The sequence below is a fragment of the Verrucosispora sp. ts21 genome, assembly GCF_002879555.1.
GTDB lineage: Bacteria > Actinomycetota > Actinomycetes > Mycobacteriales > Micromonosporaceae > Micromonospora > Micromonospora gifhornensis.
On sequence record NZ_PNOZ01000015.1, the window covers coordinates 1 to 57,671 of the forward strand.

Below are 57,671 nucleotides of genomic sequence, written 5' to 3' on the forward strand. Positions count from 1 at the left end.
TCGCCGGTGGCGAGTACACGGTTGACGCGGATCTGTTCCTGCGGACTCCGGCGGACGTCGAGGCTGGTGCGTACACCTCGACGCTGACCCTGTCCCTGTTCGAGTAGGAAACCGACGGTGCGGGCCACCCTGACGGGTGGCCCGCACCCCGGTGCTGCGACACCTGCCGCCAGTGCCGTACGGCCGACGCCGGGCAGCTTCGCCCGGGTCCCGACGCGGCCCGCAGCAGCGCCCGCCATGATGAGACGGTGAAAATCCTGTCCATCCAGTCCTCGGTCGCCTACGGCTACGTCGGCAACTCTGCCGCCGTGTTTCCGCTGCAACGACTCGGGCACGAGGTCTGGCCGGTACTGACCGTGCACTTCTCCAACCACACCGGGTACGGCGCGTGGCGCGGGCCGCTGCTGGCCCCGGCCGACGTCGCCGAGGTGATCGCCGGTATCGCCGACCGGGGCGTCCTCGGTGACGCCGACGCGATTCTCTCCGGCTACCAGGGCGACCCGGCGATGGGCGCGGTGATCCTCGACGCGGTGAGCCTGGTCAAGACCGCCAACCCGGACGCCGTCTACTGCTGCGACCCGGTCATGGGCGACGTGGGCCGGGGCATGTTCGTCCGGCCGGGCATCCCCGAGTACCTGCGCGACGTGGTGGTGCCCCGAGCCGACATCGTCACCCCGAACCAGTTCGAGCTGGAGTTCCTCGCCGGCCGCCGGACCGACTCGGTGGTGGATCTGCTGGCCGCCGTCGACATCGTCCGGGCGAGCGGGCCACGGCACGTCCTGGTCACCAGCGTGCTGCACGGTGCCGTACCGGCGGGATCGCTGGACGTGGTGGCGGTCTCCGACGAGGGCGCCTGGGCGGTGACCACCCCGCTGCTGCCGATCAACCCGAACGGCGGCGGCGACGTCACCGCCGCGCTCTACCTCGCGCACCTTCGGATCAGCGGCTCGCCGGCCATCGCGCTGGAACGGACCACCGCCTCGATCTTCGCCGTGCTGGAGGCGACCCTGGCCGCCGGCACCCGCGAACTCCAGCTGATCGCCGCCCAGGAGGCGATCGCCCACCCGCCGAACCGGTTCCCGGCCCGCCGCCTGCGTTAGCTGCTCAGGCCGGAGGCCACCGCCCCGGGCTGGGGAGGTGGCCTCCGGATTGTTCGAGCGGTCCGACCGCCACCGCCCCGTGACCAGCCGATTGGTGATCACCTCGGCGGGCCGGTGCGGTGGCGGCCGATCAGGCTAGCGGCAGGAGTTCAGTACGCCCACCACGCCGACACCCGGGTTCTTCAGCGGCAGCTTGGTCGACGAGGCCGGGCAGCTCGGCACGGACACGTCGTAGATGCCGCGGCCGAACGTGGCGGCGGTCAGCTGCCGGCTCGGCTCGTGGTAACGCAGGTACATCACCGGAGCCTGCGGCAGGTTCTTGCCGAGCGCGGCCCACTCCCCGCCGTTCCAGGCGGAGAGGAAGACGCCGACGTCGGTGCCGACCATCAGCAGACCGTCGGAGGTCGGGACGATCGAGTTGACCGGAGCGTCGGGCAGGCCCTGCCCGATGTTGCTCCAGGTCTGCCCACCGTCGCGGGTCATCAGCACGTGCGCCCGGCTGCTGCCCGAACGGAAGGCGGAGAAGGTCGCGTACGCGATCTTGGCGTCCTTCGGGTTGACCGCGATCCGGGTGACCCAGGTGCCCGGCAACTGCGCCGAGTTCACCTCGTTCCAGGTGGCGCCGAGGTCACGGGTCCACCAGACCTTGCCGTCGTCGGTGCCCACGTAGAGGGTGTTGCTGTCGCTGGGCGCGACGGCGACAGTGGTGATCGTGCCCCACGGGTAGCCGGACGGGTCGTTCGGGCCACCGTTGGTCAGGTCAGGGCTGATCGGGGTCCAGGTACGACCGTTGTCCGTCGACCGGTTGAGGATGTTGCCGGCGTAGTACATGACGTTCGGGTCGTTCGGGTCGAACAGCAGCGGGGTCAGCCAGTTACGCCGCTGCGAGGTGGTCTGGCCGGTACCGATGGTCTGCCGCGGCGTGCCACCGGCGTTCTCCGACCGGTAGCAGGAACCGTACTGGCTGCACCCGAAGACGATGTTCGGGTTCTCCGGGTGGATGATGGTCTGCAGACCGTCACCACAGCCGATGGCCTCCCACGGGCCGAGGCGGCCGTTGTAGCCGCGGTTGCAGCCGTTGTCCTGGGCGCCGGCGACCTTCAGGCTCGGGTCGGTCTCCGCCACGTCGACGGTGTAGAACTGGGTGTACCGCTCGTCGGTGGCCTTCACCCAGCCGGCCGCGCCGTTCTGCTCCGAGCGGTAGACGCCGCCGTCGTTGCCGAGGTAGACCCGGCCCGGCACCTTCGGGTCCCAGCGCATGACGTGCTGGTCGGCGTGCGGACCGCGCACCGAGGAGAAGCTCTGCGCGCCGTTGGTGGAGCGCATCAGGTTGACACCCATCAGGAACAGGTGGTCGGCGTCGGCCGGGTCGACCCAGATCTTGCCGAACCACCAGCTGAAGGTCGACTGCGAGGCCTGGTTCGCGTTGACCGGCATCAGCGTCCAGCTGTCACCGCCGTTGTCGGAGCGGTAGAACGCCCGGAACGGGCCGATGGCGGTGCCCACGTACGCGTAGAGGCGCTGCGGGTTGTTCGCCGCGACGGCCAGGCCCCAGCGGCCCTGGTCGGCGTCGGTGGGCAGACCGTTGGTCATCCGCTGCCAGGTCTCACCGCCGTCGTTCGAGCGCCAGAGGCTGGAACCGGGGCCACCGTAGGTGCGCTGGTGCGGCTCGCGCAGGTGGTCCCACATCGCCGCGTACACCCGGTTGGGGTTGCTCGGGTCGATGATCACCTCGGTGGCGCCGGTGGTGTCGTTCAGCGGGGCGAGCACCTGACGCCAGTTGTCACCGCCGTCCTCGCTGAGGTAGACGCCGCGCTCGCCGCCGGGAATGAACAGGTTGCCGCTGGCCGCCGCGAAGATCCGGTCCTCGTTGGTCGGGTCGATCGCGAGCCGGCCGATGGCGTGGCTGTCGGTCAGACCGACCCGCTCCCAGGAGCCCCCGCGGTCGGTGGAGCGGTAGATGCCGTCACCACCGAAGGTGATGGAACCACCGCCCGGCTGGGCCTCACCGGTGCCGGCGAACAGGACGCCTTCGCTGGTCATGGCCAGCGCACCGATGGGCTGGGACCAGCTGTCCGGCCAGACCGGGGTGAAGGTGTCACCGGCATCGCTGGACTTCCACACACCACCGGAGGCGGCGGCGATGAACAGCTGGTCCGGCACCTGCGGGTCGACCACGAGGTCGGGGACCCGGCCACCGATGTTCAGCGGACCGAAGAAGTCCCACTCCTGGTTGCCGAGCTTGCGGTAGCTGTTCTTGGTGCGGACGGCGAGCTGGTTGGCCTGGCTCCGGGCGTTGGCGTACTGGGTGACCGACAGGCTGGTGCTGCCGTCACTCAACCGCTGGGCGGTCATCCACTCGTCCGGCATCTCCATGGGGCCGGTCGGCAGGTTGGTGGCCAGCGACGGTTCAGCAGCGGGGGGTGGGCTGGACGACGCGGCCAACGCGACCGTGGCGAGCAGCCCGACCACAGCTGTCGCCGCCAGTCCGCGATAGTGCCTCGCGAACGTGAGTTTCATGGGGGTCTCTCCTGATCCGGACACGAACGGTCCTTGCTGCGCACGCTAGATCGCTGGTCGGTGCACGTCACCGATCAACTGTCGAGGAAACCCCCGGTCTGGTTAGGACAATTGTCGAGGCGGGTCATCCGCCGCTGCGGAACTCGGGCAGACCGGCGTCCTCGGAATCGGGTCCCACCACGACGGTCAGGCTGGAGCCGTCAGCACACAGCGCCGAGGCACGCAGGTACATGCGCCGCGCCTCGGTCCGGGCCAACACCTCGGTCTCGAAGATCTCGTCCTCCACGCGCAGCACATCGATGTCCGTGCGCTGCTCATAGTGTGCGCGAACGTCCAGTGGAGACATCCGCAGGGTCGCCTCAACCGTGGTCAGCACGCCCTGCTGCACGACGGCGGTGACCCGGGAACCCTCCGGCAGGGCCAGACCCGGCACCTCGGCCTCGACCTCCGGATCGTCCATCGGCACCCGGTCACAGCTGGGCAGATTCGCCAACAGGTCGCGTCCGCCGCCGGGTGACGGTGCCGCCGAGCCGCCACCACAGGCGGCCAACAGCGGGAGGACGACGACGGTGGCGACCAGTACCCGCAATCTCATCGCAGCAGGATGCCAGCTCATCGCAGCACCCGCCAGCGTCGTACGGCAAGCAGCAACACGATGATGATCACGGCAGTGATCAGCATCAACAGGATGGTGACGAGGGAACCGTACGCGAAGCCGGAGAACTCGAAGACCTGGTCGAAGATGTACACCGGCAGGTACAGCGTGGCGTTTGCGGGTCGGCCGTCGGTGAGCACGTACGCGGGCACGAAGTTGACCTGGAGGGTGAGGATGATGTCCCGTACCGCCAGCAGCACCAGCACCGGGGCGAGCAACGGCAGGGTGAGCCGGCGCAACTGTCCGAACGGTCCGCAGCCCTCCAACGCCGCCGCCTCGTACAGCCGTCCGTTGAGCAGCCGGCGGGCGGCGAGCACCACCACGAAGCCCTCACCGATGGGGAAGGCCAGCATCAACACCACCCCGATGCGGGCCGTGGTCGGGTCGGCGAGCCAGTTGTAGCCCTGGTGACCGAACAGCCCGAGAAGCTGGTTCAGTGGCCCGTACAGCGGGTTGAGCACCCACAGGAACAGCACCGCCAGAGCCACGTCGGGGATGACGGTGGGCAGGTAGACGGCGGTGCGGAACCAGCGGCCACCCGGGCGGGGGGCGGCGAGCAGCAGACCGAGCCCCACCGCGGCGACGAACCGTACCGGCACGGCGAGCGCCACGTGGAACAGGGAGGCTTCCATGCTGTCGAGCAGGAACCGGTCGTCGAGCATCCGACGGATGTTGTCCAGCCCGATGAACTGCGGGTCCCGGGTCAGGCCGGTGTGGTCGGTGAACGCGTACCCGAGGTTGAGCAGTGCCGGCACCGCGACCAGCAGCGCCACCGCGATGGCGTACGGGGCGAGGAACGCCCAGCCGGTCAGGGGCCGCCGGGGACGGCTCATCGCCGTCGGCCGGTGGTCGCGTCGAACCGGTGCAGCCGATCGGCGCGCAGCCGCACCTCGTCTCCGCCAGCCACGCCGGGGCGAGGGCCGGTGCGCACGATCAGCCGGGTGCCGTCCGGGCAGCGGGTCGACAGGTTCGCCTCGCTGCCCAGCGACTCCACCGCCTCGACGGTGGCGGTGACCGGCCCGGCGTCGTCGAGGGCCAGATCCTCCGGCCGTACGCCGATGGTCAGGGTGGCGTCGCCGCCGAGCACTCCGCCGCCGGGTACCAGGTTCATCGGCGGGCTGCCGAGGAATCCGGCGACGAAGGTGTCGGCGGGCTCGTCGTACACCTGCTGGGGTGGGCCGACCTGGCGGATCTGCCCGTCGGCGAGCACCACCACCCGGTCGCCGAGGGTCATCGCCTCGTGCTGGTCGTGGGTGACGTGGATGGTGGTGGTGCGCAGTTCCCGGTGCAGGGCCAGCAGGTCGGTGCGGGTGGCGAAGCGCAGCGGACCGTCCAGGCTGGCCAGTGGCTCGTCGAGCAGGTAGACGCTCGGGTCGCGCAACAACGCCCGGGCCAGCGCCACCCGTTGACGCTGGCCGCCGGACATCTGGTCGGGGTAGCGGTCCAGCAGGTCGTCGATGCCGAGCCGCTGCGCGGCGACCCGGGCCCGCTGCTCCGCCTCGGCCCGGCGCACCTTGCGCACCCGCAGCCCGAAGGTGAGGTTGCCCAGCACGGTCAGGTGCGGAAAGAGCGCGTAGTCCTGGAAGACCATGGCCACCGCCCGCCGGGGCGGCGGGACCGTGGCGACGTCGACGTCGTCGACCAGGATCCGGCCGCTGTCGGGCCGGTCCAGGCCGGCGATCAGCCGCAGGATTGTCGACTTGCCGGACCCGGAGGGGCCGACCAGGGTGATCAACTCCCCGGCCGCCACCTCCAGGTCCACGCGATCGACGGCGGGTTTGCCGCCGTACGAGCGGGTCAGGGCCTCCAGTCGGATGACGCCTCTCACTTGCCCACCGAGAACAGTGGACGGACCCGATCCTCCAGTTGGCGCAGCCCGTCCTCGCGGTCGATGCGGCCGTAGAAGACCTCGGCCAGCAGGCTGTTGCCCTCCTTCTCCACCCGCGACCAGCTGCCGGTACGGGGGGTGGCCCGCAGGTACGGTTCCGCGTCGAGGAACACCTGCGAGGACCGGGGCGCCTTGGTCGGGTCGAGGAAGGCGGGGGAGTTCGCCACCTCCAGCCGCGACGGCACCGTACGACCCGACTCGGCGAGGGTGCGCTGCCCGGCGTCGCCCATCGCGTACTCGATGAAGCGCCACGCCGGGCGGTGGTCGGCCAGGCCGGCGCTCATGCAGTACGCGTCGCTGTGCAGGATCGACGCCGGCTTCCCGCCCGGTGCCACCGGCAGCGGTGCGACGTCCCAGGTGAAGTCGGTGATGGTGCGCAGGGTGGGCACGGCGACCCGGCTGTTGAGGTACATGCCGAGGGTGCCGCGCAGGAACCGGGCCTCACTGGACTCGCTCTGCTCCTCGGCGTCCGGCGGCACCACACCGTGGCGCGACTGGAGGTCGAGGAACCAGTCGACGGCCGCCCGGGAGGACGGGTTGTCGGTGAGGGTCAGCCGGTTCGGCTTGTCCGGATCGTCGACCAGCTCACCACCGTTGGACCAGACGAACGGGGCGAGCCGGGGCAGCGACGGGTCGACACCGACGCCGTAGCGGCCGTCGCGGGTCAACGCCTTCGCCGCGGCGAGGAAGTCGTCCCAGGTCCAACCCGCGGTCGGGGCGGGAATGCCGGCGGCGGTGAACAGGTCGACGTTGTAGTAGACGACGAGCGAGGACAGGTTCTGCGGCAGGCAGGTCAACTCCAGACCGTCGAACCGGAACGCGTCAAGGGACCGCGGGCTGAAGTCGCTCTCCCGGATCGCCTCGCTGGAGTCCAGGTACGCCTGCACCGGCTCGATCGCCCCCTGCGCGGCGAACTGCCCGTAGCGGCGGTAGTTGAGCAGGAACACGTCCGGCGGCTGGCCCCCGGCGAACGAGGTGGTCAACCGCGCCATCAGTTCGTCCTGGGTGGCCACGGGGGAGAGGGTGACCGGGATGTCCGGGTGGGCGGAGGTGAAGCCGGCGACCAGGTCCCGGTAGCCGGCGATCTCCTCGGCGTCACCGAACAACACCACGGTGATGCCGCTGTCGTCCGTCGCCTTGTCACCGGACGAGCATCCGGTGCCGACCAGCAGCACCGTCAGCAGGGTGGCGCAGGCGCGCCGCCAGAGGGAGGTCATCGGTTTCCTTTCGAGCGAAGCGCCGCCAGTGGATCGTCGGCCAGCAGGACCCGCTGGGCGAGCAGAAACACAAGTACGCACGGCGCGGTGGCGATCACGCTGCCGGCCATCAGCAGCGGCCAGTCCGTCGGATTGAGCAGCAGCAGGAACCGCAGCCCCAACGGCCAGGTGTAGCGGTCGCCGCTGCTCAGATAGAGCAGCGGGTCGATGAAGTTGGACCAGTGGAAGGTGAAGGCGAGCACCGCCACGGCAAGCGTCGCCGGTTTGACCTGCGGCATCGCCAGCCGCCGCCAGATGGTCAACCACCCGGCGCCCTCCAGCCGGGCGGCCTGCAACTGGCTGTCCGGGATGCCGCCGAAGCTCCAGGCGTACAACAGGATCAGGAACGGGCTGACGGCCAGCGCCGCCGGCGCCAGCAACGGCAGGTACGTGTCGACCGCGCCGAAGAGCCGGAACACCTCGAACCGGGTGGCCCACACGGCGGTGACCGGCACCAGCAGCACGACCAGCAGCGCGAGCAGTGCCCGCCGGCGCGCGGTCCCGGACAACAGCCGCAGCCCGAATCCGGTCAACGCGGCCACCAGCACGGTCAGCGGTACGGCCAGCGCCACCACCAGTGCCGAGTTGGCCAGGTAGCGCGCCAGCGGCACCAGTTCCGGCAGCCGGGTGTACGCGGCGGTGGTGGGATCGGCCGGCCACAGTTCCAGGGTCCGTGGCGGTGGGGAACCGGCCGGTCGCAGCGAGCCGACCAGCATGAACCACAGTGGTGCGACGAAGATCGCCGCGACGATGGCGGGCACGACGAACCGCCCGAGCCATCGCCCGACCACCGCGCCACCCCCTGCTTTCCGGAACCCTCGGCCGAACCTAGGGATCGGCCCGCCATCGGTCATCGGGCACCTGTCGAAGATCTCGAAGGCAGGTTGCTACGTGTGTCGCAGATGGTCTACTCCTCGGGCCGATGCTGCCCGGTCAGCCGGGCCAGCTTGAGCCCCAGATGCAGGCAGAGCCGCTCGTCGCCGTCCTTGAGGTCGGTGCCAGCGAGTTCCTCGATCCGTTGCAGTCGGTAGTAGAGGGTGGTGCGGTGCAGCCGCAGCCGGGCGGCCGTGGCGTGCGCGTTGCCGGCCTGGTCCAGGTACCGCTCAAGTGTGGTCAGCAGGACCTGACTGCCCGGGGTGGCCAGCAGTCGGGCCAGCCCGGGATGCACGTCGGCCACCGTGAGCTGCTGGTCGCCGAGTCGGGCCAGCGCCCGGTAGCTGCCCAGACCGGACCAGAAGACGACCCGGCCCAGCGCCGGCAGTTGCGCACCGACCCGTGCCGCGTGCAGGGCCTCGACGTACGACTCGGCGGCGTCGGCCAGCCGCGCCCGCGTCTGACCGACACCGACCACCGTACGTTCCACCGAGCCGAGCGCGCGGGTGACGTGTTGCAGGTCCTCGTCGAGTTGACGGGCGGCCGCCTCGGGAGCGGGTCGTCCGGCGACCGGCTCGGCCGGTAGCAGCAGCACGCCGTGGTCGTGGCGGATCAGATGCAGGGCCTCCCTGATGCCGGCCCGTCGGCGGGCGGCCACCAGCGCCTGTTCCAGCGCGATCCGGGCCAACTCGTCCGGCTGCCGCTGCGCGGGTGCGACAAGCCGTGCCACAAGCGCCGTCCGGGGCCCGTCGGCGGCGATCATCCCCGCCTCCAGCAGGGCGCGGGCCGCCTGATCGCGGGTCTCCGGGCTGTCGGCGAGCAGCGTACGGGCCGCCTCGGTCTCCCGTTGCGCAGCCAGTTCGCCGAGCAGGTTTTCCCGGTACAGGGCCAGGGAGAGTTCCTTGAGCAGCCCGGTGGCGGTCAGGTCCACGTCGGTCATGGTGCCGTCGGGGTCGATGAACCAGACGTAGCCGAGCAGCAGTTCGTGGTGCCGTACCGGCACGCACAAACGGGGCAGCATGCCCAGGTCCGGTCGAGCCGGAGTGCGTACCGGCCCGCGTGCGTCGGCCAGGCCGAGGTCACGTACCCAGGCGACGACCTCCGGGCTGCTCTGCCGGCGCAGGATCGAGGCCCGGCGGACCTCGTCGGTCAGTCCGTTCTGCTCGCTGTACACGACGACCCGTTGCCGACGGTCCTCGATCAGTGCGGGACGTCCGGCGTGGGCGGCGACGGCGTCGACGATGCGTTGCAGTTCGCCCCGCACCAGCCCCCCTCTCACGTTGTGGATCTCTGGCGGGCGGCAGAACCGCCCCGCGCACCGCCGCCATGATCAGAATCCTGTCTACACCCGGGATAGGCGTACGACCAGGCTGGTTCGTTACAGTCATGCGGATCGTTCTCGCGTTGGCTGTCACATAAACTTGCCCGTGATGAGTCGACCACCGAGCCGGGCTCCCGGTGACCTTCGGGTTCACCTGCGCCGCGCACGCGACCACATGGACCGCCACTACACCGAGGCGCTGGACCTCGCCGCCGTCGCGGCCGTCGCGGGCATCAGCAAATATCACTTCCATCGATTGTTCACCATCACGTACGGGCTCTCGCCGGCCGCGTACCTGTCGCAACGGCGCATCGAACGGGCCCAGGACCTGTTGCGGGCCACAAACCTCACCGTGACCGAGGTCTGCTACGCGGTCGGCTTCGCCAGCCTCGGCTCGTTCAGCAGTCGGTTCCGGGACCTCGTCGGCGAGTCACCCCGCGAGTTCCAGCGCCGCTGGGCGCAGGCCGGCACCCCGCACATCCCGGGCTGTTTCGTGTTCATGTGGGGGTTCGCCGAGCGACGCGGCGACGCCGCAAGCTAGGAGAAGCCGCCCCGGCGCCGACGCGGCCTAGCCTGGCTACCATGATTACGAACGTCTCGCTGACCACCGTTTTCGTCAAGGACATCGACGCCGCCAAGGCGTTCTACATCGACGTGCTCGGCTTCGTCGAACGCACCGACATCACCATCGGCGACGGCTCCTACCGCTGGTGCACCGTCAGCCACCCCGGTCAACCGGAGTTGGAGGTGCACCTGCAACTTCCCGGGCCACCGCTGTCGCCCGAGGTCGCCGAGATGTTCGCCCGGGCGCGCGACGAGGGCAGCCTGTTCGCCCTCGGCCTGGCCGTCGACGACTGCCGCAAGACCTACGACGACCTGCGGGCCAAGGGCGTGGAGTTCCTCCAGGAACCGGCGGACCGTCCGTACGGGGTGGAGGCCGTGGCCCGCGACAACTCCGGCAACTGGCTGGTCCTGGTCGAGCAGAAGGAGTTCAACCCGGCCGACTTCGACTGACCGGCGCACGTCGCGGTCCGCCCCGCCGCCCCGCCCGGCGATCCGTCCCGTCGGGCGGGGTGGGCCGCCACCGGTCAGGACGGCACGCGCGCGGATGCCGAGCGCGGTCGGCCTCAATACGCTGTCCGACATGCGGGTGTTCGACATGATCGTCGACGAGCGGCACCGGGCAGCCGACCTCCTGGACGGGCTGACAGCCGAACAACTCCGCCGGCCGAGCCTGTGTGCGGGCTGGACGGTGCACGACGTCGCCGCTCACCTCACCACCTACCTGCGCTTCGGCCAGTTGAAGATCTACGCCGCGATCGTCACCACCGGCGCCGATTTCGACAGGTTCAACCTCCGGCTGACCCGCCGCGCCGCCCGCCTACCGATCGAGGAGATCGTGGCGACGCTGCGGCGGCACGCCGGCTCCCGCACCACCATCCCGCGCTCCGGCTACGACCCGGTCCTGACCGACGTGCTGCTGCACGACCTGGACATGCGGGTTCCCCTGAACATCGCCCGCGACATCCCGGAGGAACGGCTCCGGGTGGCGTTCCGACACCTGACCGACCAGCCGTCGCCCGGGTACACGATGGGCGACCGGCTGCACGGTCTGCGACTGGAGGCGACCGACACCGGATGGACGCACGGCAGCGGCCCGGTGGTACGCGGTCGCGCCGAAGCCCTGTTGCTCGGCATCGGCGGCCGGCCGTGGGCCTTCGACCAGTTGACGGGCGACGGGCTGGCGCTGCTGCGCACACGGGTGCAGAACCGAACCCGACCGGGGACGATCCGTCGTCTGATGGCACCACTGCGGGTGCTCGCCAGCCCGCCACCACGAGACCGACGCTCCCGCGACGCCGGCGTGCCCAAAGCGCGGTGAGCAGCGCCGTCGACTGACCTGAGCGGACAGTGGAAGCTCAGACGGTGTTGCGGTAGCCGACGCTGATGACCCGGCGGGCCGTCTCTTCGTAGAACTTCGGATCACTCGGGGCGAAGGTGCCGAGACCGTCGACGTACCGGTTGACCATGCAGAAGGCCGCCGCGATCAGGACGGTGTCGTGGATCTCCTCGTCGGTGGCACCCTCGGTGCGGGCCGCCTCGACAAGTTCGGTGGTGACGTCGCGTCCGCTGCGCTGCACCGCCCCGGCGATGTGCAGCAGGGCGCGCAGCTTGGCGGAGATCGGTGCCGTGGCCGGGTCGGCGCGTACCTGGTCGACCAGGGGCATGCCCTCGTCGAGCAGTGCGGCGGCGAACGCCGAGTGCGCCGAGCAGCAGTAGGTGCACTCGTTGAGGCCCGAGACGTACGCGGCGATCAACTCGCGGTCGGCCGTCGGCAGGCTGAGTGGCCCACGCAGCAGGGTCTCCGCCAGTTCCAGCATCGGCTTGCCGGTGACCGGGCGGTACTTCATCGGCCCCCGTACCCCGGGAAACTCGGTCTCGTCCACGCCCAGGTCGATGTGTGCCATGACGTCATGCCCTCATTCGGTCGAGTTGACAGCCCGGTACGGCTCAGCGGTCCAGCACCGGTAGGTAGCCGTGGGTGGCGATCCGTTCGGACGCCTGCGCGTACCACCCTGGGTCGGCCGCCGGTACGGTGCCGAGTCCGTCGACGTACCTGTTGAACATGCAGAAGGCCGCCGCGATCAGGACCGTGTCGTGGATCTCGAGGTCGGTGGCGCCTTCCGTGCGCGCGGCCTCGACCAGGTCGGCGGTGACCTCGCGTCCGCTGACCTGAACGGCGGCGGCGATACGCAGCAGCGCACGCAGCTTCGCGGAGATCGGAGCGCGGTCCGGGTCGGCGTGCACCTGGTCGACCAGGGACATGCCCTCGTCAAGTTGTGCCGCCGCGTAAGCCGAGTGCGCCGAGCAGCAGTAGGTGCACTCGTTGCGGCCGGAGACGTACGCGGCGATCAGTTCCCGTTCCCCCGCGGTGAGGGAGTGTGGTCCGCGCAGCAGCACCTCGACCAGGTCGAGCAACGGTCGGCCGGTCTCGGGTCGGAAGCGCAACGGCCCACGGACGCCGGGGAACTCGGACTCCTGCACCCCTAGATCGATGTGTGCGATGGTGTCACGCTCCTTGACGTCGAAGATGATCCATAGAACTTAGTGAATTGCCTTCGTTCCCTCAAGGGGCTGGCTGTCCTCTGTCGGAATCCCTCCACTGCGGACCTTGCGGTGCTGGCGGCGGTCGACCAGCCGCAGCGACCAGCCCGTCATGGCGGTGGTGACCAGGGCCATCACGACGAGCGCGAGGTACAGCTGCCCGGTCACGATGCCGGCGGCGTGTCCGGCTTGCAGCAGCGCGATCTCGGTGAGGCCGCGGGCGTTGAGCAGCACCCCGATCCGCTGCGCGGTGTGTGGCGTCTCGCCGGCCAGGCGGGCGCCGACGTAGCTGCCGACGGTCTTGCCGATCACGGCGAGAGCGGTCGCCACGGTGATCGCCAACCACGGTACGGCCGTGGCCCCGGTGGACCAGACGGTGAGGCCGGTGGCGACGAAGAACGCCGGCAGCAGCGCGGTGCCGAGACGGTTGATCCGGGTGACAGCGGCCGCCGCCCAGGATTGCTTCGCCGGCAGGCACAGCCCGACGAGGAAGGCACCGGAGATCGCGGTCAGTCCGCCGGACTCGGTGGCGTGTGCGGCGACCAGGGCGACCACGGCGATCACCGCGGCGACGGGGTAGGGGTGTCGGACGAGCGCCGAAGGCACGGTACGGGCGGCGAGCAGACGGCGGAGCAGGAGCGAGGCGCCGAGCCCGCCGACGAGCACCAGGATGGCGGTCAGCGCCGCATGGGTGCCGGTGCCGGCGAGGCCGACTGCCGTTCCGAGCAGCAGCCAGGCGATCGCGTCGACGACCACTGCGGAGGACAGGGACAGTCTGGCGGCGCGGGTGCCGCTCAGGCGGTGGTCGGCGATGATGCGGGCGAGGACGGGCACCGCCGAGACGGTGAGCGCGATGGTGATGAAGATGAGGAACGCCGGTCGGGGAGCGCTGCCGCGCAGGTCCGGGTCGTTCTGCCAGAGCAGCCACCCGGCCAGTGCGGCGCCGGCCGCCAGCGACGGGAACAGCGTCCCGGCCGTCACCCAGGCGATCACCCGACCCCGCAGGGACACTGTGGAGGCGGTGAGTTCGGTGGCGGTGGCGACGAGGAAGAGGACGAGGCCGACGTGACCGCAGAGGTACAGGACGGTCAGGACGTCGGCGGGAAGTAGGGCCTGGCGGGCGTCTTCGCCGCCGAGCGTCAGGATGAGCGGGCCTGCGAGCAGTCCCAGCGTGATCTCTCCGACCACCCCCGGTTGGCCGACGAACCGGGCGAGCCGGCGGAAGAGGTGGGCGGCGGTGAGGACGATGGTGAGCGCAGCGACGCTGTGCAGCCCGCTGATCGTGTAGCTGACCGCGCCGTTCACAACTGTGACATCTGCGGGGCGGTCGGACCCGACGGGCGGGTGCCGCTCCGGGGCTCGTGCGGGCCGTTGGAACACGGCCCGCACGGCACCGGATGGGTGGGTTTACCAGGGCCAGTCGATGAGGTGAGGGGTAAGCACCGGACAACCTCCCAACCGTGTGTTGGCGATCCACTACCTGATGCATCGTTACTGATCGCCGTAACTCTTGTAAATATGAACCGGGTGGGATTCTCGTCAAACCTTGTCCTGTGGGGGGTGCGCGTCCCGGATGGAGGGTCGAGGGGGATTCGTTGACGCTGCATGCAGTTGACATTACTGTAGTCACGGCTTGAAGACTACAGTCATGCAACAGGCGGGGTGGTTATGGATAGCTTCGGCGATCGGGTCCGTTCACTTCCGGCTGACGAGCGGGACAAGGTGCTCAGGAGGCTCACCGGCAGCCTCGCCGAACCGGAGCAGGACCTGATCAGGCGACGTCCTGACGGCACCCACCCGCTGCCGCTGTCCTACCTGCAGGAGCACCTCTGGTTCCTGGACCGGCTGAACCCGGGAACCAGCACCTACAACCTCGGGGCCACCTTCCGGCTACGCGGACGCGTGGAAATCGGCGCACTCTGCGCCAGCCTGCACGACCTCGTCACCCGGCACGAGGCACTGCGCACCACGGTCGTCGACCAGGACGGGCGGCCGGTCCAGGTGGTCCACGACGCGGGGGCCGCTGTGACCGTCGTCGACCTGTCCCGTACTCCGGAGGCCGAACGCGACAGCACAGTTGCCCGCTGGGCCCGCGAGGCCGTCGACCGGCCCTTCGACCTTGACCGGGAGGCCCTGTTCCGCGCCACGATCGCCGTCCTCGGCCCGCAGGACTACCTGCTCGCCCTCACCATGCACCACATCTGCGTCGACGGCTGGTCGTCACAGACCCTGCTCGCCGAGTTGACCGAGCTGTACCGGGCCGCGGTGACCGGTACCGAACCGGCGCTGGGCGTACCGCAGGTGCACTACCCCGACTTCGCGGTCTGGCAGCGCAGCCGAGGCGACGAGATGCTGACCGGGCAGCTGGACTACTGGCAGCGGACGCTGCGGGACCTGCCGACGTTGGCGATGCCCACCGACTTCCCCCGGCCGGTCGTACCCTCCGACCGCAGCGAGAGCGTGACGACGGTCCTTCGCGGCGCGGTGGTACCGGCCCTGCGCGAGCTGTCCCGTCGGCGCGGAGCGACGCTGTTCATGACCCTCGTCGCGGCCTTCGACGCGGTCCTGTCCCGCTACACCGGTCAGGACGACATCGTCATCGGCACCACCACCACCGGCCGACACCGCCCCCAGCTGCCGAAGATGATCGGTCACTTCGTGAACATGGTCGTGCTCCGCACCGATCTCGGCGGCAACCCCACCTTCGACGAACTGCTCGACCGGGTACAGCAGACAGTGCTGGGTGCCTGGCGCAATCAGGACGTACCGTTCGAGAAGGTCGTCGCCGCGGTGCGTCCGGAACGGGAAGCCGGGCGCAACCCGCTGTTCCAGGTGGGGTTGCAGCTACTGCCCGGTGCAGCCGCCGGTGCCGCGCTGGACCTGCCCGAGGTGAGCGCCGCACTCGTCGACGCCGGACTGGACCGGCATCCGTTCGACCTGTCCCTGACCGTCCAGGAGGACGAAGAGGCGCTGCACATCACCGCCGACTTCCGCACCGACCTGTTCGCCGTACCCCGCATCGAACGACTCGTGGGGCACCTGTGCACCGTGCTGGAGGCGGTGGCGGCGAACAGCGGCACCGTACTGGGCGAACTGCCGATACTCACCCCGATCGAACGTGAGCGGGTCCTGGAGGCCTGGCAGGGGGCCCGCCGGCCGTACCTGCGTGAACCGGTGCACCGACAGATCGCCGCCCAGGCCGCGCGTACGCCCCGCACCGTCGCCCTGCGCCACGGCGACGAGCAACTCACCTACCGTGGGTTGATCGAGCGGGCCGACCGCCTCGCCGGGTACCTGCGGGGTCGCGGAGTCGGACACGAGGACATCGTCGGGGTCGCCCTGGAACGTGGCATCGACACCGTCGTCGCCTTCCTCGCCACGATGAACGCGGGCGCCGCGTTCCTCCCACTGGATCTCGCCCACCCCCGCAACCGGCTCGCCTACCAGCTCGACGACGCGGGCGCCAAGGTGGTGATCAGCCACTCCCGGGTACGGGACCGGCTTCCGGACAGCACCGGCTGGGAGCCGGTCTGGTTGGATCTCGACGCCGCCGCGATCGCCGCCGCGCCGACACCTGCTGAACCGTCGCCAGTCACCGAGTCGTCGCTTGTCTACGTCCTCTACACCTCCGGTTCGACCGGACGGCCCAAGGGCGTGCTGATCGAGCACCGCGCGCTGTCCAACTTCGTCTCCTGGATGACCGGGGTGTTCGAACTCGGACCTGGCGACCAGATGTTGCAGTACGCCGCGGTCAACTTCGACCTCGCCGAGGGGGAGATCTTCTCCGCGCTCACCTCCGGAGCGACCCTGGTGCTCGCGCCGGAGCAGCTGCGCAGCGACCCCGGTTCGCTGTCCGGGGTGATCGAGGCCGAGGGCATCACCTATCTCGGTGCTCCGCCGGCGGTGCTGAGCCTCATCCCACCGGCGGAGTACCCGCTGCTGCGCAAGATCCTCGTCGGTGGTGAGGCGTTGCCCGGTGACCTGGTGAACCGGTGGCGGGCCCCCGGCCGTCGCTTCGTCAACGGGTACGGCCCCACCGAGATCACCATCGGGTGCAGCTACTACGTCTGCGAACACCGGGAATGGCGGGGACAGCCGCCGATCGGTCGGGCCATGCCCAACCGCTTCGTCTACGTGCTCGACCGTTTCGACAAGCCCACCCCGGTCGGGGTGCCCGGCGAGATCACCGTCGGCGGTGTGGGTCTGGCCCGCGGCTACCTCAACGCCCCTGAGCTGACCGCCGCCCGGTTCGTGCCGAACCCGTTCCGTCCCGGTGAGCTGATGTACCGCACCGGAGACCTCGGCATGTGGAGCGAGGCCGGCCAGTTGCAGTTCCTCGGGCGCATCGACACCCAGGTCAAGCTGCGCGGCGTACGGATCGAGCTGACCGAGATCGAGGCCTGTCTCGCCGGCCATCCGGAGGTACGCCAGGCCGCCGTCCTGCTCCGTACGGACCTGCCCGGCGGTCCCCGGCTCGTCGCGTACCTGGTTCCCGGGTCCCGGGTGCCGGGGGAGGCCGAACTACGCGCACACCTGACCCGGGAACTGCCCGCCAGCGTCGTACCCGGCAGCTATGTCGTACTTGACGAACTGCCCCTGACCACGGTGGGGAAGATCGACCAGGCGGCACTGCCCGCGCCGCAGCTCACCGAGGGGCGCGCACCGCGTACCGAGACGGAGCGGGTGCTCTGCGAACTCTTCGCCGAGGTGCTCGGGGTGGACACGGTCACCATCGACGACAGCTTCTTCGACCTGGGCGGGTACTCGCTGCTCGTGGTGCGGCTGGTGAACCGGGTACGCGAACGGCTCGGTGCCGAACTGGAGATCCGGACCATCTTCGACACGCCGACCGTGGCCGGGATGGCGCACACCTTGGACGGCGGCAGCGGCGCGGACGACCAGGACCTCGCGGTACCGACCGAACAGCTGCAGGTCGAGGCACCGACCGAGCAGCCGCAGGTCGAGGCACCGACCGAGCAGCCGCAGGTTGCGGACGTCGGTGCGGTCCCGCCTGGCGAGCCGGGACGCCCGGAGCGGGTGCCGCTCTCCTACGCCCAACGGCGGCTGTGGTTCCTGGCCCAGATGGAAGGCCCCAGCGCCACCTACAACGTGCCGATGGCGTTGCGGCTGACCGGACCGCTGGACCCGGACGCCCTGCAGGTGGCGCTCGACGACGTGGTGAGCCGGCACGAGGTGCTGCGTACCGTCTACCCGCAGTTCGACGGCGAACCGACGCAGCACGTCGTGGCCGACGCCCACGTACCGCTGATCCGCCCGGACGTCACACCGGGACAGCTGCCACAGCTTCTCGCCGACGCCGCCGCAACCGTCTTCGACCTCGCCGTCGACCTGCCGGTCCGCGCGTGGCTGCTGCCCACCGGGCCGCAGGAGCACGTGCTCATGATCGTCCTGCACCACATCGCCAGCGACGGGCTCTCCCTGCTGCCGCTGCTGACCGACCTGGGCACCGCCTACACGGCTCGCCGCGACGGGTCGGCGCCGACCTGGCCGCCCCTGCCGATGCAGTACGCCGACTACACCCTGCGCCAACGGGCGCAGCTCGGCGAGGTCACCGACCCCGACAGCCCGCTGGGTCGCCAGCTCGCCTACTGGAAGCGGACCCTGGCGCAGCTGCCGGCGGCGCTGCAACTGCCCGCCGACCGGCCCCGGCCCCCGGTCGCCAGCTACCGGGGTGACCTGCTCACCTTCCCGATCGACGCCGAGCTGCACGCCCGCCTGCTCGACCTGACCCGACGCCACCGCGTCAGCATGTTCATGCTCTTCCAGGCCGCGTTCGCCGCCCTGCTGACCCGCCTCGGCGCGGGCACCGACATTCCCGTGGGCGCACCCACCGCCGGGCGGGCCGAGGCCGACCTCGACGCCCTCGTCGGCTTCTTCGTCAACACCCTGGTGTTGCGCACCGACACCGCCGGCAACCCCACCTTCGCCGAACTGCTGACCCGGGTACGCGACACCGACCTCGCCGCCTTCGCCCACCAGGATCTGCCCTTCGAGCTGCTCGCCGAGGCGCTCAACCCGCCGCGTGCCGCCGGGCACCACCCCCTGTTCCAGGTGGTGCTCCAGGTCAACAGCGGTGGGGCGGGCGGCCTGCCGCCGCTGGGCGACGTCACCGTCACTGCGGAGCTGGTCGACCTGCACGTGGCCAAGTTCGACCTGGTGCTCGGCGCGGAGGAGAACTACACCGAGGCACGACCCGCCGGCATCCTCGGCTCGTTCGAGTACGCCACCGATCTGTTCGACCGGGACACCGTGGCGCGGTTGGGGGCTCGGCTGGTCCACCTTCTCGACGCGGTCAGCCGCGATCCGGCGCAGCCGCTGGACGCCGTCGACCTGTTCCTGCCGGGCGAACGCGAGCGGGTGCTCGACGCGTTCAACCGCACCGACCGACCCGTACCCGACGCGGTGCTGCCCGATCTGTTCGAGGCGCAGGTGCAGCGCAGCCCCGAGGCCACCGCCGTCGTCGCCGACACGGGTGCCGTCAGCTACGCGACGCTCGACGAGGCGGCGAACCGGCTCGCGCATCACCTCCTCTCCCACGGGGTCACGCCCGGGGCGATCGTCGCGGTCGCGATCCCCCGGCGGGTCGAGCTGATCGTCGCCCTCTACGCCGTGCACAAGGCCGGTGCGGCGTACCTGCCGTTGGAAACCGACCACCCGGCGGAGCGACTGCGGTACGCGGTACGGCACAGTCGACCGACCCTCGTGTTGACCACCGGCGACACCGAACTCCCCGACCTCGGCGTACCGGTCGTGGTCCTGGACGATCCCCGGACCCGCACCGAGCTGGCCACCCGGCCCGCCACCCGGCCGGCGCGCGACCTGCACCCCCGACACCCCGCGTACGTGATCTACACCTCCGGGTCGACCGGGTGGCCGAAGGCGGTCGTCGTGTCACACCACGCGATCGTCAACCGACTCGCCTGGATGCTGCACCACTACCCGCTCGACACCACCGACCGGGTGTTGCAGAAGACCCCGGCCGGGTTCGACGTGTCGGTGCCGGAGTTCTTCGGGCCACACCAGGTGGGTGCCACGCTCGTGCTCGCCGCACCGGGGGAGCAGGCCGACCCCGGTCGCCTCGCCGCGCGCATCCGCGACGACGCGGTCACCGTCGTGCACTTCGTACCGTCGATGCTGCGGACGTTCCTGGCCGAGCCCACCGCGGCGACCTGCACCGGCCTGCGGCGGGTCTTCGTCAGCGGGGAGGAGCTTCCGACTGCGGTCCAGCGGCGCTTCCACCAGCTGTTCGACGCGGAACTGCACAACCTGTACGGGCCCACGGAGGCGGCCGTCGAGGTCAGCGCCTGGCAGTGCCGCCCCGACGACACCGGACCGGTACCGATCGGACGACCGGTCTGGAACACCCGCCTGCACGTCCTCGACGACCAACTGAACCCGCTGCCCATCGGTGTCACCGGCGAGCTGTATCTGGCCGGCCGCCAGCTCGCCGACGGCTACCAGCACCAGCCGGGCCTGACCGCCCAGCGGTTCCTGCCCGACCCGTACGGTCCGCCGGGGTCCCGGATGTACCGCAGTGGTGACCTCGCCCGGTGGCGGGCCGACGGCGCGCTGGAGTTCCTGGGGCGGGTCGACGACCAGATGAAGATCCGTGGCCTGCGGATCGAGCCGCAGGAGGTGGAGGAGGCGCTCGCCCGGCACACCGGCGTGGCGTCCGCCGCGGTCGCTGCCCATCCCGCCCCGGACGGCGGCGCCCAACTCGTCGGTCACCTCGTGCCGGACCCGACGGCGGAGCCGTTGCTGCACCGCCTGGCGGCACTGCGCGCGACCGAGTCACTGCCGTGGCAGACCCTGCCCGACGGCACCGCGGTCGTGGCCCCGGACCGGGCCACCGCTCAGTTCCTGTACCGGGAGCTGTTCGAGGACGGCCCGGTGTCACCGGCACGTCTGGAGCTGCCCGCCGACGCGTGCGTGTTCGACGTCGGCGCACACGTCGGCATGTTCAGCCTCGCCCTGCACCGCGCCCACCCGGATGTGGTGACGTACGCCTTCGAGCCGGTGCCCGCCCTGCACCGGATGCTGGCGGCCAACACCGCCCTGTACGGACTGACGGCGCAGACCTTCGCCCACGGGCTCGGCGACACCGAGGGCGAGGTCGACTTCACCTACTACCCGCACCTGTCGATCATGTCCGGCCGGTACGCCGACACCGCAGCCGACGCCCGCGTCGTCCAGGGGTACGAAGGGGTGTCGGCGGACAGCCCGCACTGGGCTGAGCTGCGCGACGAGCGACTGCGACCGGAACGTGTGACAGTCGCGCTGCGCACCCTGTCCGCCGTCATCGACGAGACCGCCGTGTCGCGCATCGATCTGCTCAAGGTCGACGTCGAACGCAGCGAACTCGACGTGCTGCGCGGAATCCGCGACGAGCACTGGCCGCTGATCCGGCAGGTGCTCGTCGAGACCGACAACGCTGGCGCCGACGAGGTCGGCGACCTGCTGGTCCGGCACGGTTTCGCGGTCACCCGGCACACGCCGGAACTGCTCGCGGGCACCGGGTTGGTCAGCCTGCACGCCGTCCGTCCCGACGATTTGTCGCGGCCAGCGCGGCCGGCGCAGCTCAGGTGTCCCCGTACGGAGGCGGAGTTCGTCGCCGAGGTGCGCGACGAGGCCCGCCACGTGCTACCGGCGCATCTGGTGCCGCAACGCCTCGTCCTGCTCGACCGGCTTCCGCTGTCGGCGAGCGGCAAACTCGACAGGTCCCGGCTGCCCGCACCCGGCCGGGACGGAGGGCGGGGACGAGCACCGCGAACCCGGGACGAGGAGATCGCCTGCGGGATCGTCGCCGAACTGCTGCACCGCGACAAGGTCACCATCGACGACAACTTCTTCGACCTGGGTGGGCACTCCCTGCTGACGGTCCAACTGGTCAACCGGATCGCCGCGGCCACCGGACGGCAGCTCAGCGTCCGGTCGGTGTTCGTCACCCCGACCGTCGCCGGGCTGCTCTCCGACGCCTCCGAGCACGGCGGCCTCGACGTCCTGCTGCCCCTGCGAGCTACAGGTGACCGCGCGCCGCTGTTCTGCGTACACCCGTTCACCGGGCTCAGTTGGGGCTACGCGGGACTCGCCCGGCACCTGGAGTCCGACCGACCGCTGTACGGCCTCCAGTCGCCGCTGCTGACCGATCCGGATTCGGCCGCAGCTGACGTCGCGGCCCTCGCGGAGCTGTACCTCGAACGGATCCGCGCGGTCGCGCCCCAGGGGCCGTACCACCTGCTCGGGTGGTCCTTCGGAGGCCTGGTGGCCCACGAGATCGCGGTCCGGCTGCGGGAGCGGGGCGAGCAGGTCGGCGTGTTGGCACTGCTGGACGCCTACCCGGTGCCGCAGCAGGGCCCGGCGGCCCAGCCGCCCACTCCGGCCGAGGTGCTCGGCGTGCTCACCGGTGACCCCGAGCTTCGCAGCACCGATCCGAGCCTGTCCGTACTGCCCGACGACGAGGAACTCGCCCGGCTGGTACGGGAGGCGAACCCGGCGCTGGCACAGTTGCGGACCGCGGAGATCGCCGGGATCGCCCGCGCCGCCGCCGGGCACGTCGAGGCGATGCGCCACCACCTGCCCCGCCGGTACGACGGCGACCTGCTCTTCGTCACCGCCACCGAGGACCGGCCCGAGCAGGCGCCCACCGCGGACGTGTGGGAGCCGTACGTGGGCGGTCAGGTGACCCGGGTCGACGTGGCGGCGAACCACTGGTCGATGACCGAACCCGCGCCGCTCGCGCGCATCGGGGCGGCGCTGCGGCAGCGACTGGACGAGGTGTAGCGCACGCTCGTGCGTGAGGTGCGGGTGAGCGGTCAGCCCGCCGGGGGGACCACCACTGTGGCCTCGGCGGTGACCGCGACGACCGGCGGTTGCAGCGGCTGCGCCGCGGTGACCCCCCGCTCGGGGGTGGCGCGGCAGAGCACCGAACAGGTCAGGGCGACGGTACGGGACCGGGTACGCACCCGGGTCACCGTGGCCGTGAACTCGACGACGTCACCGGCCCGGATCGGGGCGTGGAACTCGACGGCCCGGTAGCCGGCGAGCAGCCCTTCGTCGCCGTCGGTCCGGATGGCGAGTTCGGTGACCGCGTCGCCGAACCCGGCCAGGGCGTACGCGCCGTTGACGAGGTCGCCCGCGTAGCGGACGTCGGCGCGGGAGACGTAGCGCCGGTGGGCCACGCTCATGCCGAGTCGCGGGTCGGTGTCGGGGCCGCTCACTGCGGGGCTCCCTGGCCGGTCCCGCCCTGGAGTTGGTCCACCACCAGGCGGGTCAGCACGTCGCTTGTGGGTTGCTGGAAGAACGCGACGGCGTCCACCTCGACCTCGAAGACCCGGTTGGCGCGGTTCACCAGCCGGATCAGGGCGAGGCTGTCGGCACCTGACTCGAACAGGTTCGCGGTGGGCTGCACGTCGAGTCCGGGCAGGACGGCGGCGAGGACCTCGTCGCGCAGGATGGCCGCAACCGGCTCGTGCAACCCGGTCGGGTCGGGAGATCCGGTCGGGTCGTGCAACGCGGTCATGCCGGATCCTCGGCCAGGCCGAGTTCGGTGACGAGCTGCGCCTGCTGGGCCACCGTCGGATGCTCCAGCAGCTCGATCAGCGGCACCGCGCCGCCGAAGGCCTCCGAGAGTCGGGCCGACAGTTGCTGCAACATCAGCGAGTGCCCGCCGAGGTCGAAGAAGTTGTCGTCGACCTGTGTGGGTGCCCGACCCAGCAGGTCGCGCCACGCGTCGACGACGACCTGCTCGACGGGGCCGGACGGGGCCCGGCCGCCGGTGCGCCCGTCGGCGGTGGGTGCGGGCAGTGCCGCCCGGTCGACGTACCCGTCGGCGGTGTACGGCAGTGCGGGCAGCACGGTCAGCCCGGGCACGGCGAAGCCCGGTAGCCGCTGCTCCAGCCGTTGCCGTACCTGCGACACGTCGGCCGTACCGTCCAGCACCAGGTACGCGTGCGGGGTGCCGTCCGCGGTGGTGATCGTCGTGGCGTCGCGTACGCCGGGACACTCGACCAGCAGGTCGGTGATCTCGCCCGGGTGCAGGGGCACCCCGCGCAGGACGGTCCTCTCGTCGGCCGGGCCGACGAGTTCGACGCGGCCGTCGGCGCGGATCCGGGCGTACCAGCGGGTCGGCTCGCCTGCGTCCGCAGCGTCGCCCAGGTGCAGGGTGCCGAAGGCGCCCTGTGGTAGCGGGCGGCCCGACGGGTGGGCCGTCCACGCCCGCAGCGGGGCGAGCGGTCGACCGGCGTCGACGCGGTGCGGGCCGACCGACAGCCGACCCACCGTGGCCAGGCCGCCGGCGGTGCGCAGGCAGCCGTACCAGACCACGTCGGCGCGGGCGGCGAGCCGCGCGGCGGCGGCGCGGTGCAGGTCACCGACGGCCAGCAGGGCGCAGCCCTGCGGGGCCCGCCAGCCTGCGGGAAGTCGCGCCAACAGGGGCACGGTGGCGCTGAGCAGACCGGGCCGCAGCCGGTCCACGAGCGCGGTCAGCTCGCTGCCGTCGTCGGGAACGCGGATCAGCTCGGCGCCGGTGGCCTCGGCCAGCGCGGCGTCCACGTCGGCCAGGGCGCTGCCGGGGGGTGCGGTGCTGAGCAGGCGGCCGATCGCCCCGAGGGCGGCGGCGGCAGCCGGGATCGTCGCGAGCGGGGAGTCGACCGGGGTACGCCGAGCGCCGTCACCGGCTGCGGTGGTCGGGGCGGTGCGGGCCTCGTGGACCACCGGCAGCGCGGTGACCGGCGTGTCGACGTCGTCGACCACGGCGGCGACGAGCGCCCAGAACTGTCCGGCGAGGGCGACGATCGTCGACTCGTCGAAGATGTCGTCGTTGTACGGCCACTGCGCGCCGAGCTGCGCCCCGTGCAGGATGTTGACGCCGAGGTCGTACTCGGTGCCCTCGGACCGCAGCGGGAACGGCTCGCCGCGCAGGCCGGTGGGGGCCAGCGGCAACCCGGTGCCGTCGTCGGCCAGGTACGAGTAGGAGACCTGGTACAGCGGCGGGACACCGGCCTCGCGGACCGGGTTGACGTCACGCACCACCCGCTCGTACGGCAGCTCCTGTCGGGCGTACGCGGCGAGGGCGTGGGCGTGTTCGCGCGCGATGACCTGCCGGGCGGTGTCGGTGTCGCGTACCTGGGAGCGCAACGGCAGCACGTTGACGAAGTAGCCGATGAGGTTCTCGGTCTCCGGGTGGGCCCGCTCGCTCTTGGGCACGCCGATGACGATGTCCTCCTGGCTGCTGTACTGCCACAGCAGGAGGCGGTAGCAGGCGAGCAGGAGCACCGACGGGGTGGTACGCCACGCCCGCGCGGCCTCGTGGACCCGCTCACCCAGCCCGTCGGGGGCGGTGTCGTAGTAGAACCGTCCGGCGCCCTCGTGCCGGGCGGGGCGGGGCCGGTCGGTGGGGATGGCGAGCTTGTGCGGCGCGTCGCGTAGGTGCTGCTGCCAGTAGTCGAGCAGCCGGTCCAGTCGTTGGCCGTCGAGGCGGTCGCGTTGCCAGACGGCGAAGTCGGCGTACTGGATCGGCAGGGTGGGCAGCGGCGGCGCGGTGCCGTACGCGGCGGCTTCGTACCGGTTCCACAGGTCGCGGAGCAGGATCGCCCGGGACGGCATGTCGGCGACGGCGACGTGTTGGTTGACGACCAGGACGTGGTCGTCGTCGGCGAGCCGGTAGAGGCGGATCCGCAGTGGCGGCTGCGTCGCGAGGTCGAAGCCGGCGAGCGCGTCGGCGCTGGCCCGCTCGGCACAGGCCGCGGGGTCGGCGCCGGTGAGGTCGACGAGCGCGAAGTCCACAGTGCCCACGGGCAGGATCTGTTGGGCCGGTCTGCCGTCGATCGTGGTGACGATGGTGCGCAGCGAGTCGTGTCGGGCGGCGAGGTCGGCGCAGGCGCTGCGCAGCGCGGCCAGGTCGAGCTCCCCGTGCAGGCGGCTGGCGGTGGGGAAGGCGAAGATGTCGCGCCGCTGGTAGAGCTGTTCGAGATACCAGAGCCGTTCCTGTGCGTACGACAGCGGTGCCGGCGCGTCGGGATCGGGCCGGGGGGCCAGCGGCGCGGTCGAGCGGGGCGGTTCGGCGCGGGCGCGCAGCACGCGTTCCAGCGCCCTGCGCCGGTCGGGCGGCAGGTGGTCGAGTCGCCGCTGGAGGGCTTCCGTGTCGGACTCCATGGTCATGCGTCGCCTCCGAACTTGAGCCTTGACTCACGATATAACTGTAGTCAATAGTCTAGTTGTTGCTTGGTTGATCAGGGGGTGCGGGTGGACACCGAAAACCGGACCGGCGACACCGGAGACGACCAGGTTCTGCGCCGACTGCGCGACGAGTGCTACGCCGTCGTGCTCCCGGGCGTCCCGGTGTCCGCCGACGACGACCTGTTCGAGGTCGGTGGCGACAGCGTCATGCTGATCCGGCTGGTCGCCATGGCCCAGCTCGCCTTCGGCGTCGAGATCGACGCCCTGCGCTACTTCCAGCGCCCCACGCTCGCCACGCTCGCCGCCGAGGTGCGGCAGGGCCTGGCCCCGCAGACCGTCGACGATCGGCTGCTCGACGACGTGCTGGCGCGGGTGGAATCGATGACCGACGACGAGGTGCAGCGCCTGCTCGACGGCGCGGGATCGTGACGAGGGAGGCACCCATGCGGCTGGCCGGCAAGGTCTGCCTGATCAGCGGCGGTACCGCAGGCATCGGCCTGACCACCGCCGAGCTGTTCGCCCGGCACGACGCGCAGGCCGTCGTGGTGACCGGCCGCGACCCCGAGCGGGGCGCCGAGGCGGTCGAACGGATCGGCGGGCCCGCCTGGTACCTGCCTCAGGACGTGGTCGACGAACACCGCTGGGACGCGGTCGTCGACGCGGTCGTCGCCCGGTACGGACGCCTCGACATCCTGGTCAACAACGCCGGCTGGATCGGCGACGAGCAGGCCCAGGACATCGAGGAGGTGGAACTGGAGCAGTGGCGGCGCATCCTCGCGGTCAACCTGGACAGCGTCATGCTCGGCTGCCGTGCCGCGGTACGGGTGATGGGGGCCAGCGGCGGCGGCAGCATCGTCAACGTCTCCAGCACCGCCGGGCTGATGTCCACCCCGCTGTTCACCGCGTACGGCGCGGCGAAGGCCGCCATCACCCAGCTCACCAAGTCCGTCGCGGTGCACTGCGCCTGGCGGCGGTACGGCATCCGGTGCAACTCGGTGCACCCTGGACTGATCGAGACCGACCTGGGTGACCGGGTGCTCGCCCTGTTCGATCCGGACGTGGACCGGGCCCGCACCGCGTACCTGGCCCGGGTGCCGATGGGTGAACTCGGCACCCCCGACGACGCGGCGGCGGCGATCCTCTATCTCGCCAGTGACGAGTCCCGGCACGTGACCGGGACCCAACTGGTGGTCAGCGGTGGCCTCGGGGTCTGAGGCTACGGCGTGATCTGACTCTTCAGCAGTCGCTGCACCAGGTCGGTGTCACCGCTGACCAGGTGTGTACCGTCGGCGAACGGCAGCCGCTGCCAGAGCAGCAACAGCACCTGCTGGGCCGGTCCGCGTACCACCGCCACCGACTCGTCCGCAGCAGCAGCCCTCGGGCCGCTGACCGCCGGAACCCGGTTGCCCGACGGGGTCAGCACCCACCGGTGCCCGGTGTCGGACAGCTCCACGGTCACCGGGCCGGTGAGCGTGGTGACCGGTTTGCCGTCCCAACGGTGGCCGACCGCCAGCATCACCCGCAGCACCTCGTCCACGCCGTCGGCGGCCAGCAGTTGCGGCACCGGTCGCAGTTCGCCCAGGGTCAGGTCGGCGTCGCGTCCGTGGATCAGGGTTTCGTGGAACTGCCGCCGGAACCAGAAACCGGCGGCCCGGGGCACGGTGCTGAAATTCCAGCAGGGCGCGTCCGGGTCGGTCCGGGCCAGCTCGTCGAGGAGCAGGTCCGCTCCGGCGCGGTACCAGTCCGCCAGGTCGGCGTCGTCGTCCGGCTTCGGCACCTGCCGGGCCCGCTTGCCGGTACGGATGTTCTCCACCGCCCACCGGTGGATGCCGCCGAGGTGGGCCACCAGATCCCGCAGCTGCCAGTAGCGGCTCACCTGTGCCGGTACCGGCACCGACAGGTCGGCCTTGCGGGCGATCGCCTCGAACGCGGCCATCTCCGCCGCAAGTGGATCGAGGTAGTCCCGTGCCGCCAGGGGCAGCGCAGTCGGTTCCATCGTCAGATCACCCTCCCGCGGTCAGACGGTCACCCGCCAGCCGCAGCGTATCGAGACGTTTGCAGAATGCGAAGCGGACAAGTCCTCGGCCCCGCTGCGGATCGGCGTAGAACCGGGAGGCCGGGATCGCCGCCACCCCCCGACTGTGGATCAGCTCCGTGCAGTACTCCACGTCGTCGTCGGTGCACCTGCCGAGCAGGAAGAAGGTCCCCTCGTTGTCGGCCAGGGTCAGCGGGGTGCGTTGCAGGTAGTCCCGCAGCACCGCCCGCCGCTGGGCGTACTGGGCGCGCAACAGCTCGTAGTAACCGCTGGCCGGGGCGTCGGTCACCATCACGGCGGTGGCCAGTTGCAGCGGAGTGGCCGGCGCGAACGTCACGAACTGTTTGACCGCGCGCAGCGCCGCCGTCAGAGCCGGTGGGGCCACCGCCCAACCGACCCGCCAGCCGGTCGCCGAGAAGGTCTTCGACACCGACGAGATCGTCACGGTACGGTCCCGGCATGCCGCGACCTCGGCGACCGGAAGGTGCTCCACCCCGTCGAAGGTCAGGTGCTCGTACGTCTCGTCCGAGACCAGGTATGCGTCGTACTTCTCGGCGAGTTCGCCGATGAGCGTCAGTTCCGGCTCGCGGAGCACCCGACCGGCCGGGTTCCACGGCGTATTGAGGAAGACCAGTCGGGTGCGCGGATTGAACGCCTCGGCGAGCCGCTCGGGATCCAGCCGGAACTCGGGGAAGTCACAGGGGACGTAGCGCACCGTCGCCCCGGCCGCCGTCACGGTGGGCGGGTACTGCTCGTAGCAGGGTTCCAGGACGATCGCCTCGTCGCCCGGTTCGAGCAGCCCGAGCGCGGCGCACCAGATCGCCTCGCTGGCACCGGCGGTCACCGTGACCTCGGTCTCCGGGTCGACCTGACGTCGATAGCGGCGCAGCAGGTCGGCGGCGATCGCCTGACGCAGCGCGGGCATCCCGATGCTCATGCTGTACTGATGCCCGCCTCTGCGTACCGCCTCGTCGGCGGCGGCCAGCAGGGCGGCCGGTGGACCGAAGTCCGGTGCCCCCTGGGCCAGGTTCACCGCCTGCTGCCGGGTCGCCTGCTGGCTCATCGCCGTGAAGATCGAGGTCCCGTACGGGCGCAGGGAACTGCGGAGCAGGGTCATGCCGGCACCTCCGCCCGGAGCCGCACCTGGTCGCCTCCGGTGGCGAAGATCCGCCCGCCGTTGAGGATGCCGTGCGGGTCGAGAGCCTGCTTGAGCAAGCGCATCGTGGCGATCTCCGCCGGGCGTCGGGAGTAGGCCAGGTACGGCTCCTTCTCGAAGCCGATACCGTGCTCGGCGGAGATCGACCCCTGGTAGCGCTCCACGTTGCGGTAGACGATGTGCTCGACCTCCGCCTTGCGTCGACGGGTGGTCTCGCCGGTGATCACCGCGATGTGCACGTTTCCGTCGCCCAGGTGCCCGAAGACCTGCAACGACACCTGCGGCCACAGCTCGCGCAACTCGCGGTCGACAGTGGTCAGGTAGGCCTCCAGGCACGTCGCGGGCAGGCTCACGTCGAAGCCGAACAACGGCCCCTCGCCACCGAGGATGAGTGACGGGATCCGTTCCCGTACCGCCCACAGGGCCGCCACCTCCGCGGGCTCCAGCCCGACGGCGGACTCGGTGATCAGGTCGTCGCAGCCGTCCAACGCCGAGACGAACCGCTCGGTGTCGCCGACCGGGTCCGAGCCCTGGATCTCCACGAGCGCGTAGACCGGGTACCGGCCGACGAGCGGTGTCCGCACCGTGTCGCGCAGCGGCAGGATCAACTGGTACGCCTCGTCCCAGATCGCCTCGAACGCGCTCACCGAGCCCGGCAACGCCGCGCGGAGCCGGCCCAGCAACGCCAGTGCCGCGTCCACGCCGGACAGCCCGCAGAAGGCCACGTAACGGGTACGGGGCAGGGGCTGGAGGCGCAGCACCGCCCGGGTGATCACCCCGAGTGTTCCCTCGGAGCCGATGAACAGATGCTTGAGGTCGTACCCGGCGTTGTTCTTGACCAGCTTGTGCAGCCCGGGCAACGTGGTCCCGTCGGCGAGCACCGCCTCGACGCCGAGCACCAGGTCACGTGTCATGCCGTAGCGCAGCACCCGGTTGCCGCCCGCGTTGGTGGCCAGGCAGCCGCCGATCGTGCACGACCCGCGTGAGGCCAGGTCCAGCGGGAACATCAGCCCGTGCCGTTCGGCGGCCTCCTGCACCTGTTGCAGCGTCGCACCCGCCTGGACCGTCATCGTCGCGCCGACCACGTCGATCTCCTCGATCGCGGTCATCCGTTCCAGCGAGAGCACCACCTCGTGTGCGTCCGGGACGCCACCGCCCACCAGCCCGGTCATCCCGCCCTGCACCACCACCGGCTGACGCCGACGATGGCACTCCGCCAGTACGGCCGCGACCTCACCGGTGTCCGCCGGGCGGACCACCACCGTCGGCGTACCGATCCGGTCGCTGCCCCACAGATCCTGTGCGTACCGGGCGCCGATCGCGTCACCGAGCAGCACGTGGTCGGCACCGACGAGACCGGTCAGTCGCTGCACGAGGTTCATCGGACCCTCCCGAGGTCGGTGAGGCGCTGGTAGGCGGAGATGTGCGTGAGGCTGGTGCGTACGTGCACCACGACCGGGCCGGGGTGGGCGAGCGCCTTCGACAGCACCGGCTCCACCTCGGCGTCGGTGCCGATGGTGAGACCCAACGCCCCGTACGCGTGGGCGAGCAGGGCGAAATCGGGATTGGTCAGGTCGGTGCCGACGACCCGTCCCGGACTGCGGCGCTCCTGGTGTTGGCGGATGGTGCCGTAGCTGCCGTTGTCGGCGACGACGATGACCACCCGGGCGTGGCGCTGGACCGCGGTGGCCAGTTCGCTGCCGGTCATCAGGAAACCCCCGTCGCCGACGAAGACGACTGTGGGCTGCTCCGGGTGACGCAGTGCGGCCGCCACACCCGCCGGTACGCCGAAACCCATCGCGCTCGACCCGATGCCCAGCAGCCGGCCTTCCTCGACCACCCGGTGGTACCGGTGCACCCAGGAGGTGAAGTTGCCGGCGTCGACGGTGACCACGCCACGCCCCGAGGTCAGGTCGCTCAGCACCGCGACGACCCGACCGAACACCACCCCGTCGCCGGCGGTGACGGGAGTCCACTGTGCCTGTTCGGCCTCGTGGTCGGCGAGTTGCCGGACCCAGTCGTCGTCGACGATGGCGCGCGGCGGTGCGGCGGCGAGCTGCTCCAGGAAGGCGGCCGGGGAGCAGGCGTACGCCAGCCGGGGCCGGTAGGCCCCACCGGGCACCGTCGCGTCCGGGTACACGTGCACCAGCGCGGTGCCCGGGTCGGGCAGCGTGTACCGCTGGGTGCTGACGGCGTCGAGTCGGGTGCCGACGGCCAGCACCAGGTCGGCGCGGCCGACCAGGTCGCGCTGGTGTGCCGGGGTCGCCAGGTGCAGGTGCCCGGCGTACAACGGGTCGGTGTTGTCGTACAGGTCCTGCCGCTTGTTCGTCACCAGCACCGGCAGGCGGTGCCGGTGGGCGGCCACTTTCAGCGCGCGTCGGCCCTGCGGGGTGTCCACCTGGGAGCCGGCGACCAGGACCGGTCGTCGGCTCGCGGACAGCAGGGCCAGGGTCCGGTCGATCGCGTCGGCCGGCGCAGGGGCGACCTCGGTCGCCACCGGTGCCCCGGAGCCGGACACCGGCACCGGTGCGGTGAGCACGTCCTCCGGTACGACGAGCACCGCCGGTCCGGGTACCCCACCGCGTGCGGCGGCGAGAGCGCGGGCGGTGAACTCGGCGACATGGTGGGGATGCCCGACGGTGAACACCCCGCGCGACATCCCGGCGAAGGTGCCCTGGTGGTCGAGTTCCTGGAAGGAGCGTCGCCCGCGCTCGGCGGTGGGCACGTCGCCGACGATCAGCAGCAGCCCGGTGGCGTCGAGGTCCGCCGAGTGCACCGCGATCGCGGCGTTCGTCGCACCCGGGCCGCGGTTGACCAGCACCACCCCCGGTGTGCCGGTGAGTTTGGCGTCCGCCAGCGCCATGAAGGCGGCCCCGCCCTCGTGGCGGCAGGTGACCAGGTCGATGCCGGCGTCGGCGAGCCCGTCCAGCACCGGCAGGAAACTCTCGCCCGGTACGCAGAAGACGCGGTCCACGCCGTGCGCGCGCAGCGTGGCGACGAGCCGGGCGGCGGCCGTCGTACCTGCGGGGTCGGTCACCGGACGACCTGCGCGTCGCGGTCGGGGCGGGTCAGCGTACCGGTACGGGCCTGGGGCGGGTAGACGATCGTCGCGTCGTCGAAGGTCTGTCCGACCTGCTGGTACTGCATCAGGACGATGGGTGGCGGGCTGTGGTGCCAGTGCTGGTCGTCCCGCTGGAACCGCACCGGGCCCCGCCAGGTGTCGAACTCGTGGGTCTCCAGCGCCTCGATCAGCGCCTCGCGGCTCAGTTCGCGCGCGGCGTCGGCGGCCTGACCGAGGATCGTGACGTCGGTGAAGGCGTTCAGCGCGTTGTCCGGTGGGAACGAACCGAAGCGTTCGGCGTAGCGCTCGGTGAACCAGCGACCGATCTCCGTCAGACCCGGCCAGGACGGCCGGTACAGCAGCGCGGGCCAGATGACGTGGTTGCCGACCTCGCCGGCGAGGCGCCAGTAGTCCTGCGAGCGCATCGGGAAGGGGAAGAGGACCACGAGCATCGGTCCGGGCAGCAGTCCGACTTCCGCGGCCTGTTGGATGATCATGTAGTTGGTCCGGACCACACCCCCGTTGATGAGGACGTCCGGCGCGAAGTCCTTGACCGCCCGGAGCTGGTCGCGGACGTCGTCGGTGGTGTCCTGCGGGAAGTCGAAGCGGAGCACCTCGACGCCGCGTGCGGTCAACTCGTCGGCGATGGTGTCGGCGTTCATCAGGCCGAAGACGGTGTCCGCCGCGAGGATCCCCGCCTTGCGGACCCCCTGTTCGACGAGCAGGTCGGCGATCATCGGGGCCCGGTCGGCGATGGTGAAGTAGGTGCGGAAGAGGGTGCGGCGACGTTGCTGGGTCAGCGTGCTGTGCCCGTTCTCCACGAACAGCGGCACGCCGAACAGTTCGGCGGCCGCCGACACTCCGGGTGCGGTCCGCAGATGCCACTGCCCGATGACCGCGTGCACCTGGTCAACCAGGGCGAGTTTCGCCAGCCCGCCGACGGCGCTGCGCTGCATGATCTCGCCCTCCTCCAGTGGCTGGTCGTTCTGCAGCACCAGCCGCACCGGCAGCCCGCCGCGTACGCCGCCGCGTTCGTTGAGGTACTCCGCGCCGAGGCAGGCCGCCCGCACGATCAGTTCACCGGCGGTGGCGTCACCGGGACCGGTGACCGGCGTCAGCAAGCCGATGGTGAGCGCCTCGCCCGCCCCGACCGTGGCGTCGTTGGTGGCCGCGATCAGCGCGGCGGCGCGAGATTGGGGTGTGGTCACGGGGTCCTCCCTGGTGCGGCGGTGCTGCGGGTCGCGGGGCAAGTCACGGACGGTGGAACGCGGCGAACTCCCGGGCCAGGCGGGCCGGATCGAGTCCGTAGTCTTCGGCCCGGTACCGGTAGGCGCCGGTGCTGTACTGCGGGTGGTTCGCGAGGTAGCGGCGCATGGCCGCCTCGGCCGGTGCCGCCAGCCCGATGCCGAGCTGGTCGCAGATGTCGCGCAGGACGGCGATCGGGTCGCGGAGCAGGGCGGGGTAGTCCGCCTCGATCAGTTGCACGGTCGAGGGCAGGGCGCTGCGGTCGCGCGCGTACCGGCGCAGTCCGGTGCCGACCGCCGTCGACCACTGCCGACCTATCTCGTGCCGGTCGATGGCCGCGCAGCGGGCGCCGCGTACCGTCTCGCAGAGCAGGCAGGTGGAGGCCACGGTGACAGCGGGATCGCGGTGCAGCACCACGATCCGTGCGTCGGGGTAGACCTGGACCAGGTCGCGCAGGTGCCACAGGTGGAACGGGCACTTGAGGACCACCTGACGGCCGGGGCGGCGCCACAGGATCGCCTGGAGTTGGCGGCGGTGGTCCCGGTACGCCTGCACCATGCCGGTCTCGTCGAGCCAACGGTCGTACGACGGCACCCGGTAGCGCATCCCGTAGACCATGCTGGCGAAGGCGTTGCCGGTCAGCCGGTGGCACTCGTCGGGGCGGTTCGCGTCGAGGAAGTGCATCGACCGCAACAGTGGGGCGACCCGGTAGTACTCGTCGACGTACCCCTGGGCCCGGTCGGCGAGCGTCCGCGCGTCCGCGCCGGGTTCGCTGACCGGCAGCATCAGCTCCCACAATGCGGGCGCCCGCAGCGCGGGGTGTTCGGTGAGCAGGTTCTGCACGAGCGTGGTGCCGCTTCTGAGCAGCCCGGTCACGAAGATCGGCCGGTGCACCGGGACGGCGCCGACCTGAGGTACCTGCGCGTGCAGCCGGTCCACCGCGGTCCGCGTCCGCAGGGCCGCGACCAGACTGGCGTGTACCGCGGCCGCACCCTGCGGGTGCAGTCGGGCCTCCTCGCGCAGCGCGTCGGCGAGCCGGTGCAGGCCCTGCTGGTAGTGGGCGTCCGGGTCGACGGGGTGGTCCGCCTCGGCGAGCATGGCGGTGGTGTCGAGGGTGACCTGGGTGGTCATGCGATCTCCGTCCGGGCCAGGTAGGGGCAGCCGGTAGCGCCCTGCTCGGCCGGTGCCACCGCGGCCGACCAGGCCGCGAACTCGGCGAGGAAGACCTTGGCCACGGCGTGTTCCTCCTCCGGGAAGCGGTACGCCCCGTGCGGCGTGACGAACAACCGGGGCACGCTCCACAGCGGGCTCCCCGGTGGCAGCGGCTCCTCGTCGTGCACGTCCAGCACCGCGCCGCGCAACCGCCCGGCCCGCAACCTGTCGACCAGGGCGGCGGTGTCCATGGTGTCGGCGCGGCCGACGTTGACCACGACCGCGTCGTCCGGCAGCGCCTCGATCACCTGCCGGTCGACCAGACCACGGGTGCCCGGGTTGCTCGGCAGGGTGTTGACGAGGTGGTCGGTGTCCGCGGCGGCGGCCCGCAGGACGTGCGGCGGCAGGACCGTGCCGGCCAGTGGTGACGGTCGGGCGGTGCGGGTGATCGCGGTGACCCGTACCCCGAATGCGGCGGCCAGTTCGGCTACCGCCGAACCGATGCGGCCCAGGCCGAGCAGCAGCAGTCGGGAGCCGGCGACCAGTCGCGCGTCGGGTAGCTGCCAGCGATGCTCGTGTTGCTGGTCACGGAGTCGGGGCAGGTCCTTGGCCAGGGCCAGGACCGCCGTCCAGGCGAACTCGGCGACGGCACGGACGGGGACGGTGGCGGAGGTGGTGACCCGCAGTCCGGGCGGCGCACCGGCGGCGGCGAGATGATCCGTACCGGTCCCGGTCAGGTGCAGCCAGGACAGCCGGGTGCACCGCTTCAGCAGGCCGTCGGGGAGCCGGTTGGCGACGAGTACGTCGATCGTTTCCGGCTGCGGCGGGTCGGTCCGCAGGTCGGACGCGACGTCGACGCGTACCCCTGGGTGGGCTGCCTGTAGGGCCCGGGTGATGGCCGGGCCCATGCTCGGGTGGTACACACAGACGCGCGGGCTCATACGCTCAGCGGTTCCGCGGCGATGGTCCGTGCGTGGACGCGCTGGGCGGCGAGGGAGTCGGCGACGACGCTCAGCGGGCGATCGGTGCCGTGGGCCTGGGTGATGACCTCGGCCGTGTTGTCCCTGATGATCGTGGCGACGGTCTCGAACAGGGCGGCGACCAGGCTGTCCGGGTCGGTGTACGTGCCGACCGAGTCGGTGAGCAGCATTCCTGTCACCGCCGCCGCCCCGACGTTCACCACCGGGCCGGGCAGGGTGTGCACGCCGCGCTGGAGGAGCAGCTTCTCGGCGGCGGGGGTGCAGGTCAGGTTGCCGGCCTCGACGAGCAGGTGCGGGATGACCCGGTCCACGTTCGTCTCGTTGACAGCTCCGCTGCCGGCGGCGAGGACCAGGACGTCGGCGGGGACGTCGAGCCAGGCGTCCGACGCGTCGGTCAACTCGATTCCGGCGGGCAGGCGGCGCCGGTCGATGGTGCCGGTGCTGTCGGTGGCGTCCAGCAGCGCACTGACCGGGAGTCCGCCGGTGGCGCTGATGGTGCCGAGCCGGTCGGCGACGGCGACGATCGGATAGCCGCGGGCGGCGAGCCCGGAGGCGACCGCCCGGCCGACGACACCGAAGCCCTGGATGACGATGGAACGCACCGCCTCCGGCCCGAGCAGCTGGGCGGCGGCGGTGTCGACCGCCTCGCAGACCCCGAGCCCGGTCACCTCGCGGCAGCGCCGCCACAGTTCCCCCCAGCTGCACGGCAGCCAGGGGAGTTGACGCCGGGGATCGAAGCCGGCGGCGGAGAAGAACAGGTCCCGGTCGTCGTGGGTGATGCCCTGGTCCGAGCCGAGGTACAGGCCGCCGCGCAGCAGGGGGGTGAGCTGCCGGCCGAACGCGGTCAGGACCTTGTTGCGGTGCGGTCCCGGTGGCAGGCCGCAGCGGATGCCGGCCTTCGCGCCGCCGATCGGCACCCCGGCCAGGGCCAGTTTTCTCGTCATCGCCGAGGCGAGGCCGGCGACCTCGTCGACGGTGACGTCGGTGGTCATCCGGGTTCCGCCCATCGCCCGGCCGGCGACGAGTGAGTCGACGACGACGAACGCCTCGACGTCGTTCTTCTCGTCGCGGATAAGGATCCTCATCTGACTGGTCATGCGACTCCGATCAGGGAAAAGCCGCCGGTCACACCGACGTCGGCTGCCGTGGCGGTCCGCGTCCCGCGCGCCGTTGACGAGGCGATACTAAACAACTAACGTGACAAGAGTAAAGCAGACATAACAACAGTCAACAGTGGTGGGAGTCGAAGTGTTCCGTGACATCCCGTACCTGGACCTGGTCACCGACGATCCGCAGAGCGTCATCGGCTACCTGTCCGACCAACTCGCCTTCGTTCCGGCGGCACGCGCCGCCGACGCCGATCGGCAGGCGTTGGCGCTGCGAAACGGCCCGGTGACAATCGTCGTGTCGTCCCCGGTAGGCGCCCGTGGGCCGTACGCGAAGCACCTCGACCGGCACGGCGCGGGCATCATCGACGTCCCGATGACGAGCACCGACTTCGACGCGGACGTCCACCGGCTCGTACGGTCCGCGACGCCGATGCTGCCCGCGCCGGGCGGCGCCGCCCGCGCCGCGGGGTTCGGACCGGTCGTGCACACCCTGCTCCCCGTCGGAGCCGATCCCCTGCCGCCCGGCCTGTCCTGGACCTACCTGCCCGAACAGCCCGTCTCCCGGGGCGCGCTCGACATCCAGGCCCTCGACCACATCGCCGTCTGCCTGCCCGGGGGCACCCTGCAACAGACCGCCGACCACTACGCCGACGCCTTCGGCCTGCCCCGGTACTCCAGCGAGTACATCGAGGTCGGGGCACAGGCGATGGATTCGGTGGTGGTCCGCAGCCCGTCCGGCGCCATCACCTTCACCCTCATCGAGCCCGACCTGTCGCACGCGCCCGGACAGATCGACGAGTTCCTCGACCGGCACGCCGGAGCGGGCGTCCAGCACCTGGCCTTCCTCGTCGACGACATCGTCACCGCCGTCCGGCAGGGACGCGACGCCGGGATCAGCTTCCTCACCCCACCGGGCGTCTACTACGAGACGTTGCTGGAACGAGTCACCTCGCTGCGCGACCGCATCGCGGACCTGCGCGACACCGGGGTGCTCGCCGACTGCGACGAGTGGGGCTACCTGCTCCAGATCTTCACCCGCTCGCCGTACCCGCGTCGGACCCTCTTCTACGAGCTGATCCAGCGCAACGACGCCCGTGGCTTCGGCAGCGCCAACATCCGCGCCCTCTACGAGGCGGTGGAACGCGAGCGCCAACGCGAGAGCACGCGGACCCGATGACGGCGTACCTCACCCTCGACGACCTCGCCGCCACCGCCCGCAGCAAGCTACCGGCCGAGGTCTGGGACTTCGTCGAGGGCGGCGCCGGCCGGGAACGGACCCTCGCGGCCAACCGGGACGCGTTCGCGCGGATCAGGCTCCGGCCCCGGGTGCTGACCGGGGTGACCGAGGTGGACCCCAGGGTCGACGTCCTCGGCCGTGCCTGGGCCGCCCCGGTCGGCATCGCGCCGCTGGCGTACCACACCCTGGTCCACCCGGACGGGGAACTGGCCACCGCGCGGGCCGCCGGCGCCTGCGGCGTACCGCTCGTCGTCAGCACCATGGCCGGTCGCGCGTTCGACGAGATCCGCGCAGAGACCACCGCGCCGCTGTGGCTGCAGCTGTACCCACTGCGCGATCCCGCCGCGACGGCACATCTGGTGCGTACGGCCGAGCGAGCGGGATTCGACGCGCTGGTGCTCACCGTCGACGCTCCCCGTCTCGGCCGCCGCCTGCGCGACCTGCGCAACGGCTTTCGGCTGCCGGACGGCGTCGCACCGGTCAACCTGCCCGCGTCCTGGCGCACCGGGGCCGCCCGTCCCGCCGGACACGCGGAGACCCACTTCGCGACCGGACTCACCTGGGACGACGTCGCCCGGTGGTGCGCCTCGACCACGCTCCCCGTCATCGTCAAGGGGGTGCTGACCGCCGAGGACGCCCGGCTGGCCGTCGCGGCGGGCGTCGCCGGCCTGGTCGTCTCCAACCACGGTGGACGGCAACTCGACGGCGCGACCGCGTCCATCGACGCCCTGCCCGAGGTGGCCCGCGCCGTCGACGGCGCCGCCGTGGTCCTGCTCGACGGCGGCGTACGCACCGGCGCCGACGTCCTCGGCGCGCTGGCTCTCGGCGCCACCGGGGTGCTGGTCGGACGGCCGGTGCTGCACGGGCTGGCCGTCGACGGGGAACAGGGGGTCGGCGAGGTCCTCCGCATCCTGATCGAGGAGTTCGTCGAGAGCATGTTCCTGACCGGTCTGGCCGCCGTCGCCGACATCGGTCCGGCCACGGTCACCGCCCCCTTCACCGGCCCTGTCACCGCCCCCGTCACCGGTCCACCGGAGCCGACCGCCGGCGCGCTGCCGACCGGCCTGCATCTCACCGACCTGCACGCGAGCCTGCGTCATCCGGTGCTCCGCACCATGACCTTCCTCAACGAGATCGTCGCCCGCTATCCCGACGCGGTGTCGTTCGCACCCGGTCGTCCCTTCGAGGACGGCTACGACCTGGCGGAACTGTCCGGGCACCTGGGTGCCTACCTCGAACACCGGCAGGCCGGCGGGCAGACCGGAACGGTCCTGACCCGTGAGCTGTTCCAGTACGGCCCGACCGCCGGCACGATCCGCGACATCGTCGCCCGGACGGTCGCCCAGGACGAGGGAATCCACGTTGCCCCCGAGGCGTACGTGATCACGGTGGGGGCGCAGGAAGGGCTGTTGATCACCGTCCGGGCCTTCTGTGCCGGCCCCGACGACGTGCTGCTGGTTCCCGACCCCTGCTACACCGGCGTCACCGGCGTGGCGAGCCTGCTCGGCGTGAGCGTCGAGGCGGTCCCGGAGACCACCGACGGTCCCGACCTGGCGTATCTGGACCGCCTGCTGGCACGGCTGCACGCCGAGAAACGGCGGGCCCGACTGCTGTACCTGGTCCCGGACGCCGCCAATCCCTCCGGCACCACGATGAGCCGCGACGCCCGCGAGCACCTGCTGCACCTGCTGCGGCCGTACGGCACGGTGGTGCTCGAAGACACCCCGTACCGGCTGCTCGGCCCCGCCGACCGTCCACCCACGCTCAAGGCGCTCGATCGACACGGGCAGGTCGTCCACGTGGGATCGTTCGCCAAGTCCGCCTTTCCCGGTGCCCGCGTGGGCTACGTCATCGCCGACCAGACCGTGTACCGACCCGACGGCACCGGCCTGCTGGCCGACGAACTCAGCAAGATCAAGAGCATGGTCACGGTGAACACCTCACCGGTCAGCCAGGCACTCATCGGTGGACTGCTGCTGCGCGCCGGTCACCGGCTCGGTGCGGCCACCGCCCCGGCCGCCCGCCGATACTCGGCGATGATGCGCCTGCTCCGCGCCGAACTGGACCGCCACTTCCCGCAGCCGGTACGCGACCGGCTCGGGGTCAGCTGGAACGACCCGGACAGCGGCTTCTTCCTGAGCCTGACCGTGCCGTTCGTCGCCGGCGACGAGCAACTCGACGACTGCGCCCGTCGCTACGGGGTGCTGTGGACGCCGATGAGCTACTTCCACGTGCGTTCCGACGCCGGGCAGCGCGCCGTACGACTGTCCGTCAGCTACCTCACCGAGCAGGAGATCGTCGACGGCGTCGGACGGCTGGCCCGCTTCATCACGGACACCGCGTCATGACGGCAGCCGGTACGACCCTCGCCGTACCCCTGGTGCGCCGGTGGATGCGGCGTGCCCCGCACGCCCCGGCCGTACGTCAGGGTTCTGACACCCGCGACTACCAGGCCGTCGCCGGTCTGGCCCGGGCCGTGGCCGACCGGCTCACCGCCGCCGGAATCCGGGCCGAGGACCGGATCGCGGTCCTGGCCGACCGCAGCGCGGACCTGCCCGCGGTACTGCTGGGCATCGCCGCGGCCGGTGCGGTCTGCGTACCGATGGACGCCACCCACCCGGCGGACCGGCTCCGCTACGTCGCCACCGACGCCCAGGCCCGTCTCCTGCTCACCGACGGGACGCAACCGGTGCCGCCCACCCTGGCCGGGCTGCCGGTGCTGCGCCTGGACACGCTCGTCGCGGTGTCCGGGGAGGTCGACTTCGACGGCCATCCGCACCAGCTCGCCTGCCTGCTCTACACCTCCGGCTCCACCGGGCGCCCCAAGGGAGTCGGCGTGACCCACGGCGCGCTGGCCAACTGCCTCACCGCGACCGCCGAGGCGCTGGCCTACGCCCCCGGCGAGCGCTGGCTCGCGGTCACCCCGCTCACCTTCGACATCGCCATGCTGGAACTGCTCATGCCGCTCACCACGGGCGGACAGGTCGAGATCGCCAGCCGTGAACAGGCGCGCAGCGGCCCCGACCTGGCGCGGCTGCTGGCCACCACCAGACCGCGCTACCTGCACGCCACCCCCTTGACCTGGCAGATGCTGTTCACCGCAGGCTGGACCGGGGACGGTGGGCTGGTTGCCCTGATCGGCGGCGATCGGGTGCCACCGGCCCTCGGCGGCCGACTGGCGGAGCGCGTCGAACGGGTGCACCACCTGTACGGCCCCACCGAGGCGACCATGTACGCGGTCAGCGACATCGTGCCTCCCGGGCCACAACCCGCCGTGCTGCCGATCGGTACCGCGATTCCCGGCACCCGGGCGGTGGTCCTCGACCGCGCGCTGCGACCGGTGCCGGCCGGTACCGTCGGCGAACTCTGCCTCGGCGGCGTCTGCCTGGCCCGCGGCTATCTCGGTCGGCCCGCGCTGACCGCCGAGCGCTTCGTACCCGACCCCGATCATCCCGGCGAGCGGCTCTACCGCACCGGCGACCGGGCGCTGGTGCTGCCCGACGGGCGGCTGGAACTGCGGGGCCGCGACGACGACCAGGTGAAGATCCGTGGCCACCGGATAGAGCTCGGCGAGATCGAGAACGTGATGAGCGAACACCCCGACGTCGCGGTGGCCGCCGCCGTGGCCGTACTGGTCGGCGCGGACCAGCGTCTCGTCGGGTACGTGCAGCTGCGTCCGGCCGCCTCGGCGTCGGCGCTCGACACGCTTCGCGCGTACCTGCGCGACAAGCTGCCCGGACACATGCGGCCCACCGCGATCGGGGCGCTGCGCACCATGCCCATCACGACGACCGGGAAGGTGGATCGCGCCGCGCTCGCGCGGATCCGTCTGCCCTGAGGGAGGACCCATGACGGTAGACGCCGCACGCGCGAACGGATGGTTGCTGCGCCCGGTTTCCGGTGATCCGGCCGCTCGCCTGTTCTGCCTGCCGTACCTCGGTGCCGGCGCGTCGATGTATCACCGCTGGCCGCGCCGCATCGGCGAGGTCGAGGTCTGCCTGCTGCAACCACCGGGTCGGGAGAACCGGCTGCTGGAACCGGCCCACCGGGCGTACGAGCCGTTCGCGGAGGATCTGCTGGCCGCCGTCGAGCCGCTGCTGGATCGGCCGTACGGCCTCTTCGCGCACTGCAACAGCGTCTTCGCCGCGTACGTGGTGGCGCTGCGGCTGGCCGCGGCCGGCCACGCACCACGGCGCTTCTTCGCCTCTTCGATGGTCGCCCCCGACCAGGTCCCGTTCGGCAGCCTGCTCGACGTGCCCGCCGACCGCCTGCCCGAGGTCGTCGCCGACCTGATGCGGGCGCGCGGCACCGAACCCTCACCGGAGATCGTCGAGCTGGCGATGGAGGCCGTCGAGGCAGACCTGTGCGCCTACCGTGACTTCGGTGGTGCCGCCCCCGCACCGATGCCCTGCCCGGTCACCGTGCTCTCGTGGCGCGGCGACCGGACGGTCCCGCCGAGCCTGACCACCGGCTGGACCCGGTTCGGTCAGGACCGGGCGGTCAGTCTCGACGGTGACCACTGGGCGTTCCTGGACCCCTCGCCGGCCCTCCTGCGGATCATCGCCGAGGATCTGGCCGGCTGAGGGGTCCACCGCACCGGGTACTACAGCCGTGCGACCGCTGCGGCGAAGTCGGCGAGCACCGGCTTCTCGAACAGCAGTCGCATCGGCAACCGGTTGAGCTGGTACGCCTGTCGCACCGAGCCGATCATCTGGGCCGCCACCAGCGAGTGTCCACCCAGCTCGAAGAAGCTGTCGGTACGCCGTACCTGGGCGACTCCCAGCGCGTCCCGCCACAGGCCGGCGATGCGCTGCTCGTCCGGGCTCTGCCACTGCTCGACCGGCCCGGCGGGCGCCTCGCCCGACGTCTCCGGCAGGGCGGCACGGTCGATCTTGCCGCTGCTGTTCAGCGGCATCGCGTCCAGCACCACGTAGGTGGCCGGGAGCATGTACTCGGGCAGCGCCCGGCTCAGCGCCGCGCGCAGCGCTCCGCGTAGCGCCACCGGGTCGGTGCGCGCATCGTCGACGGTCAGGTACGCGACCAGCCGGTCGTGATCGCCGTCGCGGCGCATCACCACGGCCGCGTCGCGCACCATGGGCTGAGCCATCAGATGATGCTCGATCTCGCCCAGTTCGACCCGGAAACCGCGCAGCTTCACCTGATGGTCCACGCGCCCGAGGTGGTACAGCCGGCCGTCGTTGCCGAATCGGCCGAGGTCTCCGGTGCGGTACATGCGCGAGCCGGCCGGGCCGTGCGGGTCGGGCAGGAAGGCTGCCGCGGTCAGCGCGGGCTGGCGGCGGTATCCGCGGGCCAGGCCCACTCCGGCCACGAAGATCTCGCCGGGCGCGCCGACCGGTACCGGCCGCAACCGGTGATCGAGCAGGTGGACCGCGAGGTTCGGCAGGGCGGTGCCGATCGCGGGCGCGTCGGTGACCGGGGCGGCGACGTCGGTGAACGTGGCACACACTGTCGTCTCCGTCGGGCCGTACGCGTTGACGAACCGGCGGCCCGGCGCCCAGGCGGCGGCGAGGTCGGTGTCGCACTGCTCCCCGGCGGAGACGACCAGGCGCGGGTTGCCGAGGTCGTCCGGGGTGAGCGCACGGAGCAGGGTCGGGGGGTACGTGCCGACCGTCAGGCCCAGCTCCCGGATCTCGGCGGCGATCTCGGCCGGGGTCGCCTCGGCGGTGGTGAGGACGCCGAGGGTCGCCCCACCGGCGAAGGCCATCGTCATCTCCCAGACGGAGGCGTCGAAGGCCGCCGAGGAGAACAGCGACACCCGGTCCTGCGGACCGACCGCGAACTCGTCCCGCAGGGTCACCACCAGGTTGGCCAGCCCGGCCTGGGTGACCTCGACGCCCTTGGGTCGCCCGGTCGACCCGGAGGTGTAGATGAGGTAGGCCAGTTCCGCCGGGTCCGGCAGGTCGGTGACGGGCGTGTCGGGCTGGGCGGCGATCGCGGCCTCGTCCCGGTCGAGCAGCAGCAGCGGGCCGCTGTGCGCCGCGACCGCGACGGCCTCGCTCGCGGTGCTGACGACGAGTGTCACGTCGGCGGCGTCGAGGATGTCCCGGAGCCGTTCGGCCGGGTGGCGGGGATCGAGTGGCAGGTACACCGCCCCGCTCTTGAGTACGGCGAGGAAGCTGAGCGGCAGGTCGATGCCGCGTCCGACGCAGACGCCGACCACCCTGCCCGGCCCCGCGCCCGCCTGCCGTAGGTGATGTGCCAGCTTCGTGGCCCGGACGTCCAGCTCCCGGTAGCTGATCGAGGTGTCCCGGGTCCGGACCGCGGTGGCGTCCGGGTGGGCCGCGGCTACCTCGGCGAACAACTGCGCCGGTACGGCCGTGACCGGCGTCGCGCCCGGACGGGGCGGACGGTCCAGCAGCTCCTGGTCGGCCGGGCTGAGCATCGGCAGGTCGGACAGGCGTGTGCCGTCCTGCGCCGTGGCGCCCGCCAGCAGCAGGGTGAGCTGGTGCAGCAGCCGCTGCGCGGTGGTGGCGGTGAACCAGGGCGACCGGTAGTGCAGCGCGGCACGGCTGCCGTCGTCGGCCAACCACAGCTGCAACTGCGCGCCGTCGACCATCGCGGGTGGCGTGTCCGCGACCGAGACCACCAGCTGGGGCGGCCCGGAGAGCGCCGACAGCGTCGACGCGTCGAGGTTGCGGTGTGCCAGTGCGTCGAGCAGTACCTCCCGGGTGCGGCGCAGCACGTCGGTGAAGGTGGGCTCGCCGGAGCAGTCGAGACGTACCGTCACGGGCAGGACGTGTTCCGGGTGCCGGGCCCTCGCCAGGGGCGTGGTGACCAGGATGTCGTCCTGTCCGGTCAGGCGCGACGCCCAGGCGGCCACGGCGGCCGTCACCACCATCAGGGTGCTGGCCCGCTCGCGTCGGGCGAGCACGGCGACCGCCCGTCCGACGGTCGGTGGCAGCGTCAGCTCGCAGGAGGCGGGTGAGGCGGACGGTGCGGACACCGGCGGTTGGTCGTACGGCAGGCCGAGCCGGGGCGGCGCGCCCCGCAGGTGCCGCCGCCAGTACTCCACGTGTCGCGGGTCGTCGCTCAGGTCGGTCGGGGTGCCGGGCCTGCTCGTCGGTCCTGCGGAGGTCAGCGCCTCAGTCACGATCGTCCTCCAGGTGAATGCGTACGGGAAGCTGGTCCAGACCCCACATCAGGTTCGACCTGAGCCGGCGGACCGGTCCGGTCAGCTCGAAGCGCGCCACCTGACTGGCCAGTGCGTCGAGGGCGACGCGTAGTTCGAGCCGGGCCAGGGCGGCGCCGATGCAGAAGTGCTGCCCCATGCCGAAGGTGACGTGCCGGTTGGGCCACCGGGTGATGTCGAAGCGGGACGCGTGGGGGAACGCCGCCTCGTCGCGGTTGACCGCCGGGTTCCAGATGGTCACCTGTTCACCGGCCTCGACGAGTTGCGGCCCGACCACCACGTCGGTGAGTGCGGTACGCATGACGTGCAGGCTCGGCGCGGTCCACCGCAGGATCTCCTCGACGGCGGTCGCCATGACCGCTTCGGTGTCGTGTCGCATCCGCTGCCACTGGGTGGGGTTGTCGATGAACGCCAGCACCCCGCCGGCCGTGGCGTGCCGGGTGGTCTCGTTACCGCCGGTCAGGATGCCGTTGATGTTGACCTGGATGTCCTCGTCGGACATCCGGTAGCCGGCCGACTGTCCGGTCACCATGGCGCTGACCAGGTCGTCGCCGGGGCGACGTCGGCGTTCGGCGATCAGGTCGGCCGAGTACAGGAAGATGTCGGCGTGCGCCTGCTCCTGCAGCTGCGCGCTGATCGGGTCGCCGCCGTCCTCGGTGACCGAGCCGAACGCGGTACGGGTCAGCTCGATCATCAGGTCCCAGTCGTCGCGTGGTACGCCCAGCAGTTGACAGGTGACGTAGAGCGGCAGCCGTCCGGCGATGCGGTCCACGAAGTCGAACGAGTCGAGATCGCGTACCTCGTGGAGGAGCTGCCGGACGATGGTCCGCATGCTCTCCTCGAGCCGTCGTACGGATCGTGGGGTGAAGGCCGGGTTGAGCACGTCCCGCATCCGCCGGTGCCGGGTGCCGTCGGTGACGATGAGCATCTTGCCGGCGGAGGCCCGCCCGGCCGCGCCCTCCCCACCGATGCGCATGCCACGCTCGGAGGTGAAGGACTGCCGGTCCTCGTAGACGGCGGTGGCGAGCCGATGGGTGGTGATCGCCCAGAACTCGGAGCCGTCCGGCCGCCGGTTGCGGTACATCGGGGCGTGCTCGCGCAGGTGGTCCCAGACCTGGTACGGGTTGCCGCTGACGTACAGCTCGGGGTCGCCGAGGTCCACGTCGGTCAGTTGGTTCACCGCGCACCTCCGGTGGGGCGTACCGCGAACAGTTCGAAGATGTCGGTGCCGGTCAGCAGCGGATCCTGGGCCACACCCACCCGGTATCCGCGTTCGGTGAGTTCCTGCCGCAGCTGGTGCAGCCGTCCGTCGATGTCGTGCAGCTGCACGACGACCTGCCGGATCGTGGGCCAGTGCCGCTCGGCGATCCCGCGCAGCACCTCGACCTCCGCCTTCTCCACGTTGATCTTCAGCAGGTCGATCGGCTCTCCGCCCAGTTCGTCGGCGATCTCGGAGAAGGTGCGCAGCTCGCAGGTGAGCGTCTCGCTGTCGTGCCGGTCGGCCACCATCTCCTCGATGTCGTCGGTGTCGAACCCGCTGTTGGCGAGGAAGGCCCGGGTGAGCTGTTCGTCGTACCCGCGATCGGCGTGGAAGCTGGTCATCGCGGTGATCTGCGGATAGTTGGTCAGCACCGCCCTGCCGGGCCGGTCGGACAACGCGAACGGGTAGGCGGTGCCCCGGACGCGATGTTCGGCGAAGTTGGCGGCGAGTGCCTGGTAGCACCGGGGTGCGGGTTCGAAGGCGAAGACGCGGCTGCCGGCCTCCCAGTGGAAGAAGAGTGAGGCCACACCGACGTTCGCCCCCACGTCGAAGACGGTCCCACCTGGCGTCAGGGTGACGCCGTGTTGCAGGTAGGCGCGTCCGGTCACGATGTTGCGGTACATCAGGCTCGTCTCGCCAGCATTGAGTTGCATGACGTCGTAGCCGTTGGGCAGGCGCATCCGTTCCACGCGCCGTACCTCCGTTTCGGTCGACCCTTCGTACCCTGCCATTTCAGTCACTTAATATTGACTGTAGTTGTGCAGAGATTACAGTAGTTGTCGGACGCTGACTATGGATCGGTGCTGGGGGAGGGGCGAGTACGTGACAGAGTCGCTACCGGAATTGGTCGACCACCATCGATGGGAGCTGTCCGAGGCCGCGGCTACGGCCGTGACGAGGGCGGCCCGCAGCGCGCAGGTGCCAACCCGACAGGTGGTCGCGGCGGCCTGGGCCAAGGTCAGGTCGGTCCTGACCGGTGACCCCGAGCTGCCGCCCGGACCCTGGCGCGGCCTGCTCGGCACCGACACCGGCGAGGCCACGCCCGTCGGCGAACCGCCCACCGCCGTCGAGCTGGAACACCCCGCCGACCTGCTGCGCGGCGTCGACGCGTCACGAATCGGCGAGTACCTGGACGGGGTGCTGCGGGCCATCGCCGCGGACCTGGACGCGCCGCACGAGAAGCACTCGCTGCTCACCGGCAAGGACGTCTGGCGGCAACTGCACGTGTTCCACGGCGAGCTGCGCGAGCTGCCCGACCGCCGGGCACACGAGCTGATCGGCGAGCAGGCCCGGCGTACGCCCCATGCGGTCGCCGCCGTCCGCGGCGAACTGCGCTGGACGTACGCCGAACTGGACCAGCGCGCCAACGCGGTGGCGAACCGGCTCGTCGCGGCCGGCGCCCGTCCCGGCGACGTGGTCGCCGTGCTCAGCGACCGGACCCTGCCCTGGGTGGCCGCGATCCTCGGCATCCTCAAGGCCGGCCTGGTCTACCTCCCGGTCGACCCCGCCTACCCGCACTCCCGGATCGCCGGCATCCTGCGGCGCAGCGGAACCCGGCTGCTGCTGGCCGAGGTGCCGATCGAACCGATCGCCGACGTCCCGGTGCTGCCGCTGGAGGCCGCCGGACCGACAATCGACCCACAGGTGTCCGTACCGGCCGACGCCCCCGCGTACATCTACTTCACCTCCGGCTCCACGGGTGAGCCGAAGGGCGCGGTCTGCGCCCACGCCGGCATGCTCAACCACCTGACGGCCAAGATCGATGACCTTGGCCTCACCGAGCAGGACGCCGTCTGCCAGAACGCGCCGCAGTGCTTCGACATCTCCCTGTGGCAGGTGCTGGCGCCACTGCTCGTCGGTGGGCGGACCGTGCTCGTGCCGCCGCAGGTGATCCTCGACGTGGAGGCGTTCGTGTCCACTCTCGACCGGGAGCGGATCACCGTCCTTCAGGTCGTTCCCTCGTACCTCGAAGTCCTGCTCGGTCACCTCGACCTGAGTCCGCATCAACGTCCGGCACCACGGATCGTCTGCGTCACCGGGGAGGCCATCTCTCGCAGTCTCGTCGCCCGTTGGTTCGGTTGCTTCCCCGACGTTCCGCTCGTCAACGCCTACGGTGCGACCGAGGTCTCGGACGACACCACCCACGAGATCATGCGTGCGCTGCCCGCCACCGAACTGGTGCCGGTCGGCCGCCCGGTGCAGAACGTATCGGTGTACATCCTGGACAGTCAGCTCGCCCTGGTGCCCTTCGGCGCACCCGGACAGATCGCCTTCGCCGGCATCTGCGTCGGCCCCGGCTACATCAACGACCCGGACCGCACCGCGGCGGCCTTCGTGCCCGACCCGTTCCGACCCGACCAGCGGATGTACCTCACCGGCGACTACGGTCGCTGGCTGCCCAACGGGCATCTGGAGTTCCTCGGCCGGCGCGACGAGCAAGTCAAGATCAGCGGGATGCGGGTCGAGGTCGGCGAGGTCGAGAACACTCTGCTGCGGGTGCCCGGGGTGCGCTCGGCCTGCCTGGTGGTGGTGCCGATCGGGACGAGCAAACGCCTGGCCGCCTTCTTCACCGCCGACGAACCGGTGCCGGACCTCAAACGGCGGTTGGCGGACCTGCTGCCGGCCCACATGGTCCCCTCCACGGTGCACCAGCTCGACGCGTTGCCACTGACCGAGAACGGCAAGGTCGACAAGGCCGCACTCGTCGCCGCCGCGCTGCGGGCCGGCGCTCAGGCAACCGTGTCCCAGGAACGTGAACAGGCGACCAACCCGCTGGAGCGCCGGCTCGCGGCCGCCTGGGCCGAGGTCCTCAACCGCCCGCTCGAGGACATCTACCGCACCGACAACTTCTTCGCCCTCGGCGGCGACTCGCTCTCGGCGGTCCGGCTGGTCGTCAAGCTCAAGCACCTCATCACCCTCACCACCCTGACCAGCAACCCGGTGCTGGCCGACCTGGCCGAGGCAGCGAGTCGTACCGGTCAGGCGCAGCTGCTCCAGGCCCTGGCCACGCCGCAGGAGCCGGTGGCGACGGTGGTGACCGTGCCCGACGCGGCCGGCACCGCCCTCAACTTCCAACCGCTCGCCGCCGGCCTCACGGCGATGAACTGTGCTCTGCTCGCCACCGAACTGCCCGGGCACGACCTCGCCCGTCCCGAGGAGCCACTTGTGGACGTGGCACAGGTCGCCACCCGGCTGGCGGACGAGATCGCCGCACGGGTCGACACCCCGCTGATCCTCTGGGGCCAGGGCAGCGGCGCGGCTGTCGCGGTGGAATGCGCTCGCCTGCTGCACGACCGGGGTCGGCCCGCGGCCCGACTCGTCCTCGCCGCGGCCACCGCCGACCCGCATCAGCTCGCCGCGGATCTCGCCGAGGTGCAGGCGATGGGGGAGGGGGAGATTCGGCGACACATGGCCGCCCAGGCGACCTACACCGAACTCGACGAACTCAAGAGCGAGCGGGAGGCGCTCATCGAGCGGGCGTACCGCCACGACACCCTCGGCGCCGCGCACTTCCTCCGGCACGCGCGCGACGGGTGGCCGGCACTGGCGGTGCCGACCTGGGTCGTCGTCGGCGACGACGACATGCGACTGGCCACCGAACCCCGTCCCGAGCTGGCCTGGCGGCACTTCGCCCCGACCGCCGAGCAGGTCGTCCTGCCCGGTGCAGGACGGCACTTCCTGCGCACCCACGCCGACGAGGTGGTCACCCTCCTACGGTCGATCGTGACCACCCGGACCGGCGCGTGAACGGGCAGCCCGTGGTGGAGCCGACCGCGATGCCGCTCACCGGGCGGCTCGGCCGTACCCCGTCCGTCGTCCTGCACGAGCACGTCCTGGCACCGCAGTTCCAGTTCGAGGTCGACCACCTGCTCGGGTGGTACCGGGTCGTCGAGCGGGTGCTGCTGGCCGAGTACACCCGGATGGGGCTGGTCACCGAGCCCGAGGCAGCCGCCATCGCCGCACTGCTCGACACGGCCACCGCCGACCGGATCACCGCCGACCCGGCGGCCAACCTCTCCGACATCTGCCTGGCGCTGGAGCGGCACGTGCTGGCCGGGCTGGCGACGGTGCCGTCCGCCTGGCACGTGGACCGCAGCCGCAACGACATCCAGGCCACCGCCCAACTCCTGTACGCCCGCAGCGAGCTGCTCGACATCGCCGAGGCGCTGGTGGAGCTCACCCGGGTCGCCCGGCACCGGGCCGCCGCCGTGACGCACCTGCCGATGCCCGGGTACACCCACCTGCAGGCAGCCCAGGTCAGCACGCCGGGCTTCTTCCTCAGCGCCCTCGTCGAGCACTGCCTACGGACGCTACGGCGGCTCCTGGCCACCTACGACGAGATCAACCTGAGCCCGCTCGGTGCGGGTGCGCTCACCGGTCAGGAACTGCCCTGGGACCGGGACCGGATGGCCCTGCTGCTCGGCTGCGCCAGTCCGCATCCGCACGCGCTGACCGCCGTGGCGTCCCGGGCCTGGGCGTTGGAGATCGCCGGCGAGCTGTCCCACTTCGGGGTGGGGACGAGCCGGTTCGTCACGGACCTGATGGCCTGGGCCAGCAGCGCGTACGGCTTCGTCGAACTGCCCGACGAACTCGCCGGCATCTCCGCAGCCATGCCGCAGAAGAAGAACTATCCGGTGCTGGAGCGGATCCGGGGTCGCACCGCCCACCTGACCTCCCTCGCCCTCGACCTGGCCACCGCGCAACGGGCCACCCCGTACAGCAACATGGTCGAGGTCTCCAAGGAGGCCGGGGCGTACCTGCACGACCTGTTCCGATCGGCGCGCGGGGTGCTCGCCCTGCTGCGGACGGTGCTGGAGAACCTGGACTGGCGGCCCGAGGCGATGCGGTCCGCCTGTGACCGGGAGTTCCTCGGCGGATTCACCCTCGCCAACCGGCTCACCCTCGACGAGAAGGTCCCGTGGCGGACCGCGCAGGTCATCGTCGGACGGTACGTCAGCGCCAAGCTGGCCGCCGGTGACCCCCTGGACCGACCCGACGCGTCGTTGCTGGCCGATCTGGCCGAAGCGGCGGGGTACCTGTTGACCGACCCGGCGGCGCGGCTGCGTGGGCTCGACAGCGAGGGGCAGTTGGCCGTCAAGTGCTCTGCGGGGTCCGCCCGTCCCGACCACGTCCGTGACCTGCTGGACCGCCAGGGTGTCGCGCTCGACGCGCTGGCCGGGCAGCTGGGACGTCGTCGGGCCACCGTCGAAGCCGCGATCCGGGAGGTCCACGCCCTCTTCGCGGCCGGCTCGCCCACCGCGGCGCGAGGACCGGCGTGAGCACCGGACAGGCGCACCGGTCCCGGACCGCCACCGGCGTCAGCTCCGCCTTCGGCACCTTCGGCGAGCTGCTCCAGGGGGTGCTGCCGGATCAGGTCGACTTCCTGGTCACCATGCCGATCGCCCGATGGGCCACGGCGACCTTCGAGCTGGCCGCCTCGGGCGGGGTCGGTGTCACCCCCGCGCACAAGACCAAGGCCCGACGACTGGCCGAGTCGATCCTCGCCGTCCACGCGCCGGGCGCCGGGGGACGACTGACGCTCGACGGCACCATCCCCGAAGGCAAGGGCCTGGCCAGTTCCTCCGCCGACCTGGTGGCGACCGCCCGCGCGGTCGCCAACGCCCTCGGCGTCCACCTGCCGGACACCGACATCGAGGACTTCCTGCGGGAGATCGAACCCACCGACGGCGTCATGTACCCGGAGGTGGTGGCCTTCGACCACCGGGCGGTACGGCTGCGCGCCCGGCTCGGCGTACTGCCGCCGCTGACCGTGGTCGGCATCGACGAGGGAGGCACGGTGGACACCGTCGCCTTCAACCGCATCCCGAAGCCGTTCCCCGCCGCCACCCGCGCCGAGTACGCCCGCCTGCTGGACACCATCACCACCGCCATCGCCGTGGGTGACCTGGCGACCGTCGGGCGAGTGGCCACCCGCAGCGCGGAACTCAACCAGCAGCTGCGGCCCAAGCGGTCGCTGACCGCGATGCTCGCGATCTGTGCCGAGGCGGGCGGGGTCGGTGTCGTGGTGGCCCACAGCGGTACGGCCATCGGCGTACTCCTGCCCCACCAGGCGCTCGGGTACGAGCGCCGCCTCGATCTGACCCTGCGCCGCTGTGCCGAACTCAGCGACCAGGTCCTGCTCTACCACGCCCTGTGCGTGGACTACCGATAGGAGCTGCGGTGCGTTTCGACTCCATGGTGGACGCCATCGGGCATACACCCCTGGTCCGGCTGCGGGCCTCCGGTGACGTGCACCTGTTCGCCAAGCTCGAACTACAGAACCCGTACGGGATGAAGGACCGGGTCGCCCGTGAGGTGGTGCTCGCGGCGCGGGAGTCCGGTGAGCTGGCCCCGGGGGCACCGATCGTGGAGAGTTCCTCCGGGACGTTGGCGCTCGGGCTGGCGCTGGTCGGAACCGTGCTCGGTCACCCGGTGCACATCGTCACCGACCCCCGCATCGACCCGATCACCCTGGCCAAGCTCCGCTCGCTCGGCTGTGTCGTGCACGTGGTACCGGCGATGGCACGCCACGGCTGGCAGAGCGCACGCCTGGAGCGCCTCGCCGAACTGCGCCGGGAGCTGCCCGGCGCGTACTGGCCGCAGCAGTACGGCAATCCGCTGAACCCGCGGGCGTACCAGGCGCTGGCCCGGGAGATCGTCACCGACCTGGGACCGGTCGACGTGCTCGTCGGCTCGGTGGGCAGCGGTGGCTCGCTCTGTGGTGCCGCCCGCGCGTTGCGCGCGTACCAGGCGGAGCTGCGGGTCGTCGCGGTCGACTGCGTCGGCAGCGTCCTGTTCGGTCAGCCCGATCTGCCCCGCCGCCGGCAGAGCGGTCTGGGCAACAGCCTGCACCCGGAGAACCTCGACCACACGGTCATCGACGAGGTGCACTGGCTCAACGACCGGGAGGCCTTCGCCGCCACCCGCGACCTCGCAAGGGAACAGGGCATCTTCGCCGGCAACTCGGCCGGATCGGTGTACCAGGTGATGAAGGGGCTGACCGGACTGCTCGCCCCGGGGACCCGGGTGGTCGGCATCCTGCCCGACAGGGGCGACCGCTACGCCGAGAACCTCTACGACGACGGGTACTGGGCCGAGCAGAACCTCGACGACCTTCCGCTGGCCCGCGAGCCGGTGCAGGTGCCGTACGGCAGCCGCATCACCTCGTGGTCGTACGCGGCGGTGCCGTCACGGGAGCTGGTCTTCGTCGAGTCCAACACCACCGGCACCGGCATGCTCGCCCTGCACCAGGCGGTACGACTGGGCCTGCGCCCGGTTCTGCTGACCCATCGTCCGGGACGGTATTGCGGGCTGCCCGACACCCCGGCGGAGGTCGTCGAGTGCGACACCAACGACGTCGACGCCCTGCGCGCGCTGCTGTCCCGGCGGAGGTCCCTGGCCGGCGTCACCACCACGAGCGAGTTCTACCTGGAGACCGCTGCCACCCTGGCGGGCGGCCTCGGCCTGCCCGGTAGCAGCGCGGACGCGGTGGCGGCGTGTCGGGACAAGGCGCGTACCCGTGACCTGCTGAGCCGGGCGGGGTTGCCGCAGCCGCGGTACTCGGTGGTCCGTGCGCCGCACGAGGTCGCGGCTGCGGTGGCGCGGGCCGGGCTGCCCTGCGTGGTCAAGCCGACGGGCGACTCCGCCTCGACCGGGGTGCGGCTGTGTCGCACCGAGGCGGAGGCGCAGGCCCAGGTGGCGGCGCTGCTCGCGGTCACCGTGAACGTCCGTGGCCAGGCCACGAATGCGGCAGTGCTGGTCGAGCAGTATCTGCGCGGTGCGGAGGTGAGTGTGGAGACCTTCGCCGCCGAGGGGCGCGTGGAGATCGTCGGCATCACCGACAAGACGATCGGTCCCGAGCCGTACTTCGTGGAGACCGGTCACATCTTCCCGGCGCCGCACCGACCGGAGAGCGAGGCGATCCGACAGACCGCCCGCTCGGCGCTCGCCGCGGTCGGGCTCGCGCACGGCGCGGCGCACATCGAGATGCGGCTGACCGAGGCCGGACCGGTCGTCGTCGAGATCAACGCTCGGCTGGCCGGCGGCATGATCCCCGAACTGATCCGCATCGCCACCGGGCTCAACATGGTGGAGCGGCAGCTGAGGGCGGCGAGCGGCCTGCCGCTGGAGCCGCTGGCACCCGCGACCCGGTACGCCGGGATCCGCTTCCTGACCACCGCGACCACCGGGGTGTTGCGTGCCGTCGACGGCGCCGATGAGGTCGCCGCGCTGCCGGGCGTGCACGACGTGACGGTCACGGCACGTGTCGGTGCAGCCGTAGGCCCGGCCACCGACGCCTACGGGCGACTCGGCTGGGTGATCGCCGACGGCGACAGCCCCGAGGAGGTACGGGCCCGCCTCGACCAGGCCCTGGCCCGCATGGCACTGGACGTGACGCCCGCGTCGGACGCGGCGGCTGACGAGAAAGTGACGGTATCCGCATGATCGAGATGCGCAGTGACACCTTCACCCTGCCGACGGAGCAGATGCTCGCCGCGATGACGAGCGCCCCGCTCGGCGACGACGTCTACGGCGAGGACCCGACAGTCCGTGAGCTGGAGGAGACGAGCGCGCAGCTGACAGGTAAGGAGGCGGCCTGCTTCCTGCCGAGCGGCACGATGGCCAACCTGTGCGCGATCATGGCCCAGGTGCCACGCGGCGCGAAGGTCATCGTCGGCGACGAGTCCGACATCTACCTGTACGAGGCCGCCGGGGCGAGCGTCTGTGCCGGGGCGGCCTACGAGCCGGTCCGCACCGACGAGGAGGGGCGTCTTCCGCTCGACGGGCTCGCTGCGGCCTTTCCCGCCGACCCGGACGACCCGCAGTTCGCGCTGCCGGCGTTGATCTGCCTGGAGAACACCCACAACAGGGCCGGCGGCATCGTGCTCGACGAGGCGTACCTGCGCGCGGTGCGGGACTTCGCCGACGAGCGGGGAGTTCCCGTCCACCTCGACGGGGCGCGCCTGTTCAACGCCGCACTGGCGGCCGGTACCACCGTCGAGGCCGTCGCGCGGCACGCCGACACCGTGCAGTTCTGTCTGTCCAAGGGGCTCAGCGCTCCGGTCGGTTCGATGCTCACCGGCCCCGCCGAGGTCATCGGCCGGGCCCGCCGGGTGCGCAAGTTGCTGGGCGGTGGGATGCGGCAGGCGGGTGTGCTGGCGGCGGCGGGGCTGATCGCCGTGACACGGATGCCGCAGCGACTCGCCGAGGACCACGCGAACGCGCTGCGCCTCGCCGAAGGGCTGGCGCAGCTGCCCGGGGTGACCCTCGACCCGAAACGGGTGCAGACCAACATCGTCCTGTTCCGGCTCGCCGACATGCCGTGGGAGCGGTTCGTCGCCGAGACGGCCGACCTCGGACTGCGGGTGGCGGAGTTCGGGCACGGTCGGATCCGTGCCGTGACCCACCGCGGTGTCAGCCGTGCCGACGTCGACCGGGCCGTGGAGATCGTCGGGCGGGTGGTGGCGCGGTGACCGCGGTCGCGAGCGGCGGCCGGGTCGTCGAGCCGTGGCGGGTCCACGCCGGCACCGACGACTGGCTGTACGACAACCGTGTCGAGCTTCGTCAGCGGCTCACCGAGACCGGCGTGGTGCACCTGCGGGGGCTCGGGCTCGATTCCCCCGAACGGTTCGCGGCGGCCGTCGAGGCGCTGGTACGGCCCTGCCCGCGCCGGGAACCGTTCGCACCACGGCCACACCTGGGCGGGCCGGTGTACGGGCCGCCTGCCTGGCCGTCCTACCGGGACATGTGCCCGCACAACGAGCAGAGCCACGCCCTGGTGTTTCCCGGCACGCTGCTGCTGGCACACCCGCCAGGGGCGGCGGCGACCGGGCGGACCCTGCTCGCCGACGGGGTCGAAGCGTTGTCCCGGATGCCGTCGAGGGTGCGGGACGCGTTCGTCACGCGGGGGTGGATGCTGGTCCGCAACTTCCGGCCGTACGTGGGCATGGGGTGGCGACAGGCGTTCGGGGTGGAGACGGTCGCCGAGGTCGAGGCGTACTGCGTCGGACAGTCGATCGGGTACGAGTGGCTGCCCGACGGCACGTTGCGTACCCGGCAGGCTCGGGCCTCGACGCTCGCGCATCCGGTGACGGGCGTGACGGCGTGGTGCAACCAGATCGCCTTCCTCAGCGAATGGAGTCTCCAGCCCGAGGAACGCGAGGTGCTGGTGGGGGCGTACGGCCGTACGGGGCTGCCCTTCAACACCTTCTTCGGTGACGGGGAACCGGTGCCGGCTGAGGACCTGGCGGCGGTGCAGGAGGCGATCGACGCGTCGACGTTCGACCTGTCGTGGAGGCCGGGGGACGTGGTGCTCGTCGACAACGTGCGGATGGGGCACGGGCGTAGCGCCCACGACGGTACGTGGCCGCTGTGGGAGGCGCAGGGCGACCCGATTCCCGCTGTTGACTTTGCATGACTCCTGTCATGACTTGAGCCGTTAACTCTGGTAAGTTTCGTTGTCATCGGCAGTCAAGACGAGTTGAGGTGCTGATGAACAAGTGGGTGAGCATCGCCACGCCGAACCCAACCGCTCCCACGCGGTTGTTCTGCTTCCCGTACGCAGGCGGCGGCGCCTCCGCGTACCGGGAGTGGCACCGCTGGCTGCCGCAGGTCGAGGTGGCCGCCGTGCAGTTGCCGGGGCGGGAGAACCGGCTCGGGGAACGACCGATCGCCGCCATGGACCGCCTGCTCGATCTGCTGGTCGAGGCCCTCGACCCGCTGCTGCGGCAACGCCCCTTCGCCTTCTTCGGCCACAGCATGGGCGCCCGGATCGCGTACGCGCTGACCCGCCGGCTCGAACAGGACGGCGCGCCCCTGCCGAGCTGGCTGTTCGCCTCCGGCAGCCCCGCACCGTGGCTGCGGATCCCCGAAGCGGCCTGGGCCGAGCCCGACGACCGGCTGCTGGCCTGGCTGGCCGACCTCGGCGGTACGCCCCCGGAGGTGCTCGACAGCCCGGACCTGATGCAGCTGGCGCTGCCCGTCATCCGCGCCGACCTGACCCTCGGCGCCACCTGGCAGTACCCGTACACCACCCCGTCGTCGGTGCCGGTACATGCCTTCGCCGCCACCGACGACGACTACGCCACACCGCAGCGGGCTCGGGCCTGGGAACGCGAGACCACCGGCCCGTGCCGGGTGAGCGTCTTCCCGGGCGGGCACTTCTTCCTGCACGAACACACCGCACAGATACTCCGGTTGATCGACGAAGACCTGCTCAGCGTGGCGCGGTGACGGCCATGACCTCCACCGGACTCGCCGCCACTGCGCCCGCCATCGACCACCCGCAGCAGTGGCCGGTCTACGACACTCAGGCTGTCGCAAGAGCCACCGACCTGATCCGCGCCGGCCGCACCTTCGACTACCGGCACG

The 57,671-nt window shown here is 71.4% G+C and carries 43 protein-coding genes (1 of these 43 running past the window's edge); 19 read left to right on the forward strand and 24 right to left on the reverse strand.

The features are described 5' to 3' along the window. Positions 1 to 248: 248 nt before the first annotated feature. Positions 249 to 1,100, forward strand: a complete 852-nt coding sequence (gene pdxY / locus C1A38_RS08765) for a pyridoxal kinase PdxY (protein WP_013734228.1) — start codon at positions 249 to 251, stop codon at positions 1,098 to 1,100. 135 nt (positions 1,101 to 1,235) lie between these two features. Here the strand turns inward: pdxY and C1A38_RS08770 are convergent, their stop codons facing one another. The 7 genes from C1A38_RS08770 to C1A38_RS08795 all read right to left on the reverse strand — a co-directional run bounded on the left by C1A38_RS08770 (position 1,236) and on the right by C1A38_RS08795 (position 9,556). Then, complete coding sequence (locus tag C1A38_RS08770) at positions 1,236 to 3,620, reverse strand: WD40/YVTN/BNR-like repeat-containing protein (RefSeq protein ID WP_233196715.1); 2,385 nt, start codon at positions 3,618 to 3,620, stop codon at positions 1,236 to 1,238. A 124-nt stretch (positions 3,621 to 3,744) separates the two neighbouring features. Next, complete coding sequence (locus tag C1A38_RS08775; RefSeq protein WP_146017486.1) at positions 3,745 to 4,215, reverse strand: hypothetical protein; 471 nt, start codon at positions 4,213 to 4,215, stop codon at positions 3,745 to 3,747. A 17-nt stretch (positions 4,216 to 4,232) separates the two neighbouring features. After that, positions 4,233 to 5,108, reverse strand: coding sequence for a carbohydrate ABC transporter permease (locus tag C1A38_RS08780; RefSeq protein ID WP_102657338.1), 876 nt, complete (start codon positions 5,106 to 5,108; stop codon positions 4,233 to 4,235). After that, a complete protein-coding gene (locus C1A38_RS08785) occupies positions 5,105 to 6,103 on the reverse strand; it encodes an ABC transporter ATP-binding protein (RefSeq protein ID WP_102657339.1) in 999 nt (332 codons plus the stop codon). Before C1A38_RS08785 ends, C1A38_RS08780 begins: the two co-directional genes overlap by 4 nt. After that, positions 6,100 to 7,380 carry an ABC transporter substrate-binding protein gene (locus C1A38_RS30730; RefSeq protein WP_146017487.1) on the reverse strand — a complete coding sequence of 427 codons (1,281 nt, stop codon included), beginning with the start codon at positions 7,378 to 7,380 and terminating at the stop codon, positions 6,100 to 6,102. Before C1A38_RS30730 ends, C1A38_RS08785 begins: the two co-directional genes overlap by 4 nt. After that, entirely contained in the window at positions 7,377 to 8,210 is an 834-nt protein-coding gene (locus tag C1A38_RS30735) for a carbohydrate ABC transporter permease (RefSeq protein ID WP_158244867.1), read from the reverse strand. The genes C1A38_RS30730 and C1A38_RS30735 overlap by 4 nt, the downstream gene beginning before the upstream one ends. 116 nt (positions 8,211 to 8,326) lie before the next feature. Beyond that, complete coding sequence (locus C1A38_RS08795) at positions 8,327 to 9,556, reverse strand: PucR family transcriptional regulator (protein WP_102657341.1); 1,230 nt, start codon at positions 9,554 to 9,556, stop codon at positions 8,327 to 8,329. Between the two features lie 166 nt (positions 9,557 to 9,722). Between C1A38_RS08795 and C1A38_RS08800 the strand changes: the two genes are divergently transcribed. The 3 genes from C1A38_RS08800 to C1A38_RS08810 all read left to right on the forward strand — a co-directional run bounded on the left by C1A38_RS08800 (position 9,723) and on the right by C1A38_RS08810 (position 11,495). Further along, positions 9,723 to 10,154, forward strand: a complete 432-nt coding sequence (locus C1A38_RS08800; RefSeq protein ID WP_353505512.1) for a helix-turn-helix transcriptional regulator — start codon at positions 9,723 to 9,725, stop codon at positions 10,152 to 10,154. A 41-nt stretch (positions 10,155 to 10,195) separates the two neighbouring features. Beyond that, positions 10,196 to 10,627 (forward strand): VOC family protein, encoded by a 432-nt coding sequence (locus C1A38_RS08805; RefSeq protein WP_102657343.1) that lies wholly within the window; start codon positions 10,196 to 10,198, stop codon positions 10,625 to 10,627. Positions 10,628 to 10,757: 130 nt separating this feature from the next. Beyond that, positions 10,758 to 11,495 carry a maleylpyruvate isomerase family mycothiol-dependent enzyme gene (locus C1A38_RS08810; RefSeq protein ID WP_158244868.1) on the forward strand — a complete coding sequence of 246 codons (738 nt, stop codon included), beginning with the start codon at positions 10,758 to 10,760 and terminating at the stop codon, positions 11,493 to 11,495. A gap of 37 nt (positions 11,496 to 11,532) precedes the next feature. Here the strand turns inward: C1A38_RS08810 and C1A38_RS08815 are convergent, their stop codons facing one another. Genes C1A38_RS08815 through C1A38_RS08825 form a run of 3 tightly spaced genes read right to left on the reverse strand, consistent with a single transcriptional unit; the run spans position 11,533 to position 14,023 of the window. Then, positions 11,533 to 12,081, reverse strand: coding sequence for a carboxymuconolactone decarboxylase family protein (locus tag C1A38_RS08815; protein ID WP_102657345.1), 549 nt, complete (start codon positions 12,079 to 12,081; stop codon positions 11,533 to 11,535). Positions 12,082 to 12,124: 43 nt separating this feature from the next. Then, on the reverse strand, positions 12,125 to 12,679 hold the full coding sequence (locus C1A38_RS08820) for a carboxymuconolactone decarboxylase family protein (protein ID WP_102657346.1): 555 nt from the start codon (positions 12,677 to 12,679) through the stop codon (positions 12,125 to 12,127). Between the two features lie 39 nt (positions 12,680 to 12,718). Next, positions 12,719 to 14,023 carry a cation:proton antiporter gene (locus tag C1A38_RS08825; RefSeq protein ID WP_158244869.1) on the reverse strand — a complete coding sequence of 435 codons (1,305 nt, stop codon included), beginning with the start codon at positions 14,021 to 14,023 and terminating at the stop codon, positions 12,719 to 12,721. A 363-nt stretch (positions 14,024 to 14,386) separates the two neighbouring features. Here C1A38_RS08825 and C1A38_RS08830 point away from each other — a divergent pair, with 363 nt between their 5' ends. Then, positions 14,387 to 22,519, forward strand: coding sequence for a non-ribosomal peptide synthetase (locus C1A38_RS08830; RefSeq protein ID WP_102657348.1), 8,133 nt, complete (start codon positions 14,387 to 14,389; stop codon positions 22,517 to 22,519). Between the two features lie 32 nt (positions 22,520 to 22,551). Here C1A38_RS08830 and C1A38_RS08835 read toward each other — a convergent pair whose 3' ends face one another. The 3 genes from C1A38_RS08835 to C1A38_RS08845 are packed head-to-tail and all read right to left on the reverse strand — an operon-like array spanning position 22,552 to position 25,897. Further along, positions 22,552 to 22,923, reverse strand: a complete 372-nt coding sequence (locus tag C1A38_RS08835) for an FAS1-like dehydratase domain-containing protein (protein WP_043724764.1) — start codon at positions 22,921 to 22,923, stop codon at positions 22,552 to 22,554. Positions 22,924 to 22,952: 29 nt separating this feature from the next. Then, the gene (locus tag C1A38_RS08840; protein WP_102657349.1) at positions 22,953 to 23,258 is read right to left on the reverse strand and encodes an acyl carrier protein; all 306 of its coding nucleotides are present in this window, start codon (positions 23,256 to 23,258) and stop codon (positions 22,953 to 22,955) included. Further along, a complete protein-coding gene (locus C1A38_RS08845; protein ID WP_102657350.1) occupies positions 23,255 to 25,897 on the reverse strand; it encodes a condensation domain-containing protein in 2,643 nt (880 codons plus the stop codon). The genes C1A38_RS08840 and C1A38_RS08845 overlap by 4 nt, the downstream gene beginning before the upstream one ends. 84 nt (positions 25,898 to 25,981) lie before the next feature. Here C1A38_RS08845 and C1A38_RS08850 point away from each other — a divergent pair, with 84 nt between their 5' ends. Further along, positions 25,982 to 26,344: an acyl carrier protein gene (locus tag C1A38_RS08850; RefSeq protein ID WP_158244870.1), complete on the forward strand. Its 363-nt coding sequence runs from the start codon at positions 25,982 to 25,984 to the stop codon at positions 26,342 to 26,344. Between the two features lie 14 nt (positions 26,345 to 26,358). Next, complete coding sequence (locus C1A38_RS08855; protein ID WP_102657352.1) at positions 26,359 to 27,129, forward strand: SDR family NAD(P)-dependent oxidoreductase; 771 nt, start codon at positions 26,359 to 26,361, stop codon at positions 27,127 to 27,129. 2 nt (positions 27,130 to 27,131) lie between these two features. On the opposite strand, the gene C1A38_RS08860 is transcribed toward C1A38_RS08855, so the two are convergent. The 8 genes from C1A38_RS08860 to C1A38_RS08895 are packed head-to-tail and all read right to left on the reverse strand — an operon-like array spanning position 27,132 to position 36,641. Beyond that, on the reverse strand, positions 27,132 to 27,911 hold the full coding sequence (locus tag C1A38_RS08860) for a maleylpyruvate isomerase family mycothiol-dependent enzyme (RefSeq protein ID WP_102657353.1): 780 nt from the start codon (positions 27,909 to 27,911) through the stop codon (positions 27,132 to 27,134). 7 nt (positions 27,912 to 27,918) lie between these two features. Then, a complete protein-coding gene (locus C1A38_RS08865; RefSeq protein ID WP_102657354.1) occupies positions 27,919 to 29,067 on the reverse strand; it encodes an aminotransferase class I/II-fold pyridoxal phosphate-dependent enzyme in 1,149 nt (382 codons plus the stop codon). Further along, entirely contained in the window at positions 29,064 to 30,488 is a 1,425-nt protein-coding gene (locus C1A38_RS08870; protein WP_102657355.1) for an FAD-binding oxidoreductase, read from the reverse strand. Before C1A38_RS08870 ends, C1A38_RS08865 begins: the two co-directional genes overlap by 4 nt. Next, the gene (locus tag C1A38_RS08875; protein WP_102657356.1) at positions 30,485 to 32,143 is read right to left on the reverse strand and encodes a thiamine pyrophosphate-dependent enzyme; all 1,659 of its coding nucleotides are present in this window, start codon (positions 32,141 to 32,143) and stop codon (positions 30,485 to 30,487) included. The genes C1A38_RS08870 and C1A38_RS08875 overlap by 4 nt, the downstream gene beginning before the upstream one ends. Further along, positions 32,140 to 33,375, reverse strand: a complete 1,236-nt coding sequence (locus tag C1A38_RS08880; protein WP_233196716.1) for an ABC transporter substrate-binding protein — start codon at positions 33,373 to 33,375, stop codon at positions 32,140 to 32,142. The genes C1A38_RS08875 and C1A38_RS08880 overlap by 4 nt, the downstream gene beginning before the upstream one ends. A 43-nt stretch (positions 33,376 to 33,418) precedes the next feature. Next, positions 33,419 to 34,543: a sulfotransferase family protein gene (locus C1A38_RS08885; RefSeq protein ID WP_102657357.1), complete on the reverse strand. Its 1,125-nt coding sequence runs from the start codon at positions 34,541 to 34,543 to the stop codon at positions 33,419 to 33,421. Continuing rightward, on the reverse strand, positions 34,540 to 35,472 hold the full coding sequence (locus C1A38_RS08890) for an NAD(P)-dependent oxidoreductase (RefSeq protein WP_158244871.1): 933 nt from the start codon (positions 35,470 to 35,472) through the stop codon (positions 34,540 to 34,542). The genes C1A38_RS08885 and C1A38_RS08890 overlap by 4 nt, the downstream gene beginning before the upstream one ends. 29 nt (positions 35,473 to 35,501) lie before the next feature. Continuing rightward, positions 35,502 to 36,641 (reverse strand): Glu/Leu/Phe/Val dehydrogenase dimerization domain-containing protein, encoded by a 1,140-nt coding sequence (locus C1A38_RS08895; RefSeq protein ID WP_102657359.1) that lies wholly within the window; start codon positions 36,639 to 36,641, stop codon positions 35,502 to 35,504. A 151-nt stretch (positions 36,642 to 36,792) separates the two neighbouring features. On the opposite strand from C1A38_RS08895, the gene hppD reads away from it, so the two are divergent. The 4 genes from hppD to C1A38_RS08915 are packed head-to-tail and all read left to right on the forward strand — an operon-like array spanning position 36,793 to position 42,473. Next, positions 36,793 to 37,830 (forward strand): 4-hydroxyphenylpyruvate dioxygenase, encoded by a 1,038-nt coding sequence (gene hppD, locus C1A38_RS08900; protein ID WP_233196717.1) that lies wholly within the window; start codon positions 36,793 to 36,795, stop codon positions 37,828 to 37,830. Beyond that, positions 37,827 to 40,238: an aminotransferase class I/II-fold pyridoxal phosphate-dependent enzyme gene (locus C1A38_RS08905; protein WP_102657361.1), complete on the forward strand. Its 2,412-nt coding sequence runs from the start codon at positions 37,827 to 37,829 to the stop codon at positions 40,236 to 40,238. The genes hppD and C1A38_RS08905 overlap by 4 nt, the downstream gene beginning before the upstream one ends. Beyond that, positions 40,235 to 41,728, forward strand: a complete 1,494-nt coding sequence (locus tag C1A38_RS08910) for an amino acid adenylation domain-containing protein (protein ID WP_102657362.1) — start codon at positions 40,235 to 40,237, stop codon at positions 41,726 to 41,728. The genes C1A38_RS08905 and C1A38_RS08910 overlap by 4 nt, the downstream gene beginning before the upstream one ends. A gap of 10 nt (positions 41,729 to 41,738) precedes the next feature. Further along, positions 41,739 to 42,473 carry a thioesterase II family protein gene (locus tag C1A38_RS08915; RefSeq protein ID WP_102657363.1) on the forward strand — a complete coding sequence of 245 codons (735 nt, stop codon included), beginning with the start codon at positions 41,739 to 41,741 and terminating at the stop codon, positions 42,471 to 42,473. 20 nt (positions 42,474 to 42,493) lie between these two features. Here C1A38_RS08915 and C1A38_RS08920 read toward each other — a convergent pair whose 3' ends face one another. The 3 genes from C1A38_RS08920 to C1A38_RS08930 are packed head-to-tail and all read right to left on the reverse strand — an operon-like array spanning position 42,494 to position 46,981. Next, positions 42,494 to 45,001, reverse strand: coding sequence for a non-ribosomal peptide synthetase (locus tag C1A38_RS08920; protein ID WP_102657364.1), 2,508 nt, complete (start codon positions 44,999 to 45,001; stop codon positions 42,494 to 42,496). Continuing rightward, positions 44,994 to 46,220, reverse strand: coding sequence for a cytochrome P450 (locus tag C1A38_RS08925; RefSeq protein WP_102657365.1), 1,227 nt, complete (start codon positions 46,218 to 46,220; stop codon positions 44,994 to 44,996). The genes C1A38_RS08920 and C1A38_RS08925 overlap by 8 nt, the downstream gene beginning before the upstream one ends. Next, positions 46,217 to 46,981, reverse strand: coding sequence for an FkbM family methyltransferase (locus C1A38_RS08930; protein ID WP_233196725.1), 765 nt, complete (start codon positions 46,979 to 46,981; stop codon positions 46,217 to 46,219). Before C1A38_RS08930 ends, C1A38_RS08925 begins: the two co-directional genes overlap by 4 nt. Positions 46,982 to 47,219: 238 nt before the next feature. Here C1A38_RS08930 and C1A38_RS08935 point away from each other — a divergent pair, with 238 nt between their 5' ends. From C1A38_RS08935 to C1A38_RS08970, 8 genes are all read left to right on the forward strand, one after another. Next, the gene (locus C1A38_RS08935; protein WP_158244872.1) at positions 47,220 to 50,048 is read left to right on the forward strand and encodes an amino acid adenylation domain-containing protein; all 2,829 of its coding nucleotides are present in this window, start codon (positions 47,220 to 47,222) and stop codon (positions 50,046 to 50,048) included. Then, on the forward strand, positions 50,045 to 51,580 hold the full coding sequence (locus tag C1A38_RS08940; RefSeq protein ID WP_102657367.1) for an argininosuccinate lyase: 1,536 nt from the start codon (positions 50,045 to 50,047) through the stop codon (positions 51,578 to 51,580). Before C1A38_RS08935 ends, C1A38_RS08940 begins: the two co-directional genes overlap by 4 nt. After that, positions 51,577 to 52,473 carry a GHMP family kinase ATP-binding protein gene (locus C1A38_RS08945; protein ID WP_102657368.1) on the forward strand — a complete coding sequence of 299 codons (897 nt, stop codon included), beginning with the start codon at positions 51,577 to 51,579 and terminating at the stop codon, positions 52,471 to 52,473. Before C1A38_RS08940 ends, C1A38_RS08945 begins: the two co-directional genes overlap by 4 nt. A gap of 8 nt (positions 52,474 to 52,481) precedes the next feature. After that, complete coding sequence (locus C1A38_RS08950; RefSeq protein ID WP_102657369.1) at positions 52,482 to 54,746, forward strand: pyridoxal-phosphate dependent enzyme; 2,265 nt, start codon at positions 52,482 to 52,484, stop codon at positions 54,744 to 54,746. Continuing rightward, complete coding sequence (locus tag C1A38_RS08955) at positions 54,743 to 55,774, forward strand: GntG family PLP-dependent aldolase (RefSeq protein WP_102657370.1); 1,032 nt, start codon at positions 54,743 to 54,745, stop codon at positions 55,772 to 55,774. Before C1A38_RS08950 ends, C1A38_RS08955 begins: the two co-directional genes overlap by 4 nt. Beyond that, a complete protein-coding gene (locus tag C1A38_RS08960) occupies positions 55,771 to 56,718 on the forward strand; it encodes a TauD/TfdA family dioxygenase (protein ID WP_102657371.1) in 948 nt (315 codons plus the stop codon). The genes C1A38_RS08955 and C1A38_RS08960 overlap by 4 nt, the downstream gene beginning before the upstream one ends. 74 nt (positions 56,719 to 56,792) lie before the next feature. Beyond that, a complete protein-coding gene (locus C1A38_RS08965; protein WP_146017489.1) occupies positions 56,793 to 57,533 on the forward strand; it encodes a thioesterase II family protein in 741 nt (246 codons plus the stop codon). Positions 57,534 to 57,538: 5 nt separating this feature from the next. Further along, positions 57,539 to 57,671: the start of a DegT/DnrJ/EryC1/StrS family aminotransferase gene (locus tag C1A38_RS08970; RefSeq protein ID WP_102657373.1), read on the forward strand. It continues 1,124 nt past the right edge of the window; only the first 133 of its 1,257 coding nucleotides appear in the window; it begins with the start codon at positions 57,539 to 57,541; its stop codon lies beyond the right edge, outside the window.

What these genes read in the sequence shown, in the direction of transcription:
- C1A38_RS08780 (WP_102657338.1), bottom strand. Translation starts at nt 5,108, where the DNA reads ATGAGCCGTCCCCGGCGGCCCCTGACCGGCTGGGCGTTCCTCGCCCCG.
- C1A38_RS08855 (WP_102657352.1), top strand. Translation starts at nt 26,359, where the DNA reads ATGCGGCTGGCCGGCAAGGTCTGCCTGATCAGCGGCGGTACCGCAGGC.
- C1A38_RS08770 (WP_233196715.1), bottom strand. Translation starts at nt 3,620, where the DNA reads ATGAAACTCACGTTCGCGAGGCACTATCGCGGACTGGCGGCGACAGCT.
- C1A38_RS08860 (WP_102657353.1), bottom strand. Translation starts at nt 27,911, where the DNA reads ATGGAACCGACTGCGCTGCCCCTGGCGGCACGGGACTACCTCGATCCA.
- C1A38_RS08915 (WP_102657363.1), top strand. Translation starts at nt 41,739, where the DNA reads ATGACGGTAGACGCCGCACGCGCGAACGGATGGTTGCTGCGCCCGGTT.
- C1A38_RS08905 (WP_102657361.1), top strand. Translation starts at nt 37,827, where the DNA reads ATGACGGCGTACCTCACCCTCGACGACCTCGCCGCCACCGCCCGCAGC.
- C1A38_RS08815 (WP_102657345.1), bottom strand. Translation starts at nt 12,081, where the DNA reads ATGGCACACATCGACCTGGGCGTGGACGAGACCGAGTTTCCCGGGGTA.
- C1A38_RS08800 (WP_353505512.1), top strand. Translation starts at nt 9,723, where the DNA reads ATGAGTCGACCACCGAGCCGGGCTCCCGGTGACCTTCGGGTTCACCTG.
- C1A38_RS08840 (WP_102657349.1), bottom strand. Translation starts at nt 23,258, where the DNA reads ATGACCGCGTTGCACGACCCGACCGGATCTCCCGACCCGACCGGGTTG.
- C1A38_RS08930 (WP_233196725.1), bottom strand. Translation starts at nt 46,981, where the DNA reads ATGCGCCTGCCCAACGGCTACGACGTCATGCAACTCAATGCTGGCGAG.
- C1A38_RS08805 (WP_102657343.1), top strand. Translation starts at nt 10,196, where the DNA reads ATGATTACGAACGTCTCGCTGACCACCGTTTTCGTCAAGGACATCGAC.
- C1A38_RS08890 (WP_158244871.1), bottom strand. Translation starts at nt 35,472, where the DNA reads ATGGGCCCGGCCATCACCCGGGCCCTACAGGCAGCCCACCCAGGGGTA.
- C1A38_RS08865 (WP_102657354.1), bottom strand. Translation starts at nt 29,067, where the DNA reads ATGACCCTGCTCCGCAGTTCCCTGCGCCCGTACGGGACCTCGATCTTC.
- C1A38_RS08830 (WP_102657348.1), top strand. Translation starts at nt 14,387, where the DNA reads ATGGATAGCTTCGGCGATCGGGTCCGTTCACTTCCGGCTGACGAGCGG.
- C1A38_RS08870 (WP_102657355.1), bottom strand. Translation starts at nt 30,488, where the DNA reads ATGAACCTCGTGCAGCGACTGACCGGTCTCGTCGGTGCCGACCACGTG.
- C1A38_RS08775 (WP_146017486.1), bottom strand. Translation starts at nt 4,215, where the DNA reads ATGAGATTGCGGGTACTGGTCGCCACCGTCGTCGTCCTCCCGCTGTTG.
- C1A38_RS08845 (WP_102657350.1), bottom strand. Translation starts at nt 25,897, where the DNA reads ATGACCATGGAGTCCGACACGGAAGCCCTCCAGCGGCGACTCGACCAC.
- C1A38_RS08965 (WP_146017489.1), top strand. Translation starts at nt 56,793, where the DNA reads ATGAACAAGTGGGTGAGCATCGCCACGCCGAACCCAACCGCTCCCACG.
- C1A38_RS08810 (WP_158244868.1), top strand. Translation starts at nt 10,758, where the DNA reads ATGCGGGTGTTCGACATGATCGTCGACGAGCGGCACCGGGCAGCCGAC.
- C1A38_RS08835 (WP_043724764.1), bottom strand. Translation starts at nt 22,923, where the DNA reads ATGAGCGTGGCCCACCGGCGCTACGTCTCCCGCGCCGACGTCCGCTAC.
- C1A38_RS08895 (WP_102657359.1), bottom strand. Translation starts at nt 36,641, where the DNA reads ATGACCAGTCAGATGAGGATCCTTATCCGCGACGAGAAGAACGACGTC.
- C1A38_RS30730 (WP_146017487.1), bottom strand. Translation starts at nt 7,380, where the DNA reads ATGACCTCCCTCTGGCGGCGCGCCTGCGCCACCCTGCTGACGGTGCTG.
- C1A38_RS08885 (WP_102657357.1), bottom strand. Translation starts at nt 34,543, where the DNA reads ATGACCACCCAGGTCACCCTCGACACCACCGCCATGCTCGCCGAGGCG.
- C1A38_RS08910 (WP_102657362.1), top strand. Translation starts at nt 40,235, where the DNA reads ATGACGGCAGCCGGTACGACCCTCGCCGTACCCCTGGTGCGCCGGTGG.
- C1A38_RS08955 (WP_102657370.1), top strand. Translation starts at nt 54,743, where the DNA reads ATGATCGAGATGCGCAGTGACACCTTCACCCTGCCGACGGAGCAGATG.